This is a genomic window from Bradyrhizobium murdochi (genome assembly GCF_000472965.1).
Classification (GTDB): Bacteria; Pseudomonadota; Alphaproteobacteria; order Rhizobiales; family Xanthobacteraceae; genus Bradyrhizobium; species Bradyrhizobium murdochi.
In genome coordinates, this window is record NZ_KI421483.1 from 142,286 (window position 1) to 198,718 (window position 56,433).

Annotated in this window: 53 protein-coding genes and 2 pseudogenes (1 of these 55 running past the window's edge); 20 read left to right on the top strand and 35 right to left on the bottom strand. The window is 63.2% G+C overall.

The window, feature by feature from the left end:
- Window positions 1-218: pseudogene (locus YUO_RS48420) on the bottom strand (two-component sensor histidine kinase); the annotation flags it as partial.
- Between the two features lie 606 nt (window positions 219-824).
- On the opposite strand from YUO_RS48420, the gene YUO_RS0138365 reads away from it, so the two are divergent.
- The 7 genes from YUO_RS0138365 (at window position 825) to YUO_RS43470 (ending at window position 6,090) form a co-directional block, all read left to right on the top strand.
- Window positions 825-1,733 carry a trypsin-like serine peptidase gene (locus tag YUO_RS0138365; RefSeq protein WP_028351840.1) on the top strand — a complete coding sequence of 303 codons (909 nt, stop codon included), beginning with the start codon at window positions 825-827 and terminating at the stop codon, window positions 1,731-1,733.
- 224 nt (window positions 1,734-1,957) lie between these two features.
- Entirely contained in the window at window positions 1,958-2,281 is a 324-nt protein-coding gene (locus tag YUO_RS0138370; protein WP_156908962.1) for a hypothetical protein, read from the top strand.
- 125 nt (window positions 2,282-2,406) lie between these two features.
- Window positions 2,407-3,834 (top strand): multicopper oxidase family protein, encoded by a 1,428-nt coding sequence (locus YUO_RS0138375; RefSeq protein WP_028351842.1) that lies wholly within the window; start codon window positions 2,407-2,409, stop codon window positions 3,832-3,834.
- A gap of 27 nt (window positions 3,835-3,861) precedes the next feature.
- Window positions 3,862-4,305 (top strand): DUF411 domain-containing protein, encoded by a 444-nt coding sequence (locus YUO_RS0138380; RefSeq protein ID WP_028351843.1) that lies wholly within the window; start codon window positions 3,862-3,864, stop codon window positions 4,303-4,305.
- Window positions 4,306-4,520: 215 nt separating this feature from the next.
- Window positions 4,521-5,063, top strand: coding sequence for a TlpA family protein disulfide reductase (locus YUO_RS43465; RefSeq protein WP_235782970.1), 543 nt, complete (start codon window positions 4,521-4,523; stop codon window positions 5,061-5,063).
- 13 nt (window positions 5,064-5,076) lie between these two features.
- Window positions 5,077-5,349, top strand: a complete 273-nt coding sequence (locus tag YUO_RS0138390; protein WP_028351844.1) for a hypothetical protein — start codon at window positions 5,077-5,079, stop codon at window positions 5,347-5,349.
- A gap of 48 nt (window positions 5,350-5,397) precedes the next feature.
- A complete protein-coding gene (locus YUO_RS43470; protein ID WP_035728678.1) occupies window positions 5,398-6,090 on the top strand; it encodes an SCO family protein in 693 nt (230 codons plus the stop codon).
- 103 nt (window positions 6,091-6,193) lie between these two features.
- Here YUO_RS43470 and YUO_RS0138400 read toward each other — a convergent pair whose 3' ends face one another.
- From YUO_RS0138400 to YUO_RS0138415, 4 genes are all read right to left on the bottom strand, one after another.
- A complete protein-coding gene (locus tag YUO_RS0138400) occupies window positions 6,194-7,495 on the bottom strand; it encodes an ATP-binding protein (RefSeq protein WP_028351845.1) in 1,302 nt (433 codons plus the stop codon).
- A gap of 46 nt (window positions 7,496-7,541) precedes the next feature.
- Window positions 7,542-8,600, bottom strand: coding sequence for a lysylphosphatidylglycerol synthase domain-containing protein (locus tag YUO_RS0138405; RefSeq protein ID WP_028351846.1), 1,059 nt, complete (start codon window positions 8,598-8,600; stop codon window positions 7,542-7,544).
- Between the two features lie 277 nt (window positions 8,601-8,877).
- A complete protein-coding gene (locus tag YUO_RS0138410) occupies window positions 8,878-9,174 on the bottom strand; it encodes a hypothetical protein (RefSeq protein WP_028351847.1) in 297 nt (98 codons plus the stop codon).
- 2 nt (window positions 9,175-9,176) lie between these two features.
- Window positions 9,177-10,571, bottom strand: coding sequence for an OmpA family protein (locus YUO_RS0138415; RefSeq protein ID WP_028351848.1), 1,395 nt, complete (start codon window positions 10,569-10,571; stop codon window positions 9,177-9,179).
- A 167-nt stretch (window positions 10,572-10,738) separates the two neighbouring features.
- On the opposite strand from YUO_RS0138415, the gene YUO_RS0138420 reads away from it, so the two are divergent.
- Both YUO_RS0138420 and YUO_RS0138425 read left to right on the top strand, forming a co-directional pair.
- Window positions 10,739-11,797 carry a polysaccharide deacetylase family protein gene (locus YUO_RS0138420; RefSeq protein ID WP_028351849.1) on the top strand — a complete coding sequence of 353 codons (1,059 nt, stop codon included), beginning with the start codon at window positions 10,739-10,741 and terminating at the stop codon, window positions 11,795-11,797.
- A 207-nt stretch (window positions 11,798-12,004) separates the two neighbouring features.
- On the top strand, window positions 12,005-12,805 hold the full coding sequence (locus YUO_RS0138425; RefSeq protein ID WP_028351850.1) for an SDR family oxidoreductase: 801 nt from the start codon (window positions 12,005-12,007) through the stop codon (window positions 12,803-12,805).
- 165 nt (window positions 12,806-12,970) lie between these two features.
- On the opposite strand, the gene YUO_RS0138430 is transcribed toward YUO_RS0138425, so the two are convergent.
- The 6 genes from YUO_RS0138430 to YUO_RS0138455 all read right to left on the bottom strand — a co-directional run bounded on the left by YUO_RS0138430 (window position 12,971) and on the right by YUO_RS0138455 (window position 19,748).
- Window positions 12,971-13,243: a hypothetical protein gene (locus YUO_RS0138430; protein WP_028351851.1), complete on the bottom strand. Its 273-nt coding sequence runs from the start codon at window positions 13,241-13,243 to the stop codon at window positions 12,971-12,973.
- A 27-nt stretch (window positions 13,244-13,270) separates the two neighbouring features.
- Window positions 13,271-14,707, bottom strand: a complete 1,437-nt coding sequence (gene boxB / locus YUO_RS0138435) for a benzoyl-CoA 2,3-epoxidase subunit BoxB (protein ID WP_028351852.1) — start codon at window positions 14,705-14,707, stop codon at window positions 13,271-13,273.
- 111 nt (window positions 14,708-14,818) lie between these two features.
- Window positions 14,819-16,507 (bottom strand): 2,3-epoxybenzoyl-CoA dihydrolase, encoded by a 1,689-nt coding sequence (gene boxC / locus YUO_RS0138440; RefSeq protein WP_028351853.1) that lies wholly within the window; start codon window positions 16,505-16,507, stop codon window positions 14,819-14,821.
- A gap of 21 nt (window positions 16,508-16,528) precedes the next feature.
- Window positions 16,529-17,131 carry a DUF309 domain-containing protein gene (locus YUO_RS43475; RefSeq protein WP_235782971.1) on the bottom strand — a complete coding sequence of 201 codons (603 nt, stop codon included), beginning with the start codon at window positions 17,129-17,131 and terminating at the stop codon, window positions 16,529-16,531.
- A gap of 36 nt (window positions 17,132-17,167) precedes the next feature.
- The gene (locus tag YUO_RS0138450) at window positions 17,168-17,986 is read right to left on the bottom strand and encodes an alpha/beta fold hydrolase (protein WP_198028180.1); all 819 of its coding nucleotides are present in this window, start codon (window positions 17,984-17,986) and stop codon (window positions 17,168-17,170) included.
- Window positions 17,987-18,191: 205 nt separating this feature from the next.
- Window positions 18,192-19,748, bottom strand: coding sequence for a benzoate-CoA ligase family protein (locus tag YUO_RS0138455; RefSeq protein ID WP_035728621.1), 1,557 nt, complete (start codon window positions 19,746-19,748; stop codon window positions 18,192-18,194).
- Between the two features lie 64 nt (window positions 19,749-19,812).
- Here YUO_RS0138455 and YUO_RS0138460 point away from each other — a divergent pair.
- From YUO_RS0138460 to YUO_RS0138470, 3 genes and pseudogenes are all read left to right on the top strand, one after another.
- Window positions 19,813-20,781, top strand: a pseudogene (locus YUO_RS0138460) (helix-turn-helix transcriptional regulator); the annotation flags it as partial.
- Window positions 20,782-20,960: 179 nt separating this feature from the next.
- Window positions 20,961-21,320, top strand: coding sequence for a PilZ domain-containing protein (locus YUO_RS0138465; protein WP_028351857.1), 360 nt, complete (start codon window positions 20,961-20,963; stop codon window positions 21,318-21,320).
- An 11-nt stretch (window positions 21,321-21,331) separates the two neighbouring features.
- A complete protein-coding gene (locus YUO_RS0138470) occupies window positions 21,332-21,553 on the top strand; it encodes a hypothetical protein (protein ID WP_028351858.1) in 222 nt (73 codons plus the stop codon).
- A 42-nt stretch (window positions 21,554-21,595) separates the two neighbouring features.
- Here YUO_RS0138470 and YUO_RS0138475 read toward each other — a convergent pair whose 3' ends face one another.
- Window positions 21,596-22,387, bottom strand: coding sequence for an IclR family transcriptional regulator domain-containing protein (locus YUO_RS0138475; protein ID WP_028351859.1), 792 nt, complete (start codon window positions 22,385-22,387; stop codon window positions 21,596-21,598).
- 97 nt (window positions 22,388-22,484) lie between these two features.
- Here YUO_RS0138475 and YUO_RS0138480 point away from each other — a divergent pair, with 97 nt between their 5' ends.
- Window positions 22,485-23,843 (top strand): aromatic ring-hydroxylating dioxygenase subunit alpha, encoded by a 1,359-nt coding sequence (locus YUO_RS0138480; RefSeq protein ID WP_028351860.1) that lies wholly within the window; start codon window positions 22,485-22,487, stop codon window positions 23,841-23,843.
- A 108-nt stretch (window positions 23,844-23,951) separates the two neighbouring features.
- Window positions 23,952-25,388 carry a glutamine synthetase family protein gene (locus YUO_RS0138485; protein WP_028351861.1) on the top strand — a complete coding sequence of 479 codons (1,437 nt, stop codon included), beginning with the start codon at window positions 23,952-23,954 and terminating at the stop codon, window positions 25,386-25,388.
- A gap of 131 nt (window positions 25,389-25,519) precedes the next feature.
- Here YUO_RS0138485 and YUO_RS0138490 read toward each other — a convergent pair whose 3' ends face one another.
- The 7 genes from YUO_RS0138490 to YUO_RS0138525 form a co-directional block, all read right to left on the bottom strand.
- Complete coding sequence (locus YUO_RS0138490) at window positions 25,520-26,248, bottom strand: ABC transporter ATP-binding protein (RefSeq protein WP_028351862.1); 729 nt, start codon at window positions 26,246-26,248, stop codon at window positions 25,520-25,522.
- Window positions 26,241-27,008: an ABC transporter ATP-binding protein gene (locus tag YUO_RS0138495; protein ID WP_028351863.1), complete on the bottom strand. Its 768-nt coding sequence runs from the start codon at window positions 27,006-27,008 to the stop codon at window positions 26,241-26,243. Before YUO_RS0138495 ends, YUO_RS0138490 begins: the two co-directional genes overlap by 8 nt.
- The gene (locus tag YUO_RS0138500; RefSeq protein WP_028351864.1) at window positions 27,001-27,948 is read right to left on the bottom strand and encodes a branched-chain amino acid ABC transporter permease; all 948 of its coding nucleotides are present in this window, start codon (window positions 27,946-27,948) and stop codon (window positions 27,001-27,003) included. Before YUO_RS0138500 ends, YUO_RS0138495 begins: the two co-directional genes overlap by 8 nt.
- Window positions 27,945-28,862: a branched-chain amino acid ABC transporter permease gene (locus tag YUO_RS0138505; protein WP_028351865.1), complete on the bottom strand. Its 918-nt coding sequence runs from the start codon at window positions 28,860-28,862 to the stop codon at window positions 27,945-27,947. Before YUO_RS0138505 ends, YUO_RS0138500 begins: the two co-directional genes overlap by 4 nt.
- Before the next feature lie 238 nt (window positions 28,863-29,100).
- Window positions 29,101-30,276, bottom strand: a complete 1,176-nt coding sequence (locus tag YUO_RS0138510; RefSeq protein ID WP_028351866.1) for an ABC transporter substrate-binding protein — start codon at window positions 30,274-30,276, stop codon at window positions 29,101-29,103.
- 412 nt (window positions 30,277-30,688) lie between these two features.
- On the bottom strand, window positions 30,689-31,576 hold the full coding sequence (locus tag YUO_RS0138520) for a sigma-70 family RNA polymerase sigma factor (protein ID WP_156908964.1): 888 nt from the start codon (window positions 31,574-31,576) through the stop codon (window positions 30,689-30,691).
- On the bottom strand, window positions 31,577-31,906 hold the full coding sequence (locus tag YUO_RS0138525) for a hypothetical protein (RefSeq protein WP_028351868.1): 330 nt from the start codon (window positions 31,904-31,906) through the stop codon (window positions 31,577-31,579). It abuts the gene before it with no gap.
- Window positions 31,907-32,246: 340 nt separating this feature from the next.
- Here YUO_RS0138525 and YUO_RS0138530 point away from each other — a divergent pair, with 340 nt between their 5' ends.
- Window positions 32,247-33,521, top strand: a complete 1,275-nt coding sequence (locus YUO_RS0138530; protein WP_028351869.1) for an NAD(P)/FAD-dependent oxidoreductase — start codon at window positions 32,247-32,249, stop codon at window positions 33,519-33,521.
- Window positions 33,522-33,634: 113 nt separating this feature from the next.
- The gene (locus YUO_RS0138535) at window positions 33,635-35,314 is read left to right on the top strand and encodes a tannase/feruloyl esterase family alpha/beta hydrolase (RefSeq protein WP_430649596.1); all 1,680 of its coding nucleotides are present in this window, start codon (window positions 33,635-33,637) and stop codon (window positions 35,312-35,314) included.
- 18 nt (window positions 35,315-35,332) lie between these two features.
- On the opposite strand, the gene YUO_RS0138540 is transcribed toward YUO_RS0138535, so the two are convergent.
- The 5 genes from YUO_RS0138540 to YUO_RS0138560 form a co-directional block, all read right to left on the bottom strand.
- Window positions 35,333-36,499: a cytochrome P450 gene (locus YUO_RS0138540; protein WP_028351871.1), complete on the bottom strand. Its 1,167-nt coding sequence runs from the start codon at window positions 36,497-36,499 to the stop codon at window positions 35,333-35,335.
- A gap of 114 nt (window positions 36,500-36,613) precedes the next feature.
- A complete protein-coding gene (locus YUO_RS0138545) occupies window positions 36,614-37,408 on the bottom strand; it encodes a helix-turn-helix transcriptional regulator (RefSeq protein WP_028351872.1) in 795 nt (264 codons plus the stop codon).
- Between the two features lie 30 nt (window positions 37,409-37,438).
- A complete protein-coding gene (locus YUO_RS0138550) occupies window positions 37,439-38,653 on the bottom strand; it encodes an ABC transporter substrate-binding protein (protein WP_028351873.1) in 1,215 nt (404 codons plus the stop codon).
- 79 nt (window positions 38,654-38,732) lie between these two features.
- Complete coding sequence (locus YUO_RS0138555) at window positions 38,733-39,056, bottom strand: 2Fe-2S iron-sulfur cluster-binding protein (RefSeq protein WP_028351874.1); 324 nt, start codon at window positions 39,054-39,056, stop codon at window positions 38,733-38,735.
- Between the two features lie 9 nt (window positions 39,057-39,065).
- Window positions 39,066-40,301, bottom strand: coding sequence for a cytochrome P450 (locus YUO_RS0138560; RefSeq protein ID WP_035728680.1), 1,236 nt, complete (start codon window positions 40,299-40,301; stop codon window positions 39,066-39,068).
- Window positions 40,302-40,381: 80 nt separating this feature from the next.
- Between YUO_RS0138560 and YUO_RS0138565 the strand changes: the two genes are divergently transcribed.
- Window positions 40,382-40,912, top strand: a complete 531-nt coding sequence (locus YUO_RS0138565; protein WP_028351876.1) for a MarR family winged helix-turn-helix transcriptional regulator — start codon at window positions 40,382-40,384, stop codon at window positions 40,910-40,912.
- A 242-nt stretch (window positions 40,913-41,154) separates the two neighbouring features.
- On the opposite strand, the gene YUO_RS0138570 is transcribed toward YUO_RS0138565, so the two are convergent.
- On the bottom strand, window positions 41,155-42,348 hold the full coding sequence (locus YUO_RS0138570; RefSeq protein ID WP_035728624.1) for an ABC transporter substrate-binding protein: 1,194 nt from the start codon (window positions 42,346-42,348) through the stop codon (window positions 41,155-41,157).
- A gap of 136 nt (window positions 42,349-42,484) precedes the next feature.
- Between YUO_RS0138570 and YUO_RS43480 the strand changes: the two genes are divergently transcribed.
- The gene (locus tag YUO_RS43480; protein ID WP_051379878.1) at window positions 42,485-43,012 is read left to right on the top strand and encodes a MarR family winged helix-turn-helix transcriptional regulator; all 528 of its coding nucleotides are present in this window, start codon (window positions 42,485-42,487) and stop codon (window positions 43,010-43,012) included.
- A 5-nt stretch (window positions 43,013-43,017) separates the two neighbouring features.
- On the opposite strand, the gene YUO_RS0138580 is transcribed toward YUO_RS43480, so the two are convergent.
- Window positions 43,018-44,871, bottom strand: coding sequence for a feruloyl-CoA synthase (locus YUO_RS0138580; RefSeq protein ID WP_028351878.1), 1,854 nt, complete (start codon window positions 44,869-44,871; stop codon window positions 43,018-43,020).
- 113 nt (window positions 44,872-44,984) lie between these two features.
- Here YUO_RS0138580 and YUO_RS0138585 point away from each other — a divergent pair, with 113 nt between their 5' ends.
- The gene (locus YUO_RS0138585) at window positions 44,985-45,533 is read left to right on the top strand and encodes a MarR family winged helix-turn-helix transcriptional regulator (protein WP_051379879.1); all 549 of its coding nucleotides are present in this window, start codon (window positions 44,985-44,987) and stop codon (window positions 45,531-45,533) included.
- Between the two features lie 221 nt (window positions 45,534-45,754).
- The gene (atzF, locus tag YUO_RS0138590) at window positions 45,755-47,563 is read left to right on the top strand and encodes an allophanate hydrolase (protein ID WP_028351880.1); all 1,809 of its coding nucleotides are present in this window, start codon (window positions 45,755-45,757) and stop codon (window positions 47,561-47,563) included.
- 82 nt (window positions 47,564-47,645) lie between these two features.
- Here atzF and YUO_RS0138595 read toward each other — a convergent pair whose 3' ends face one another.
- The 9 genes from YUO_RS0138595 to YUO_RS0138635 all read right to left on the bottom strand — a co-directional run.
- The gene (locus YUO_RS0138595; protein WP_028351881.1) at window positions 47,646-48,350 is read right to left on the bottom strand and encodes a GntR family transcriptional regulator; all 705 of its coding nucleotides are present in this window, start codon (window positions 48,348-48,350) and stop codon (window positions 47,646-47,648) included.
- Window positions 48,347-48,760 carry an oxalurate catabolism protein HpxZ gene (gene hpxZ / locus YUO_RS0138600; protein ID WP_028351882.1) on the bottom strand — a complete coding sequence of 138 codons (414 nt, stop codon included), beginning with the start codon at window positions 48,758-48,760 and terminating at the stop codon, window positions 48,347-48,349. The genes YUO_RS0138595 and hpxZ overlap by 4 nt, the downstream gene beginning before the upstream one ends.
- Complete coding sequence (locus tag YUO_RS0138605) at window positions 48,760-50,160, bottom strand: AtzE family amidohydrolase (RefSeq protein WP_028351883.1); 1,401 nt, start codon at window positions 50,158-50,160, stop codon at window positions 48,760-48,762. The genes hpxZ and YUO_RS0138605 overlap by 1 nt, the downstream gene beginning before the upstream one ends.
- Before the next feature lie 7 nt (window positions 50,161-50,167).
- The gene (locus YUO_RS0138610; RefSeq protein WP_028351884.1) at window positions 50,168-50,350 is read right to left on the bottom strand and encodes a DUF4089 domain-containing protein; all 183 of its coding nucleotides are present in this window, start codon (window positions 50,348-50,350) and stop codon (window positions 50,168-50,170) included.
- A gap of 19 nt (window positions 50,351-50,369) precedes the next feature.
- Entirely contained in the window at window positions 50,370-52,241 is a 1,872-nt protein-coding gene (locus YUO_RS0138615; protein ID WP_028351885.1) for a dipeptide ABC transporter ATP-binding protein, read from the bottom strand.
- A gap of 244 nt (window positions 52,242-52,485) precedes the next feature.
- Complete coding sequence (locus YUO_RS0138620; RefSeq protein WP_028351886.1) at window positions 52,486-53,385, bottom strand: ABC transporter permease; 900 nt, start codon at window positions 53,383-53,385, stop codon at window positions 52,486-52,488.
- An 8-nt stretch (window positions 53,386-53,393) separates the two neighbouring features.
- Complete coding sequence (locus YUO_RS0138625) at window positions 53,394-54,407, bottom strand: ABC transporter permease (protein ID WP_028351887.1); 1,014 nt, start codon at window positions 54,405-54,407, stop codon at window positions 53,394-53,396.
- Window positions 54,408-54,534: 127 nt separating this feature from the next.
- On the bottom strand, window positions 54,535-56,157 hold the full coding sequence (locus YUO_RS0138630) for an ABC transporter substrate-binding protein (protein WP_028351888.1): 1,623 nt from the start codon (window positions 56,155-56,157) through the stop codon (window positions 54,535-54,537).
- Between the two features lie 223 nt (window positions 56,158-56,380).
- Window positions 56,381-56,433 carry the final stretch of an aminoglycoside phosphotransferase family protein gene (locus YUO_RS0138635; RefSeq protein ID WP_028351889.1) on the bottom strand. The gene runs 901 nt beyond the window's last position, so 53 of the gene's 954 nt are visible here — the last part of the coding sequence; the start codon falls outside the window, past its right edge; the stop codon is at window positions 56,381-56,383.

Below are 56,433 nucleotides of genomic sequence, written 5' to 3' on the forward strand. Positions count from 1 at the left end.
TCGCGGACCGTGACGCGCACTTCCGGCGCGCCCTCTCCCGAGGCGACCTGGCTCAGCGAGACGATCACCCTCCCGCCGGACGCGCCATATTTGAGGGCATTCTCGATCAAGTTCTCGAACAGCCGCAGCAGTTCCTCGCGATCGCCCGCAATCGCGACCGGCGTCTCCGGCAGATTGATCTCGATCGCGACCTGGCGTTCCCTGGCGAGATTGCGAAGCGGATTGTTCGCTGTTAGCCTGTAAATATGCGCGTGATGGCCCGGTTGTTTCCGTTGCTGTTGATAGTCGCCGCACTCACTCTGCCGGTGGCCGCACGGGCTAGCGTGTCAACTGAGGCCCGCATTGAAGCGTCAGCCAGTTTCGTAAAACCTGCCGGTCGTCCGAACCCCAAGCACATGGTGGCACCTTGCCATGAGTGCTGGATGAAGGCCTGCGGCTCATATGCTGCTTGCGGCCTTTGCTGCGGTGCGGCGAGTGCCATCCTCCCCTTTGCGAGCGTGCTTGGATTGATAGGTCCGCGAGTGATAGCTCCCTCGCCGATTCCGGACATTCGAGATCACCACGGCCCTCCGGACCCGTATCCTCCCAGACCCACCGCCTTCAGCTGAGGTGGCCGCAGTCGCGGCTGCCTCGCACTGTGCCGTCACGTGCCTGATTTCGAGCGTGTGACGGCAACCGGCATAGAGCGACCCGTCAGAGGTCCTCAATCTTCCCGGTCTGCTGACGACGGGGATCCTCAAAGCGCAGTCGCTTGGATCGGCGGGTAGCCGAAACTGCCATCGTTTTTGGAGGCATTGCGCTGCCTAATTTTCGGGGAGGGGACCATGATGCAGGCTACGCAAATTTTCATGGCCGTCGGAAGTTGGGCGCTTCTGGCAACCGCTACGCTAGTCATCGCGACCACCGGCCCGCAAAGCGCCGTCGATTCCCAATCAGTCCCTCGCACCGGAAAGGAGGCACCTCAGGTCACCAACGTTGATCTCCGTCATATTGTCGATGCGCGGTTGCCGCCCTACGCAGCAGTCGGGAAATTCAAGGGCACGATGGGCTGCACGGCCGCCATCGTTCTCCATCCAAGGATCATCGTCACAGCAGCTCACTGCGTCACTCAAAGAGATGGCTCGATCAAGCAGTCCAACTTGTCTTTTCGGTTAGGCTATCAGGCGGAAACCGCGCTTGGCGATTTTCAAGCGACCGTATGGACCATCGGATCGATACAAAGCTTCAGGCGACAATCGGTCCACGACGCCTCGCAAGATTGGGCGATTCTCGTTCTTGATCGGGCCGCGGTGGGCGTCCACCCCTTTCTCTTGAGCTTTTACTCGGTTGCAAGCCTGAAGTCGCTCGAGCAGCAAATCCGAATGCCGAGTTACTCAAACGATATCGGCGACGCCGAGGTTCTCAGCGTCGATCCGGCGTGCACCGTTCGTGACCTCGTTTGGGACGCACTCATTCACGACTGCAAGGCACGGTATGGCTCATCTGGAGCTCCCTTGCTGGTACGAGATGGACCTTGGTACGCAATGGTCGGCATCCATACTGGCTCAATGTTCGCCAGTGACGAAGATGGCCACGTCGCGAAATTTATTGGAAATCGGGCCATCGCTGCCTCGATGTTCGCGGACGCGGTGGTTGCACTCTCCCGACGCCTGGATGCCGAGCCGTACCTGACGTCGGCTCGGCTGCATACTGATAGACCGTATGAAGCTGAAACGCCGCCAATTCGAAAGTGAAGAAATGACAAGCGACCAACTGGTCAACTTACCCAGGGCGCGCACCTCCGCGAGCGTCCATCTGCCCGATACCGCACCGATTATGCTGGAGCACGCCACAGTCACGATCCCGTGAGCCGAGGGCTCAGAGATGGAACAGGCATTCTGATACATGTCCTATCGGCCTAGCTTTCGGCCCAGCCAATCGCTATTTTGATTGTATGTCGGAGAAGGTCCGCCGCGTCATGACGCTGTTGCTGGCCATCACGTTTATCGTGGGGCTGGCGCCTCATGGCCTGCGCGCCGCGGATGCGGACGTGAAGATGGTCATGGCTGCCGCCACCGACATGCCGATGTCAGGCGAGTGCGATGGTTGCGGCGATGATCAGAAGGCAATGACGGCAGCCGCATGCTCCGCCTACTGCGGCAGTTTTGCCGCCTTGCCCTTGATCGGAACGTTGTTTGAGCCGTCATCGGCCGAAACGGTGGGAGATTTGCCCGGACCAACTTCCGCCGGACATACAATTCCACCCGATCCCTACCCTCCCAGGCCTGCCATCCTGAGTTGAGGCACGTCGCCGGCCCGGCGATGTGATCCTCTCGCGCGTGACGCTGATAGCGTCGCAAGCGTATCGAACGCACGTAGGCTTTATGGCCACGTGCCGCGGATCAACGCACAGGATCGGTTTTCGCAATGCACTCTCATTCGGGTCCGTCGATCAATCGCCGCGCACTCCTCATTGGCGGCACCGCGCTCGCCGCATCGGCCTCATTGGTGCGCGCCGGACGTGCTGCACCGGCAGAACCGAACGTGATCGAGCTCACCGCAGCGGCCGGCCGGGTACCGATCGTTGGCGCGCCTTACCCGCGTACGGATGTCTGGTGCTATGGGGATCGCGTCCCCGGCCCAGAAATCCGGGTGCGCCAGGGCGAGCGCATTCGCGTCATCGTCCGAAACGATCTGCCGGAAGAGACGACCGTCCATTGGCACGGCATCCGTGTGCCGAATTCCATGGACGGCGTTCCTGGTCTCACGCAGCCGCCGATCAAACCCGGCGAGAGCTTCACATACGAATTCACGCCGCCCGATGCCGGGACGTTCTGGTACCACCCGCATGCTGACAGTCTGCGGCAACTCGGGCGGGGTATGGCGGGTGCCTTCATCGTCGAGGAGCCGACGGCGGTATCCGTTGATCGCGACCTTGTCTGGATGCTGTCGGACTGGCGCCTGACATCGGAAGCGCAAATTGCAGCCGGCTTCGGCAACGCGATGGAGGCGGCGATGTCCGGCCGCGTCGGCAACACGGTAACTGTCAATGGGGCCGTGCCAGACGAAGTGCCGATGCGCGCGGGCGAGCGCATACGCCTGCGTCTCGTGAACACCTCGCTCGCACGGATCATGTCGCTCCGTTTCGAGGGTCACCGTCCGGTGATCGTGGCGATCGACGGCCAGCCCTGCGATCCCCACGAGCCCGAACGCGGCCGTATCCTGCTTGGTCCAGCCATGCGCGTCGATCTCGTGATCGACATGCAAGGCGAACCGGGACGGCGCTACCGGGTCATCGACGATTTTTACGAGGGGCTTTCCTACTGGCTCGCAAAGTTCGTCTACGAAGACAAGCCGCCACTCCGCGCGCATCATCTCGAACCTTCGCCTTCCCTTCCGCGCAATCCTTTGCCGGAACCGGATTTGGCCGCTGCCGAGCGCCACGAATTGCGATTGCAAGGCGGCATGATGGGCGGCGGCATGATGGGAATGGGCGGCATGCAAGGCATGTCGCACGGGGCGAGCTGGGCCATCAATGGCACATCCATGACCGGCGACGGCCACGCGAACATGCCACCACTGCTGACGCTCCGGCTTGGCCGAAGCTACGTGCTGACTATCCGCAATGAAACGGCTTGGTGGCATCCGATGCACCTGCACGGCTACAGCTTTCGGGTGTTGACCCGCAATGGGACGGCGGTTCCGCATCGGCGATGGGCCGACACCGTTCTCGTACCGCCAAGGGATACTGTCGAGGTCGCCTTCGTGGCCGACAATCCCGGCGACTGGATGATGCACTGCCACGTCACCAACCATCAGGTGTCCGGGATGATGACGGTGCTGCGCGTTGCGTGAACACTCCACGCTGCGAAGGAGAATGAAATGAACATAAGAAGTTTCTGGCTTGGCGCCACACTCGCGACGCTGGTGCTGCCACTGCCGGCATTCGCCGAGCCGATCCAGGCGATGTTGTACAAGAACCCGCAATGCAGTTGCTGCGAGGGATATGCTGCATACCTTCGGCGGTACGGCTTCACGGTCGACGTGAAGCCAACCAACGATCTCGCCGAGATCAGCAGCAAAGCCGGCGTGCCCGAAAAATTCCAGGGCTGCCACACCATGTTCGTCGATGGCTACGTGATCGACGGACATGTCCCGGTGAACACGATCCGGAAGCTGCTGTCGGAGCGGCCGGCAATCGCCGGAATCACCCTTCCCGGCATGCCGTGGGGATCCCCAGGCATGACCGGCTTCAAACACGGGCCCTTCACGATTTACGCGGTCACCAAGGATGGCGCGCTGCCAAAGGTCTACGACACGGAATGAGGAAAGAGATGCTGGTCATCGGATCCCTTCAGCCACGAGCGAAATGACATGAACTCCCAGAGGACATTTCAACTCTCGATGATCAGGAGCCTGTGACAGCAATGAACGGCGTCGGTCGCATCGCACTACGTTCGGTCGCCCGATTCACCGCAGCGGCCGCGGTCGCCTTACTGGCCCAACACGTAGCGGCACAGGATGTGCGGAAGAACTTTGTCATGCATCCGGCACCGAAGGCGGTGCCGGCGATCACGTTCGAAGATGAAGCCGGAGCCAGTCAGAGCCTTGCCGAGTTCACGGGGAAGGTTGTCGTCCTCAACATCTGGGCGACCTGGTGCGTGCCCTGCCGGCGCGAAATGCCGGCTCTCGATCGTCTGCAGTCGATCTTGGGCAGCGATGATTTCGCGGTGGTGCCCATTTCGATCGATCGCGGCGGAATCGACGCGATAAAGAAATTCTATACTGAAGTCGAGATCAAGAATCTCCCGATCTACCTCGATGTGTCTGGCCAGACCGTCCGGCGGCTCGATGCGGTCGGACTGCCGACCACGCTGATCCTCGATCGCAACGGACAAGAGATTGGTCGCGTCATCGGGCCGGACGAATGGGACGCGCCTGAGATAACGGAATTCCTGAAGTCGATCATCGCAGGGAAAGTCGATTCAATCGAGCGGGTTGCCCACAACGACGATCGTCACGAATCAACGCCGGGACTGCTTGCGCGCGGCCTTAGATGGCTGAAGGCACTCGTCGCCAAATGAAGGGAGAAAGCTCATGCCGAAGCTCAGCACTACACTCGCACTCGCTGCCGCAATCGTTGCGGCGACAATCGCCGCGCAGACGCTTCACGCGCAGGACAGCTCGACGAGCCGTCACCGCATGATGGACGGCGATCCTGCTCGAGGCACGATGGGCGTCACGAAGATGATGCGCCAGATGAGCGGGATGATGGATCACTGCAGCAGCATGATGCACAACCGCAGCACTGGTCGGCCTAATGATCAGTGGCGCAGGCGCGCACCAACAGCGCCGGATAACGAGAACTGAACTGGCGCTCCCGGTGTTTCAGCGGGCGCGTTCAAAATGGAGGCTGAAATGCAAATCCCGTTGGTCCTAACTCTTGCGGTCGCTTTGGCAACGGTTGCCTCGGCTGTCTCGGCACATTCCCTGAAGGAACTCGAGGGCATGCTGGGCGATCGGGAGAAGTATTTCCAGGCCGTCGACAAAGCAGCGCCCGAATTCACCCTTCAGGATGCGGAGGGGCGAACGACCAGCCTCGCGGATTTCCGCGGCAAGGTAGTCGTCCTAAATTTCATTTACGCCAGCTGTCCTGACATATGCCCGTTGCACGCCGACCGGATCGCCGAGATCCAGGGCCTGATCAATCAGTCGCCGATGAAAACGCAGGTCCAGTTCATCAGCATCACTACGGACCCGAGCAAGGATACGTCAGACGTTCTCCGCCACTACGGCCAGGCTCACAGGCTCGATTCCGCGAACTGGCTCTTTCTGACTACCAGATATGATCAGTTGGAGGATGCCACACGCAACCTCGCGGAGCGGTTCGGCCATCGGTTCGACAAGACGCCGGAGGGCTATCAAATCCACAGCATCGTGACGCATGTCATCGACAACCAGGGTCGCTGGCGAGCCAATTTCCACGGCTTGAAGTTCGAGCCAACCAATCTCGTCGTGTTCGTCAACGCCTTGGTCAATGACGCTGAGAAGCCGCACGGCCATGTCTCGCCCAGCCTGTGGGAAAAGGTCAAGAAGTTGTTCGGATCCTGATCGCGCGCCCCAAACATGTGCGCAACGCCTCACTCACCCTGCGCTTGCAAACGCTAGGTGATACCAGGGGGTGACAGGATTAAGGCATCGGAAGGGCCGGGCTCTAACTTACCGCCGGGGGTTTCGCCGGGGGAAAACAGGCGGTGAAGGTGGCGCCGTTTTTCGGCACGCTTTCGATCAGCAGCCGGCCGCGATGGCGGTTAAGAATATGTTTCACCAAGGATAAGCCGAGCCCGGTTCCGCCCTGCGCGCGGCTGTCGCCGACATCGACCCGGTAGAAGCGTTCGGTCAGCCGCGGCAGATGCTCGGGCGCAATGCCCGGGCCNAAATCGCGGACCGTGACGCGCACTTCCGGCGCGCCCTCTCCCGAGGCGACCTGGCTCAGCGAGACGATCACCCTCCCGCCGGACGCGCCATATTTGAGAGCGTTCTCGATCAGGTTCTCGAACAGCCGCAGCAGTTCCTCGCGATCACCCGCAATCGCGACCGGCGTCTCCGGCAGATCGATCTCGATCGCGACCTGGCGTTCCCCGGCCAGCGGCTCCAGCCCGTCGGCGACCTGACGAATGATCGGCACGATATCGACACAAGCTTCCGGGCGGACATGCGCCGACAGCTCGACCCGCGACAGCGACAGCAGGTCGTCGATCAGCCGCGCCATCCGCGTTGCCTGCGTATGCATAATGGAGAGAAAGCGCTCGCGCGCCTTGGCATCATCCTTGGCCGGGCCCTGCAGGGTATCGATGAAACCCGACAAGGCGGCGAGCGGCGTGCGCAGCTCATGGCTGGCATTGGCGACAAAGTCGGCGCGCATTTCCTCGACCCGCCGCAGCGGCGTCTGGTCGTGGAAGGTCATCAGCATGCATCGTTCGGTGCCGCCGAACAGCGTCGGCACCGGCACCGGCGTGATCATCAGTTCCATCCAGCGGTCGACCGGCACCTGGTCGAGATAGTTGGCGCGGCGCGGCTCGCTGGTCGCGATCGCCTCGCGCAATGCGGTGATGATCTCGGGAGAGCGCAGCGCGAACTGGGCGAGTTCGTTCTTGCGCAGCGCTGGCGCGAGCTGGGCGGCCGCCGCATTGAGATGGATGACGCGGCCGGCGCGGTCGAGCAGCACCGCCGGGTCCGGCATGCCAGCAACGACCGCGCTGACGGCCGCAGATTCAACCGGACTGACGGCGCGGACATCCTCGCGGGAACCGGCGGTATCATGCAGCCGCCACGGCACCAGCGCTGCGGCGGCGATGCAGATGAAGACCGCTACCGCACGCGCCAGCGAGAGATCCGCCAGCAGCACCAGCGCGCACAGCGCCAGCCCGGCGGCCAACAGGATGATGGCCGAATGCCGCAACCGGTCCGGCCACGGTGCAAAGAAGGAGGAGGAGTTCGAATCGTCTATCGCCATGGACGCACGCTTTCCTTCCGCTATTCGCGAGGCGCCCGCCACATCATCAGGCGCCGGTGTCTCCACGCTCGCGCACATAGACGGGGGCCTCATGCCTTGGCTCGGGGTCGGCGGCAGGCGCCAAATGGCGCAGGCGCTTCGATCGCGCGCCGATGATAATCTCCCGAAGCGTCAGCAAGATTACAGATATGACAAAAGGGCCGATATAATAGAGGACGCGGAACAGCAGCATGCCGGCGAGCAGGTCCTCCCGGTCCATCTGCCAGAGGCCGACCAGCATGGCGGCATCGAACACCCCGAGCCCACCTGGCGAGTGGCTGGCGAACCCCAACAGCGTGGCCGAGACGAAGATGACCGCGACGACGATAAAGCCGATATCGGGCTCGTCCGGCACCAGCATGTACATCGCCAGCGCACAGAACCCGAGATCGACGATGCCGATGGCGATCTGCAGCAGCGTCAGCGGGCCGCCCGGCAGGGTGACCGTCCACGGTCCGCGGCCGACCCCGCGCGGCTGGGCCCAGACCCAGGCGACATAGCCGACCAGGGCGATGATGATTCCGAAGGCCGCAATGCGGTTGAGCCAGGCCGGCAGTTGATCGATCGAGGCAGCGGCTTCCGGGTGGTAGGCGATGCCCAGTCCCAATACCGCGGCATTGCCGAGCCAGAAGGTGAGCCCGGCCAGGAAACAGATCTTGGCGACGTCGATCGCGTTCAACCCCCAGGCCGAATAAATCCGGTAGCGCACCGCGCCGCCGGTGAAGACGCTGGCGCCGACATTGTGCCCGATCGAATAGGAGGTGAAGGCGGCCAGCGCGTTGATGCGGTAGGGTATGTGGTGCTGGCCGATGGCGTGGACGGCGAACCAGTCATAGAAGGTCAGCGTGAAATAGCCTGCCGCCACGAACAGGGCCGCCAGCGCGATCCGGCGCGGCTCGGTGCCCTTGATGGCGTCGATCACCTCATTGGTGTCGATGCCGCGGAGCATGTGATAGAGCACGTAGCACGCAACGGCGATGACCGTGATGCTGATAAGGACCCCGAGCTTATGCAGGACCTGTTTCTGGCGCAGAAACGAAGTTGCCCTGCGTATTGCTTCCAGCATCTACACCTCGAATTGCGCTTCTGCGACGACGGCAATGGCGCGAACCCCGCCGCCGCTACGCGGCTCCCTTGCCCCTCTGGTAGCGCGTTTTGGGCCGGAGTGGAATTCGCCTGACGACAATAAAACGCGCTTCTTCAACATATTAGCCGTAGTTGATGACGGCGGTAGCACAGTTTCGCTGCATTCCCGCCGCCCGATGGGGATTCTGGACCATAGCCGGGCCTGGTCAACAACCCGTGACAGTGACGGAGGAAAAGCTGGCCGGCTCATGATGCAGTCAAGCCGGCGGCGCACTGCGCGAGACCACCCAGTCGCGCAACCATGACCCGACCGCGCAGCCGCAGAGGTAGAGCGCGAACATGATCAGGCCGAGATCGAGCCAGTAGCCGAAACGGCCGGGCACGACGCGGGCGAGCGCGGCTGCGACCAGCGCCGCGACCAAAGCCGAGAGCGCCCACCGCCATTTCCGCGAGATGCCTTCGCCGTGCTGAACCACCGATATCCAGCCCATGCCGAAGCCGAGCAGTACTGATGCCAAGAGCCAGCCCCAGTAGAATGTGGTCAGATAGGCCATGCTCACTTCACCACGAAATCGATGCGGCGGTTCTGCGCCTTGCCCTGGTCGGTCTCGTTGCGCGCAATCGGCTGCGTCGAGCCATAGCCGACCGCGCTGAACCGGTTGGCGGGTAATCCCGCTTTGACCAGGTAGTCGGCGACCGCCTGCGCACGCTTCTCGGACAGCGCCTGGTTGGACGCCTCGTCGCCGTCGGTATCGGTATGTCCCGCGATCTCGATATTGGCGGTCGGACAGCGCAACGCGGTTTCGATCAGGCGATCGAGCAGACCGGCGGAATCGGCGACGATGTCGGCCTTGCCGGATTCGAAGCGGATCCGGGCCTTGCCGAGCAGCTCAGTAAATAATTGCTGGCAGACCGTCGCATCCACCGGCGCCGCGGCCGGCTTGACCGAGATTTCCGGCTTGAACTGCCAGCCCTGCGGAAAGTCCTTGCCGAGGCCGGCGCGGATCTGACTGGCGGCGGTTTCATAGAGCGCATCGCCCGACAGCTTCACCTCGCGGTCGGAGACGACGAGCGTACCGGTCGACAGCCGCGACAGCGCGCCGAGCGCGGGTACCACCGCGTTGGCGAAGCCTGCGGGCGCGCCGATGCTCGTCTTGAGGTTATCGACGACTTTTTCGCTGAAGAACTTGCGCCCTGCCGCCGCCACCAGCGCGGCGTGGACGTTGTTGTCGGGCACGTTGCCGGTCAGCGTCAGCGTTACCGCGACGGGATCCTTGTAGGCCTGGAATATGTAGGGCGGTGCCTTGACCTCGTTGGCTGCGACCGAAAAACCCTCGGGAAGATTTTTCAGCGCGGCGGCGATGGCTTCCCGGCCGCCGAGTTCGCGTGCCATGCCGGACAGGCTGACCGTGGTGTCCGACAGCGTGATCTTGCCGTCCTTCAGCTTGCCGATCTGGTCGAGCAGCAACAGCGCGGCATTGTCGAAACGCGGCGACGCCCCGCGCGCAAGATTCGTCCGGTCGACTACTTCGACGCCGCCGAGGCTGGCGCGAGCCGCTTCCATCAGCCGGCCCTTGCTCGCCGGCAGGGGCGAGCTGCCCGATAGCGTTACCCGGACGACGTCGCGTTCAGCCGACCAGACGAACGGCTTGGCTTCGGGGACGAGCCGGGTTGCGTCGTTAACCAAACGTACGCCGGGCACCGCTTCGACCGAAGCCACTGCACTCTGCCGGCCGCCTTCCGAGAACGCGTCTGCTGCCAGGGTCACGTCGCGGCCCTCAACCGAGATCCGCCGCTTATCGAGGATGGTGCCCTTGAGTGCCGCTGCAGAACGCTGCGCCAGGTCGATTTCCAGCGGTTCAGTGCTCGTCCACGCCGCGATAGCCCAACAGACCACCAGCGGAATGACACCCGGCCACCATTTGCTACTCCACTTGAAAAGTCCGCGCATTCGAGTTCCCGCCGGGTCCGGAACGGAGAGAAAACAAACCCTTGCGGGGCTGTCAAACCCGAAATGTCGCAGGCGCGAAAGGAGACGGAAATCGGTCCGGCTAACTGTTTCTTCAGCCGTCTGTCGCTAGTTTCGTCCCCGTAATTAACCGGGCAGCCCGCATCTCGATGAAACTGCTTCGCAACACCGTCATTCGCGCCGGGCTGGAAGCGCTGTACTTCTCTGGAGCGCACCACCTGCTGCGACCAATCTTCGCAGGCGTCGGCATCATTTTCATGCTGCACCACGTCCGTCCGCGCCGCGACGACGAGTTTCAGCCCAATCATCATCTCGAGGTCGAGCCGGAGTTCTTGCGCGCGATACTCGAGCATCTTCGCGCGCTCGACGTCGACATCGTCACCATGGACGAGGTGCATCAGCGACTCCAGAAGCGGAATTTCGCGCGGCGCTTTGCTTGCTTTACCCTCGACGACGGCTATCGCGACAACCGCGATTACGCTTTGCCGGTGATGCGTGAGTTTGACGCGCCCCTCACCGTTTACGTCACGAGCGATTTCGCCGAAGGCACCGGAAGGTTGTGGTGGGTCGCGCTCGAAAGGGCGATCGCCAAGACTCCCTCGATCGAAGTCCCGATCGGCGGCACAGCAACCCGCCTCGATACCTCGACGCCGGCAGCCAAGCAGGCCGCCTTCGACCGCGTGCACGACTGGCTGCGCCGACTGCCGGGCGAACACGACCTGCAGCGCGAAATCTCCGCGCTATGCACGCGCCATGACGTCGACGAGTCTCTCATCGCCCGCGATCTCTGTATGTCCTGGGAGGAATTGAAGGCGTTCGCGGACGATTCCTTGGTGACGATCGGCGCGCATACGATCACGCATTGCAATCTGACGCGGCTGAGCGAAGACACCGCTTGGCTCGAACTGACCGAAAGCCGCGCGCGGATCGAGGCTAAGTTGCAGCGGCCGGTGCTTCATCTCGCCTATCCCTATGGCGACCGGATCGCCGCGGGCCAGCGCGAATTCGCCCTGGCGAAAGCGGCGGGATTCAAGACGGCAGTCACGACGCGGCCCGGCATGATCTTCGCCGAAAGCGCAGACCACATGACCGCGCTGCAGCGGGTCTCGCTGAACGGCAACTACCAGGACGAACGGATCATCCCCGTCCTGACCTCCGGGGCCGCCACTGCGATGTGGAACGGTTTTCGCCGCATCGACGCGGCGTAGTCCTTACTTCCCTTCCCCTTGTGGAAGAAGGTGGATCGCTGGCGCGAAGCGGCAGCGAGACGGATGAGGGGTTCTTTCCGCGGAGAGAACCCCTCATCCGGCGCTTCGCGCCACCTTCTCCCACAAGGGGAGAAGGAAGGACGCACCTTCCTTGACTCGCCCTGCTCCCACGCCCAAAACCTCCGGCAAAGCAAATGGAGGAACGCAATGTTCAAGGATCTGTTCTCGCTTCAAGGCCGCATCGCGCTGGTGACGGGCGGTTCGCGCGGCATTGGCAAGATGATCGCGGCCGGCTTTCTCGCGCAGGGCGCGGCGAAGGTTTACATCACTGCGCGCAAGGCAGGTCCCTGCGAGGCGACCGCCAAAGAGCTCACCGCCGCCTATGACGGCGAATGCATCGCGCTGCCGATCGACATCTCAACCGTCGAAGGCTGCGAAAGGCTGGCATCCGAAATCATCAAGCTGGAGCCGAAGCTCGACATCCTCGTCAACAATGCGGGCGCGGCGTGGGGCGCGGAATTCGACGAATTCCCGGAAAGCGGCTGGGACAAGGTGATGAACCTCAACGTCAAGTCGCTGTTCTTCCTGACCAAGGCGCTGGCGAAACCGCTGCGTGCGGCGGCCTCGCCCGATCGTCCCACCAAGGTGATCAACATCGCCTCCATCGACGGCATCTTCGTCAACCCGACGGAGACCTATTCCTATGCGGCAAGCAAGGCGGCGGTGATCCATCTGACGCGGCGCATGGCGGCCAAGCTGATCAAGGACAATATCAACGTCACCGCGATTGCGCCGGGCGCCTTCAAGTCCGACATGAACCGCGCCGCGCGCGACCACGCCGATGAAGTGGCAAAGCGCGTTCCGGCGCGGCGTGTCGGCACCGACGAGGATATGGCGGGTGTAGCGATCTATCTCGCCTCGCGCGCGGGAGATTATGTCGTCGGCAATACGATCGCAGTGGACGGCGGCGTTGTGTATGCGACGGCGGGAAGCGAGATCGCGGGGTAACGCCGCGGCGGCAGCGTGCTCCCTCGCCCCGCTCTTCGCGGGGAGAGGGTTGGGGTGAGGGGCTCCTCCGCGAGTTGCGATCTATCGATGGACCTGTACCCCCTCACCCGGACTGCTTCGCAGTCCGACCTCTCCCCGCAAGCGGGGCGAGGTTAGGAGCCGCCATCACTCGTATTCGACATCAGCCTTCGGCGCGTTGGGCAACTCACGCTCCAGCGCCTCGCGGTAGCGCAAGCACCCGCGCAGAAATTTCGGCCAGGGCGGGACGGCGACGTCGGGCGTGACCCGCTCGGGCAAGAGGCCCCAGAGATCAGGATGGTGCCAGCACAGATCGTGACCGGTGCTGTCGCGGTGCGCGCGGATGCCTGCTCTGAGGCGCTTCACCTCCGCGACCAGTTGGTCGCGGCTTAGTTGTTCGAGGTCGCGGTCGGGGTCCATGTTACTGCTCCCCGATTGCGGGGTGGTTCAGGTTTCGATCTTCACGTACTCGAAATCGCCGGGCTTGTTGTCGATGCCGACCTTCGGCGGCGAGATCCAGGAGGCGTACTGGCCGGTTTCGGTGACCGGCTTCATCAACGAGGCGATGAAGTCGCCGTCCTGCGACGAAGGCAACCATTCGCCCTTGCGTTGGTTCCAGGTGGCATCGTCGATCAGGACGCCGTCGGGCGTGGCGTGGACGTCCTTGAACTCGCCGATCTGGCGGTGGAACGCGACGTTCGGCAGGGTCAGCTTGTACTGATAGCCCGCGGTCGAGATCACCTTGTTCCAGCGCAGCATGCCCTTGACGCAATCCTGCGTGTAGTCGTCGCGCAGCCGCATGTTGAGCGCGGTCAGCGCCGGCTCGTCGACCCGCTTGATCACGCCATCGATCAGCTTGAGCACCGGATAGGTGGCGTTCTTGAGCTGGTGGTCGTCGTCGATCTGGGTTTCCTTGTAGCGGCCCTTGATGCCGGCGTTGAAGGCATTCGCCGCGTTGGTCGAGACTTCCGAACCAAAAAGATCGAGCGACAGCGAATAGTGCAGGTTCAGCTTCTTCTGGATGGTCGGCAGGTCAATCACGCCGAGCGCGCGGATCTTGGCGACATCGGTCGGATCGGTAATGCCGGCCGCCTTCATCGCCTCGCAGGTGCGCTGCACGACACGGCTGATGCCGGTCTCGCCGACGAACATGTGATGGGCCTCTTCGGTCAGCATGAAACGGCAGGTGCGCGACAGCGGATCGAAGCCGGATTGCGCGAGGCTGTGCAACTGCATCTTGCCGTCGCGGTCGGTAAAATAGGTGAACATGAAGAACGACAGCCAGTCCGGCGTCGCCTCGTTGAAGGCACCGAGCATGCGCGGGGAATCCGCATCGCCCGAGCGGCGGCGCAGCAAATCGTCGGCCTCCTCGCGGCCGTCGCGGCCGAAATATTTCTGCAGCAGATAGACCATCGCCCAGAGATGGCGGCCTTCCTCGACATTGACCTGGAACAGGTTGCGCAGGTCGTAGAGCGAGGGCGCGGTCTTGCCGAGATGGCGCTGCTGCTCGACGGAGGCGGGCTCGGTGTCGCCCTGGATCACGATCAGGCGGCGCAGCGTGGCGCGATGCTCGCCGGGGACTTCCTGCCAGGCCGGCTTGCCGTAATTCTCGCCGAAGGGAATGACGCGATTTTCTTCCTGGGGGGCAAGAAGGATGCCCCAGCGATATTCCGGCATCTTGACGTAGTCGAACTTGGCCCAGCCGCGCGGATCGACCGAATAGGCGGTGCGCAAGTAAACCAGCGACTGTTGAAAACCTTCCGGCCCCATGTCGCCCCACCAGTCCATGTAACCGGGATGCCAGCCCTCCAGCGCCTTCAGCACCTGGCGGTCTTCGCTGAGATTCACGTTGTTAGGGATTTTGGTCGAGTAGTCGACATTCATGTAATTCATTGGGGCCTCCCGTGTTTGGGGGTGTTTGGCGAATAGCGAATGGCGAGTAGCGAATGGGAAGAAGGGCAACTATTCGCCACTCCCTATTCGCTATTCGCCCCCTTAGACTCTCGTCATATCGAATTGCGCCTTCTGGCCGGTGCCGTAGCGGCGCAGCGCGCCTTCTTCGCCGACCGCGTTGGGGCGCTGGAAGATCCAGTTCTGCCACGCCGTGAGGCGCGAGAAGATTTTCGATTCCATGGTTTCGGGGCCAACGAAGCGCAGATTCGCTTCCATGCCGGTGAGACCGTCGGGCGAGAAGGAGGTGCGCTCTTCCAGGAACACCCGCACCTCGTCGTCCCAATCGATGTCGTCGAGCGCGAAGGTGACCAGGCCGAGCTCTTCGGCTTCCTCAGCGTCGAGCGTGGTGCCGATGGTGGCTTCCGCGCGTTCCAGATCGGACGGATCGGCCTGGAAGCGCGATTGCAGGCGGGTCAGGCCGTGGCTCATCGGGTAGGGGCCGAAATTCAGCGCGGTGAGCTGGATCGCCGGTGGCGGCCGGTTGTCGCCCTGGCGCGAGCCGATCAGCATGTAGGAACGGTCGGCGGCAAACACGAGTTCGGCGAGCGTGCCAGCAAAGCAGGAGCCGGGCTCGACCAGCGTCACCAGCGTGCGCGAGGTAACGTCGATGCGCTTCAAGACACGCTTCCAGTAATGCCTGATCTCGTTGACCAGCCAGTGCGCCTTGTTGGCTTCGAGGAAGGCGTCGCAAGCGACCACATTGGCGGGGTCGCCGTGCGACTTGAACACCAGCATCGCGATTTCGAGTTCGTTGATACGCAAGTGAAGGATTGCATCATCGAGCTCGCGCGCCACCTGGAGCGGCCAGAACGACGCGCCCTGCCCGATCAGGCCGTCGATATCATCAGGCGGCGCCGCCTCCGGCGCCTTGATCGAAATGGTCGCAATGCGCGCCGCGCGGTCGATGTCGACGCTGACAAAACCGTAGCGGATGCCGGCCTCGTCGATGGTGCGGTTGAGCGGCGCAAGCGTGATGCCCTTGCCACTGCCGTTGCGCTTCGAGCTGGCGGCGAATTCCTTGGCGCGCTCGGCGACCTTGGCCTCGAGCTTGCTGTTCGGCGCGATTTCATCGACCAGCCGCCAGGCGACGGCGCGCTTGCCTTTAATTCCTTCCTCGATGGTGCAGAAGAAGTCGGCATGGTCGCGGCGCACCTTGCGCTTGTCGACCACGCGCGTCAGACCGCCGGTGCCCGGCAACACCGCTAGCAGCGGCACTTCCGGCAGCGCCACGGCAGCGGCGCCGTCATCGGCCATCACGATGTGATCGGTCGCGAGCGCCAGCTCATAGCCGCCGCCGGCCGCGGTGCCGTTGACGACGGTGATGAAGCGCTGCCCGGAATTTTCCGATGAATCTTCCAGTCCGTTGCGGGTCTCGTTGGTGAATTTGCAGAAATTGACCTTGTGGGCGTGGGTCGCCCCCGCCAGCATGCGGATATTGGCGCCGGCGCAGAACACGCGGTTCTTGCCGGAACGCATCACCACCACTTTCACTTCAGGATGTTCGAAGCGCAGCCGCTGCACGGCGTCGGCCAGCTCGATGTCGACGCCGAGATCGTAGGAATTCAGCTTGAGCTGATAGCCCTCGAACAGGCCGGCATTCTCGTCGACGTCCATGGTGAGGGTTGCGACCTCGCCCTCCACCGCCAGCTTCCAGTGACGGTAGCGCGACGGATCGGTTTGAAAATCGATGTATTTCGCTCCCCCCGCAAGGACGCGATCTTCACCGGCCATGAGCCACCCTCTGTCGTTTTCTCAGGATTTGCTTGGTTCGTTGTATGCACAATAGTGCAGGTTTTGGATTGAGTCTAGCCGAAAGCGCCGGAACATGCATTTTGTTTCATATTCGGCCAGCGACCGCAAAGGCGATCGAATCGGCCTTAGCGAGCTGCGGCTGCGCCAGCTTGGCTTTGATGAGGCCGCCAGGGCGGCAACCGGAAAGCTGTCGGCAAAGCCGGCGCCGCCGACATTGCGCATGCCGAGCGCCTTGAGTTCGCCGAGCGCTTCACCGAATAGCCGGACCGCGACGTGCGGCTTTTGCATGCGCAGCCGCAGATTGGCGGTCGTTACCAGGATGCAGGCGCGCAGCAAAATCCGCTCGCGACCGCCCTGCGGCGCCGCCGCCCATACCGCTTCCAGGATCTCCTGTGATTCCCAGAAATAGCCGTGGTCGTTGAGCGCCATGCCGTAGCGCAGCGCCGGATGGCGCGCCGGCACGTAGCCCTGGAAGCGTGCCGGCACCAGCGCTGCGATCTGTGCCAGCGTTTCGTAATCGGCGGCGGCTTCCTTGGACTGGCCGGGCACATAAGCCCATCGCGGCAGCGGCAGATGACCGATGCCTGAGGACGGCGCAGTCATCGCAACAGCGCCTCGGCAAGCGCAAGAGAAAATGCGTTAAGCGGCCCGTCCCTGCGAGCCGCTACCTGTGTGCAACACCGCCTTTGCGAAATCCGAAATCGCATCGAGCGTCGCCTCCGGCGCTTCGCGATGCGGCTGATGTCCCGCGCCCAGAATCACAGTCACATCGACCGGACAATAGCATTCTTCCCGAGCGATCTCGACCTGGCGCATGGTCCCATACTGATCGTCCACACCTTGCAGGATCGCGATCGGCACGCGGATATAGGCGAGGTATTCCGAAATATCCCAGTTGCGGAAATTAGGATCGAGCCATGCGCCGTTCCAGCCATAGAAGGCGTTGTCGACGTCCTTGTGCCAGCGTGAAAGCTTGCCCTTCAGGTTCGTGGTCTCGTAGGCGGTCCGGATATTCGCAATCGACGCCACCGAAATATCCTCGACGATGAAATGCGGGGCGATCAGCGCGAGGCCCTGCACGCGGTGATCCTGATGCGAGCCCGTATAGATCGACGCGATCGAGGCGCCATCTGAATGGCCGAGCAGCAGGCCACGGCGAAAGCCGATCTTGTCGAGCAGTTTTGGCAACACGTCGAGCGCCTCGACGTGCATGTAGTCGAGCGGCCGCGGCAGCTTTACCGGCGTCGATGCGCCATAGCCCGCGCGCGAATAGACGAACACGCTCGCGCCGGTCGCGGCCTGCAGCTTATCCGGAAAGTCGCCCCACAGGCCGGTCGAGCCGAGCCCCTCATGCAGCATTACGATAACAGGCGCGTGCTCGGGCGACGGACCGATCATGCGGTATTCGAGATGGGAGGCGCCGACCGTGAGGAAGCCTGATGGGGTTAGGGTTGTCATTGTAACCGCTCCCCTCACAACACGGCGCGGTGAGCTCCCTCCCCCCTTGCGGGGGAGGGTTGGGGAGAGGGGTAAGCCACACACACCGCCGTTGCCGCCACCCCTCTCCCTAGCCCTCCCCCGCAAGGGGGGAGGGAACGATCGAGTACGTGGCAACGACACGGTACTTCAACCGTCACGATTCGCTCTCTAATCAACGCACCCATCATGCCTTCGCCGTCTCACCATCCCGCAGCTTGAACCGTTGAATCTTCCCCGTCGCCGTTTTCGGCAGGCTATCCACCACGTCGATCCAGCGCGGATATTTCCATGGCCCGATCTTCTGCTTGACGTGTTCCTTCAACGCTTCATGCAGATCATCCGTCTTGGCGCCGGCGCGCAGCACGACGAAGGCTTTCGGCTTCAACAATCCTTCGGGATCGGCTTCGGGCACGACGGCGGCCTCGAGCACGGCCGGATGGGTGATCAGCGCGCTCTCGACCTCGAACGGCGAAACCCAGATGCCCGAAACCTTGAACATGTCGTCGCTTCGGCCGCAGAACGTATAACGGCCGTCTGCGTCGCGAGTGTATTTGTCCCCGGTGCGGGTCCAGTGGCCTTCGAAGGTCGCACGGCTCTTGGCGCGCTGATTCCAATAGCCTTCGGCGGCTGAGGGCGCTTCCACCAATAGCTCTCCGACCTCGCCATCGGCCACGTCATCGCCCGCCTCGTTCACCAGCCGCACCTTGTAGCCGGGCACCGGACGGCCGGATGAGCCGTATTTGACGTCGCCCGGCGCGTTCGAGAGGAAGATGTGCAACAGCTCGGTCGAGCCGACGCCGTCGAGAATGTCGACGCCGAAGCGCGCCTTCCAGGCATTGCCGACAGATTCGGGCAGCGCCTCGCCCGCGGACGTGCAGATGCGCAAGCGCGTGCCGGCGCGCTCGTTCTTCGTTGTTTCGTCATTGAGCATCGAAGCAAACAGCGTCGGCACGCCGTAGAAGATGGTCGGGTTGTACTTGTTCAGCAACTCGAACATGCGTGCTGGCGTCGGCCGGTCGGCATTGAGCACGGTGCTGGCGCCGACCGACATCGGGAATGTAAGCGCATTGCCGAGCCCGTAGGCGAAGAACAGCTTTGCCGCGGAAAGGCAGACGTCGTCTTCCCTGATGCCGAGGACCTGCTTCGCATAGGTTTCCGCCGTGGCCTGCAGGTTGGAATGCAGATGCCGCACGCCCTTGGGCATGCCGGTCGAGCCTGACGAATAGAGCCAGAATGCCGGCTCCTCGGCATGGGTTTCCACGGTTGGGAAAGAATCGCCCTCCTTCGCCAACTCTTCGGAAAGCAGTTTATGGCCGAACGAATTCTTGCCGGAGACCACGACACATTCGAGATCCGGCATGCGGCCGACAATGTCTTTCACCGTCGGGTACAGCGCCTCTGAGACGAACAGCACCCGCGCGCGGCTGTCGGCCAGCACATAAGCATACTGTTCCGACGTCAGCAGCGTATTGAGCGGCACCGGCACGACGCCAGCGCGGATCGCGCCGAGGAACACCGCAGGAAAGTCCACGGTGTCGAGCATGATCATTGCCACGCGCTCTTCGCGGCGGACGCCGAGCCGGCGCAGCATGTTGGCAACGCGGCGAGTCTGCCGCTGCAGCTCGCCATAGGTGAGTTCGGTGACCGTGTCGGTGAAGGCGAGCTTGGCGCCGCGCCCCTCCTCGACATTGCGGTCGAGCAGCCAGGTCACCGCATTGTACGAACCGGACGTGCCGCTCACGACGCTTCTCCCCTGAGTTTTTAAGAATTATAATTCATACAAAGACACCGGCTACGCTTGCTGTCAATCCTCATCGGCATTATGTTTCCGAAATCCGTTCACCCCGACGCAATGCCGAACGAGGGAAATGACCGAGGCCAGCGACCCCGAATCCGGCTTTCTCGAGCAGCTTGGCCAGCGTGTGCGCACCATGCGCGCCCTTCGCGGCATGTCGCGAAAAGTGCTCGCAAAAGTTTCTGGAATTTCGGAGCGCTATATCGCGCAGCTCGAAAGCGGCAAGGGCAACGTCTCGATCGTGCTGCTGCGACGCGTGTCGAACGCGATGGGCGCGCATCTCGAAGATCTCATTCCCTCGGCTGAGCCCGCGCCTGATTGGGCCGTGATCCGCGATCTCTTGCGCAAGGCAACGCCGGCGCAGATTGCGCAGGCCAAGGATGCGCTGGCCGGCGGCGGCCTATCGGCGCAGCGGCGGATTTCCTTCGCCGGCATCGCCCTGATCGGCCTGCGCGGCGCCGGCAAATCCACCCTCGGCAGGATGCTGGCGAAGAAGATCGGCTGGAAATTCGTCGAGCTCAACAAGGAGGTCGAGGCGCAGAACGGCTTGTCCGTCGCCGAGATCATCGCGCTCTACGGCCAGGAAGGTTTTAGGCGCATGGAGCAGGCGGCACTGACGCAGTTGCTGGCGCGCAAGGAATTGATGGTGCTGGCGACCGGCGGCGGCATCGTCTCCGAGCCGTTGACCTTCGACCTGATCCTATCGTCGTTCTACACCATCTGGCTCAAGGCCGAGCCGGAAGAGCACATGGCGCGCGTCCGCCGCCAGGGCGATTTGCGCCCGATGGCCGACGATCGCTCGGCAATGGCGGAATTGCGCAACATCCTGGTCAGCCGCGAACCGCTCTATGCGCGGGCATCAGCCGTGGTCGACACCGCAGGCCTCTCCGTCGACGCGGCGGCGGCGCGGCTGAGCGACGCGGTCGCACCGGTGCTGCATGACAAGCACGCGTTCGGCCTGCGCAGCGCGGCATCCTGATCGCTTCGACGAAAGCGCCATTCGTAAACGGCTGTTTCGGCCAAGCCGAAGGTACGCGCTCGACGGTTGCGTCCGACGGTAAGCGCGACCGTTAACCACCGCACAAGCTTCATGCGAGCGACGGCTGTAATACACGCTGAAGGAGTGTTACTAAAGCGTTAATCGCATGGAGGACAATCATGCTGGAGCGCCGTCAACACCAAAGAGCCCGCGTCTATTACGGCGGGATGGTCGCATTCAACGCGCGCAATTCGACGCTTGCCTGTGTCGTGCGCAATTTCAGCGGGCGCGGGGCGAAGATCGAATTCAAGGAGTCGGCCACCATCCCCGACCGGATCGATTTCGAAATCAAGCGCAGGGGCCTCTCGTGCCTGGCCCGCCTCGTCTGGCGCGACCACAACGCGGCCGGGCTGGCGTTTTCAGATGTAGAAGAGACGGGCGACGTCATTCCGCTGGAATGGGCACGCAAGCTGCGCGCGACCGAACGGGCCAACCGGCGGCTGCAGTCGCGTCTCGATCAGCTTCTGTCCGAGCTTTAGAACGCGATCTCATGAGCAGCGTTGAAGACGAAGACGACGCCATCCTTGCCGTCGCCCGGGCACCGAAGGTGCGGCGACGCCGCCTGCGCACGATCCTTCTGGCGGTGTTCACCGCGCAATACACGCTCGTCGCCATGGCCGTCAGCCTCTCGGTTGCGGCCATCTTGCACTATGTGGTGACGCCGAAGGTCGTCGCCCAGTTCGAGGCGATCGCCGCGGCGTTCAAGCATTAAGCGGACGATCGCGTGCAGTTCGCGAGAGCTAATACCGTGCGGTCACACCAGCAGCGACTTCACCGACGCCGCCGCCTTGCGCAGGCGCGGCAGAAATTTCTCGACCATCTCTTCCGCGGACACGCGGTCGACATGCGCGCCCATGTTGATGGCGGCGATGATCGCGCCGTCGTAGCGGCGGACCGGCACCGAGACCGAACGGAAACCCGGCTCGGCTTCGCGATCGACCAGCGAATAGCCTTGCGCGCGATCGGCGACGATCGTCTTCAGGAGCCGCTTCTTGTCGGTGATGGTGAACGGTGTCAGCGGCGCAAGCTCCATCCGGTCGAGCGCGGCGGCCACTTCGTCATCGGCCAGCCGCGACAGCAGGACACGGCCGACCGAGGTGCAAAACGCCGGCAGCCGGTAGCCGATATCGATGCCTGACGAGAAAATTCGCGTCGGGCTGGCGCGCGCGATGAAGACGACGTCGTTGCCGTCGAGGATCGCCATCGACGAGATCTCCTGCGCCTCAGCCGACAATCGATCAAGCGCCGGCTGCAGCACCGAGACAACATGGTTGGAGGCGAGATAGCTTGACGCCAGCACCAGCACGCGCGGCGTCAGGCGGAACAGCTTCCCGTCGGTGGCGACAAAGCCGGCGCGTTCGAGCGTGAAAAGAATGCGCCGCGCGGTGGCGCGCGGCAGCTCAGCCGCCTTGGCGAGATCGCTCAGCGTCATCGGCTGCCGGCTGCCGCCAAATATTTCGAGCACGCGCAGGCCGCGATCGAGGCTTTCGATGAAATCGGTCGCGCCGCGGTTGTCAGCGTCCGCCGCGCGCTTAAGCTTGGGCATTGCCGCCTCCATAATCCGCTTGCCTCACGCCAAGCTTACGTTAAAATCGCACAAAAGTTCAATAGGCGAACAAATCCAGCTAGCGGAGATCCTCGCCATGATGAGCCAGGAAGCGAACGACCTGATCACCCGCACCGGCCGCAAGGACCCGTGCGGCAAGCTGATGCGGATGTACTGGCAGCCGGCGGCGCTGGTCGACGAGCTGCAGGGATCGAAGCCGGTTCGCCCGGTCAAACTGCTCGGCGAAAACCTCGTGCTGTTTCGCGACGAGCAAGGCCGCTACGGTCTGATCGATCGCCATTGCGCGCATCGCGGCGCCGACCTCGCGTTCGGACGGCTGGAGAATGGCGGGCTACGCTGCGCCTTCCACGGCTGGCTGTTCGATGTCTCCGGCCAATGCCTGGAGACGCCGGCCGAGCCGAAGGACTCAAAGCTCTGCCAGGGCATCAAGCAGCGCTCCTACCCCGTGGTCGAGAAGAGCGGCATCCTCTGGGCCTATCTCGGCGAAGGCGAACCGCCGGCATTTCCGGAGATCGACTGTTTTGTGGCGCCCGACAGCCATACCTTTGCGTTCAAGGGTCACATCAACTGCAACTGGCTGCAGGCGCTGGAAGTCGGCATCGATCCGGCGCACGCCTCCTTCCTGCACCGCTTCTTCGAGGACGAAGATACTTCCACCGCCTACGGCAAGCAGTTCCGCGGCGCGTCCGCCGGCAGCGACATGCCGATGACGAAGATTTTGCGCGAATACGAGAACCCGATCATCAATGTCGAACATACCGAATATGGCCTGCGCCTGATCGCGCTGCGCGAGCTCGACGAAGAACGCACCCATGTGCGCGTCACCAACCAGCTTTTCCCGCACGGCTTCGTCATCCCGATGAGCACGGAGATGACGATCACGCAGTGGCACGTGCCGATCGATGACGAGAACTGTTACTGGTACGCGATCTTCACCTCTTACACGGCGCCGGTCGACAAGAAGAAGATGCGCGACCAGCGCCTCGAACTGTACGAGTTGCCGGACTACAAGTCGCGCAAGAACAAGAGCAACGATTACGGCTTCGATCCGCACGAACAGGCGACCGCGACCTATACCGGCATGGGGACCGACATCAACGTCCACGATCAGTGGGCGGTGGAGTCGATGGGCCCGATCCAGGACCGCACCAACGAGCATTTGGGACAATCGGACAAGGCGATCGTGCAGTATCGCCGCCTGCTGCGGCAGGAGATCGAGAAGGCGGTCGGCGGCGAGAAGCCGATGCTGTTCCTCGACGCGGCGCATGCGCGCTCGATCCAGGGCCCTGCCACGATGGACGGCATCGGGCCCACGCAGGGCTGGGAAATCTACTGGATGGAAATCGACGTCAAGCGCCGCCGGGGCGCGCCTTGGGCGGCGCCGGTGCCGACCGAGATTGCCGGCAAGGTACCCCACCTAACGGCGGCGGAGTGATTTAGCACCGTCATTCCGGGGCGGCTCGCAGAGCCGAACCCGGGATCTCGAGATTCCGGGTTCGATGCTGCGCATCGCCCCGGAATGACGGAAGATGGGGGATAGACGTTGAGTTTTGTCGAACGTCACGGGCTGTGGTCGAAAGAGCAGCAGGAGGCCGCGAGCCGCCTGCGCGGGATCATCGAGGAAAAAAACCTCGAAGTCATCCGTCTCTCATTCCCCGACCAGCACGGCATCCTCCGCGGCAAGACGCTGGTCGCGAGCGAAGCGATCGCCTCGCTGGAAAGCGGCTGCTCCATCACCACGACCATGCTCGCCAAGGACACCTCGCACAAGACGGTGTTTCCGGTGTTCACGGCCGGCGGCGGGTTCGGCATGAAGGAGATGGAAGGCGCCGCCGATGTCCTGATGATCGCAGACCCCACCACGTTTCGCGTGCTGCCGTGGGCGCCGACCACCGGCTGGCTGCTGTGCGATCTCTATTTCAACGATGGCCGTCCGGTGCCGTTTGCGACGCGGCATCTCTATCGCAAGGTGATCGATCAGCTCGGACAGCGCGGCTATGATTTCGTTGCTGGGCTCGAAGTCGAATTCCATCTCTTCAAGCTCGACGACGCGCATATGGCGCCGGAGGATGCCGGACAGCCGGGTCGGTCGCCTTCCGTCAGCCTGCTGTCGCACGGTTACCAGTATCTCACCGAGCAGCGCTACGACCAGATGGAGCCGGCGCTGGAGATCATCCGCCGCGACGTGCTGGCGCTCGGCCTTTCCTTGCGATCGGTCGAGGTCGAGTTCGGCCCGAGCCAGTGCGAGTTCACTTTCGCGCCGACCAAAGGCCTCGCGCCCGCCGATAACATGGTGCTGTTCCGCTCGGCGGTGAAGCAAATCGCGCGCCGCCACGGCTATCACGCGACCTTCATGTGCCGGCCTAAACTGCCCAATGTCTTCGCCTCCGGCTGGCACCTGCATCAATCGCTGGTGTCACGCGCGAGCGGCGAGAATGCGTTCATGGCCGGCGACAAGGACGAGGTGCTGAGCCCGTTTGGACGCGCCTATCTCGCGGGGCTCCTGGAGCACGCCCGCGCGTCCACGGTATTCACGACGCCGACCATCAACGGCTACAAGCGCTACCGCTCCTATTCGCTCGCGCCGGATCGCGCAATCTGGGGCCGCGACAACCGCGGCGTCATGATCCGCGTGCTCGGCAGTCCGGGCGATGCGGCCACCCGGCTGGAAAACCGCATCGGCGAGCCCGCGGCGAACCCGTATCTTTACATGGCCTCGCAGATTCTCTCAGGCCTTGATGGCGTCGACCGCAAGCTCGATCCGGGGCCGTCAGCGGACACGCCGTACGAGACCAAGGCGGCGCTGTTGCCGAAGAGTTTGCGCGAGGCGGTGTTCGCGCTGCAGGACGATCCGTTTTTCCGGCAGGCGCTGGGGGCGGAGTTCGTGGACTATTACGTCCACATCAAGAACGCGGAGATCGAACGGTTTCAGGCCGAGGTGTCCGACTGGGAGCATCGCGAATATTTCGAGATGTTTTGAAGGGGCGCACGCCTCTCCGCCGTCATTCCGGGATGGTCCGAAGGACCAGACCCGGAATCTCGAGATTCTCCGATGCGCAATTGCGCATCATAGTTCGATGCTGGCGCATCGCCCCGGAATGACGTCCCCCCTCAAATCCCCAGATACCGGTGCTGCAGGTCCGGCTCGGCAATCAACTGCTCTGATGTCCCTGTCCACACCGTCCGCCCGCGCTCGATGATGTAGTGGCGATCGGCGATGCGGGAGAGGTTGGCGACGTTCTTGTCGATGACGAGCACGGATTGGCCGCGGCCCTTCAGCATCGACAGGCAGTTCCAGATTTCCTCGCGGATCAGCGGTGCGAGACCTTCGGTGGCTTCGTCGAGGATCAAAAGCTTCGGGTTGGTCATCAGCGCGCGGCCGATCGCCAGCATCTGCTGCTCGCCGCCCGACAAGGTCACGCCCATGTTGTTGCCGCGCTCGGCAAGCCGCGGAAACAGCGCGTGGATCTTGTCGATGGTCCAGGGATCGGGATTGCCTGAGCGGTTGCCCGAAGCCGCCACCAGATTCTCGTAGACCGTCAGGTTCGGAAAAATCTGGCGGCCTTCCGGCACCAGGCCGATGCCGAGTTTTGCTATTCTGTAGGACGGCAGGCTGCGCACCTGCTCACCCGCGAAGCGGATCGTGCCCGCGCGAGCCGGCGTCATGCCCATGATGGAGCGGATAGTCGTGGTCTTGCCCATGCCGTTGCGGCCCATCAGAGCGACCATCTCGCCCGACTTTACCTTCAGCGACAGGCCGAACAGCACCTGGCTGAGGCCGTAGCAGGTCTCGATGCCTTCAACTTCGAGCAGGGTTTCGGCGGTTCTCGATTCAGCCATGGCTAACCACCACATGCTGGTCGCCGAGATAGGCGCGCTTGACTTCCTCATTGTTGCGGATGGCGTCTGGATCGCCCGAGGCGATCACGCGGCCATAAACCAGCACCGTGATGCGGTCGGCCAGCGCGAACACCGCTTCCATGTCGTGCTCGACCAGCACGATGGTGACTTCCTTCCGCAATTCCTTGAGCAGCGCCACCATGCGCGCGGATTCGGTGACGCCGAGGCCGGCCATCGGCTCGTCGAGCAGCAGCAATTGCGGCTTGGTGGCGAGCGCCACCGCCAACTCGAGCTCGCGCTGTTCGCCGTGGCTCAATTCCGACACTAGCACGTCGGCGCGTCTGGCGAGCCCTACCCGCGCGAGCGCCGCCTGCGCCGCGTCGCGCAGATGCCTCTCCTTGCGCGCCGAGCCCCAGAAGCGGAACGAGTGGCCGTCATGCGCTTGCGCCGCCAGCGCGACGTTATCGGCTGCGGTAAAATCCGGCAGCAGGCAGGTGATCTGGAACGAGCGCGCCAGGCCAAGCCGGCTGCGCTGATAGGACGGCAGCCGCGAGATCTCGCGGCCGGCGAAGTGAATGGTGCCGGAATTCGGCATCAACTGTCCGGTCAACTGGCTGATCAGCGTGGTCTTGCCGGCGCCGTTGGGACCGATGATGGCATGCAGTTCGCCCGGCACGACATCGAGCGACAGATTGTCGGTGGCTTTGATGCCACCAAAACTTCGGACCAGGTTTTCTACACGGAGCAGAGGATCAGCCACGGCTCAACCTCCCGAGCAGGCCCATGATGCCGCCGCGCGCGAACAGCACGATCAGCAGCAATAGCGGGCCCATGATCAGCGCCCAATATTCGGTGAATTGCGACAGGACTTCTTCCAGCAGGAGGAACACGATGGTGCCCAGGACGGGACCGAACAGCGAGCCCATGCCGCCGAACACCACCATCACCATGAGTTCGCCGGAGCGGGTCCAGTACATCCCAGCCGGGCTGATGAAATCGGTGTTGTTGGCGAGCAGCGCCCCGGCGAGGCCGCAGATCGTACCGGAGATGACGAAGCAGACCAGCCGATAGCGGTTAGCGTGAAAGCCGATCGCCTGCATGCGCTGCTCGTTGGAACGGACGCCCTGCACCACCATGCCAAACCGGGAATTGATGATGCGCCAGATCAGATAGACGCCGCCGAACAGGCAGGCGAGGCAGAGGTAGTAGAACTGCACGCGGTTCGACAGGTCGATCAGGCCGCCGAAAGTGCTGCGCTTGTAGATGGTGAGGCCGTCATCTCCACCATAGCGAGAAAGACCCGAGGCGATGTAATAGGCCATCTGCGCGAAGGCGAGCGTGATCATGATGAAATAGACGCCGCGCGTGCGCAGGCTGAGCGCACCGATCACCAGCGCATAAAGCGCCGACAGCGCCAGCGCGACCGGCCACTGGATGAAGCCGGAGCCGATGCCTTCGTGGGCGAGGATGCCCACCGCGTAACCGCCAATGCCGAGATAGGCGGCGTGGCCAAAGCTCATCATGCCGCCATAGCCCATGATGAGATTGAGGCTCGCGGCAGCCAACGCGAAGATGACGATGCGGGTGAACAGCGTCAGGATGAAGATGTTGCCGGTCAGCGCCGAATAGGCCGGCAGCAAGGTGAGGCCAAGCGCGACGAGCGCCACGATGACGTTGCGGGCGTTGATGTGAGATTTCATCGCTTGGCAGCCGGAAACAGCCCCTCCGGCCGCACGACGAGGACGATGGCCATCAGGAGATAGATCAGCATCGATGACAATGCGGGTGCGGCGGTGGAAGCGGCGGCGGAACTCAGCACGGTGCGCAGGAGATCGGGCAGGAAGGCGCGGCCGAGCGTATCGATCATGCCGACGAAGATCGCGGCCATGAAGGCGCCGCGGATCGAGCCGATGCCGCCGATCACGATGATAACGAAAGCGAGGATGAGGATGTTCTCGCCCATGCCGATCTGCACGGTCAGGATCGGCGCCTGCATCAGACCGGCAAGGCCTGCGAGCGCCGCGCCAAGTCCGAACACCAGCGTGAACAGCAGCTTGATGTTGATGCCGAGCGCGCCGATCATTTCACGGTTGGAGGCGCCGGCGCGGATCAGCATGCCGATTTTGGTCCGCATCACCACGATATAGAGCAATGCCGCGACCGCCAGCGCGACCACGATGATCGAGAGACGGTAGGCCGGATAGAACACGCCGGGGACGATCTGCACCGGCACGGTCAGCCAGGGCGGAAGCGGCAGCGACAGGCCGGCAGGGCCCCAGATCAGCCGCACCGCGTCGTTGAAGAACAGGATCAGCCCGAAGGTCGCCAGCACCTGATCGAGATGGTCGCGGCCGTAGAGATGTCTCAGTGCGATGAATTCGAGCGCGATGCCCAGTAGCAGCGTGGCGCCGAGCGCGAGCAGCACGCCAAGCACAAAACTGTTCGTCCAGGCGACAAAGGTCGCCGCGAAATAGGCGCCCATCATGTAGAGCGAGCCGTGCGCCAGATTGACGAAGTCCATGATGCCGAACACCAGCGTCAAGCCGGCCGCCAGCAGGAACAGCAACAGGCCGAACTGCAGGCCGTTCAGCGATTGTTCAACGAGGACGAGCATGAACCTAAAACTCTAGACCTAGAGCGTGATGACGCGTCATCCCGCTCTATTTTTCTATTTTGGGCATGATCTTTTCGGAAAACCGGATCCCACTTTTCCGGATCATGCCCTAACAAAACAGCGGCAGCACATCTGCGCCGCCGCCATTTTTCTTGTGGGGCGGATGATCTGTCGTTAACCGCCCTCGGGTCAAGCCCGAGGGCGCGCTCCGGCGATCATGCACCGACCATGCCAACAATCACTTCTTCATCGGACATTTGTCGTGGAAGCGATCCTGGTCGTCCTTGACGATGGTCGCCACCGTCTTCAGCGAGAGCTGGCCGTCGGCGTCCTTGACCACGTCCTGCAGGTAGAAATTCTGGATCGGAATGTGGTTGTTGCCGTATTTGAACGGGCCGCGCACGGACTTGAAGTTGGCCTTCTCCATCTCGGCCTTCATCTCGTCCTTCTTCGAGGTATCGCCTTTCACCGCAACCACCGCGCTGTTGACCAGGTTCGCGGCGTCATAGGACTGCGCGCCGTAGAAGGTCGGGCGCAGGCCGGTGTACTTCTTGCGGTAGTCCTCGACGAACTTCTTGTTCTCGGGGAACGGCAAGTCGTTGACCCACTGCTGCGCGCCGGGCACGCCGATTGCGTTTTCCTTCTGCAGCGGCAGCGACAATTCGTCGATCGTGAACGCAGTATAGAGCGGGATCTGCCCCTTGAGGCCCGCCTGGGCGTATTGATTGAGGAACTGCACACCGGCCGCGCCCGGATAGAATACGAAGATCGACTCGGCCTTGGAATTCTTCGCCTTGGTGAGCTCGGCGGAGAAGTCGAGCTGGCTCGGCCACACCGTATATTCCTCGCCTACGACCTGGCCCTTGAAGGTGCTTTTGACGCCGGCCAGCATGTCCTTGCCGGCGGCGTAGTTCGGGCCGATCAGGAACACTGATTTCACGCCCTTCTGGTTCATGTAGGTGCCGACCGCCTGCGGGGTCTGGTCGTTCTGCCAGGAGGTCGAGAACACGTAAGGCGAACAGAGCTCGCCGGCGAGCTGTGAGGGACCGGCATTCGACGTGATCAGGAAGGTCTTGCTGTCGACCGCGGTCTTCAGCGAGGCCAGCAGCACGTTCGACCAGATGTAGCCGACGACGAAATCGACCTTGTCGGACTGGATCAGCTTCTCGGTCTTCTGCTTGCCGACGTCAGGCTTCTGGCCGTCGTCTTCATAGATCACCTCGACCGGCTTGCCGCCCATCTTGCGGCCGAGATGGTCGAGCGCCAGCTCGAACGAGTTGCGCATGTCGTTGCCGATCACAGCGGTCGGGCCGCTGAAGGTCGAGATAAAGCCGATTTTGATGGTGTCGCCAGCGAGCGCGGGCTGCGCCAGCGCTAGGATTGTTGCGCCCGCCAGCCAGAATGCCTTTTTCATAATCACTCCCCTCCTGTTTATCACTCAAAACCCGGTCAACCGGGCGACCGGCAACGCTTGCTCCGCGCGCCTCTTATCTGTGAGGTATTTTGTGCGCGAAATCGCCGGTCAGCGGCAAGCATGAACCCAAGGCTCCGGTTAGAACCTTCGGCGCATGCTTAAGCCACCTGCACCATAATTCGTGGACGGCGGGGATGGCAAGAAATATAATGCCGGTTGCCCGGACGGACCAAGGGACCGGCTGGGGGCTACCTGACATTTTCAATCTCCCCCTCGCTTCCATCCATGAAAGGCTCGAGATCAATATCGAGGACGCCCGGCAGCGCCGCCTCACAAATCATTTTAGGCTTAAAACAATTTTTCGCAAGGGTGGAATCGCGTATTCCCACCTTCACCGTCCAGAAGCGCTCTTTCAGATCAGGTATTCAGCGCCATCGATGACGTAAGGCGCGTGGCGGAAATCCCGGATGGTCGCGACCTTGCCGGCCGACCAGCCCAGCAGAACGAAATATTTCGGCTTGGCATCGCCTTGGTTGGGATCAAACACCAGGATGGCGGGACGCCCCTCCACCAGGCCCGGCACCAGGTGCCAGTCGCTCACCTTGTCGTAGTTGCCGAAATAGCGGGACACTTCGGCCTTGCCACGCAAGTGAGTTCTGCTGACGAGATCGAGCCTGACATCGTCTGTAATCATGGCGCGGATGGCGTCAAAGTCGCGCGCGTTGAAATGGGCGACATAAGCGCCGAGCCGCTCGCGATCGGCGTCGGATAGTTTTTGCTGCGGCGCGTCGTCCGGCTCGCTGGCGATTTCCCGCAATTGCGCGCGGCCGCGATGCAGCGCGGCCTTGGCGGCGGGCATGCTGCAATCCATTACCTCGCAGATTTCCTTCAGCGAGCAGCCGAGCACGTCCATCAGGATCACGCTCGCACGCTGTGGTACCGGCAACCGCATGAAGGTGCGCAAGGAGGTCGCGGCGATCTGGCGGCTTGCCACGGCATCGAGCTGGTCAACGATCATGTCCACCTCCGCTGGTCCCCGGAGCGCCTCTCGGCGCTTGCGCCGGCGCAGGAAATCCAGCGCGGTGTTGTGCGCAATGCGAAACAGCCAGCCTTCGGGATTGCCGAGCGTGCCGGCGGAGGCATGCGCCTCCACCGCCTTGATCATGGCATCCTGCAGCACGTCCTCGCCGTCGATGACGGAGCCCACCATGCGCGCGCAATAGCGATGCAGCCTTGGGCGCATCGCCACCAGCAGGCGCTCGATGTCGAACGCGGCGGACGTCTCGGGACCCACTGTCATTCAGACTCCGGCAAGCGCGTTCTCGGTCTCGCGCAACATGCGATAATTGCCGACGACGGTCACGCCTTTCGGTAGCGGCAGTTCGGCGCAACGCTCGCGAATGCCGTTCTGGAACGCCTGAAACGCCGCCAGTTTCGGTAACGCGCTGGAGCCGTCATCGGCTGCGGTCTCGACGAAATGGATGAACGTATCATCCTCCAGCCGCAGCGACAGATAGCGAAAGCCCTCCGGCTGCGCCGCCTTCAGCTCGGCAAATACCGCCGCGACCAATTCGGCGTTCCTGTCGCTCATTTCCGGCTTGGTTTTGTACCTGATCACGGTTCGTCTCATGGCTTTCTCCTCATTTTGCGGCCATCTCGCCCCCCAGGACGTTTGGGATTGGGCAAAGGATACGGTGGCAGGCAATTTATTTTGCCGTCGTCCCTGCGGAACGCAGGGACCCATAACCACAGAAGGGTATTGTTGAGAACGCTGGAGCGGCCGCACTGCGCCACAACAAAATCCTGTGGTTATGGGTCCCGGCTCCTGATGCGCAATTGCGCATAAGGGCCGGGACGACGGCATCATACGCTTTCGCTATCGACCGATTGACAAAGGCGTATTGGAGCGGAGCCGCAAATGGCTACATAATCCAAGGCGTTGAGACATCTGAAACCGGGGTCGCATTCCCATGACGACAGTGCCGAAAGAACCCCATCACGTCGTGATCGTCGGCGCCGGTTTCGGCGGTCTGGAGACCGCCTTTGGCCTCGCCGGGGCGCCGGTCCGGATCACGCTGATCGACCGCCGCAACCATCATCTGTTCCAGCCGCTGCTCTACCAGGTCGCGACCGCTTCGCTGGCGACGTCGGAAATCGCCTGGCCGATCCGCTATCTGCTGCGCAACCGCCCCGAAGTGACGACGCTGTTTGCCAATGTGAATGGCGTCGATGCCGAGGGAAAGCGCGTGCTGCTCGAAGATGGCGAAACGATCGCCTACGACACGCTGATCCTCGCCACCGGCGCCCGCCACGCTTATTTCGGCCACGATGAATGGGAGCCGTTCGCACCGGGCCTGAAGACGCTGGAGGACGCCACGACGCTGCGGCGGCGCATCCTCGTCGCGTTCGAGCGCGCCGAACGCGAGACCGACCCTGTCAGGCGCGCGGCGCTACTCACCTTCGTCATCATCGGCGCCGGTCCGACCGGCGTCGAAATGGCCGGCACCATCGCCGACCTCGCCAGGGACACACTGCCGCCGGACTTTCGCAACATCGATACCCACAAGACCCGCGTTGTCCTGGTCGAAGCCGGCCCGCGCGTGCTTGCCGGCTTTCCCGAGGACCTCTCGGCCTATGCACAGCGCGCGCTGGAGGAACTCGGCGTTGAGGTGGTGCTGGGGCAGCCTGTCACCGAATGCGCGATCGATGGCGTCGTCTATGCCGGCAAGCGGCTGGAGGCCAGGACCATCGTCTGGGCGGCCGGCGTGCGCGCTTCGCGCGCGGCCGAATGGTTGAATGCGCCCGCCGACCGCGCTTACCGCCTGAAGGTCGAGCCTGATCTGACCGTGCCCGGCCATCCCGATGTGTTTGCCATCGGCGATACCGTGACGATCGCCGGCCCCGACGGCAATCCCGTGCCCGGCATCGCGCCGGCGGCCAAGCAGCAGGGGCGCTATGTGGCGGCGCTGATCAAGGCGCGCCTCTCCGGCGGCACGCTGCCGCCGTTCCGCTACAAGCATGCCGGCAGTCTCGCGCAGATCGGCAAGAAGAAGGCCGTGATTGATTTCGGCCGTATCAAGCTGCGCGGCAATCTCGCCTGGTGGATCTGGGGCATCGCCCACATCTACTTCCTGATCGGCCTGCGCAACCGGCTCAGCGTCGCCTTGAGTTGGCTATGGATTCACGCCCGCGACCAGCGCGCCGCTCGGCTGATCACGCAGGGCTCGAGCAAGGTCACGGGATAAAATCTTCTGTCGCGGTCAGGCTGGCGCTGCGCCGCTTTTGGGTTGACGTCCGTGCCGCACCCGCCATTCTGGTACGACCGCGAGACAATACGCGGGATACAAGGCGGGAGAAGATGATGCAGTGGCCCAAGATCAGTTTGCGCGCGTGCACTTGCCTGGCTTCGCTGATCGCGGCGACCTCCTTAAGCGCCGTCGAGGCAATGGCAGCGAAAATGACCGGGGATCCGGCCGCGACCTGCAGCGATCTTATCCGTCCGACCGACAATGTCGTCCGGGTCGACTCCGCTTCCATGATTGCGCCGACACCGCTCGCGGTCGCCGAAAGAGGACCTACACCGGCGGCGCGGGTCACGCCGGCCAATCCAGAATTCTGCAAGGTGCTCGGCCAGATCGCGCCCTCTGATCCGAATGCGCCCCCGATCAAATTCCAGGTGAATCTCCCGGTCGAGTGGAACGGCCGCTCGCTGCAATATGGCGGCGGGGGTTTCAACGGCGTGCTGATCACCGGCCTTGCCCTGCCGCCCGCGCATCCCTTCGGCGCGCCATCGCCGCTGGCGCAGGGCTTCGTCACCTACGGCACGGATTCCGGCCATGAGACCAAGCCGGGCGAGCCGCCGCAGGTGTTTGCGCTCAACGACGAAGCGTTCGAGAATTTTGCGCATCGCTCCTACAAGCGCGTGCGCGACGCGGCCGTCGCGCTGATGGTGCGCGCCTACGGCAATCCGCCGAAGAAACTGTACTTCATGGGATCATCGGAAGGCGGCCGCGAGGGGCTAACGATGGCGCAGCGGTATCCGGAGGATTTTGACGGCATTTTTGCGCGCGTGCCCGTCATCAACTGGGTCGGGCTGCAGCATGCCGGCACGCGGTCCGGTCTCGCCACAATGGGCGAAGGCTGGATCCGCCCTGCACAGGTCGAACTCGTGGCCAAGGCGGTATTGCAGACCTGCGACAAGGCCGACGGCGCCGAGGATTCGCTCGTGCTCGATCCGGTCGGCTGCAAGGCGAAATTCCAGCCGGAGTCGCTGCGCTGCGCGTCCGGCCAGAGCGGCGACCAATGCCTGACTGACGCCCAGATCACGGCGATCGAGACGCTGCACGCGACCTACAAGTTTCCTTTCACGCTGGAGAACGGCCTTGATGACTATCCGGGCTGGGGTGTGTCGGGCGAAAATACCCCGGCCTTCGGGCCGACCGGCGGCTGGATCTCGTGGTGGCTCGGCAAGGCGGCGCCGGCGCAGCCGCCTGCTCCTGGCAACGGCATCGCCTGGATCTATGGCGCCGGCGGCATTCAATATGTCTTCGCGCGCAACCCGAAGCTCGACGTCACGATGTACAAGCCTGAGGACCACAAGGAGCGCTTGCTTTACGTGTCCAAGCTGATGGATTCGACCAATCCCGATCTCAGCCGGTTCGGTGCGCGCGGCGGCAAGCTCGTGATCCTCGAATACATGGCCGACTATGCCCAAAGTCCCTATGCGGGGATCCGCTACTTCGAAAACGTGCAGCGCACGCTCGGCAAGGAGAAAACGGCGGAGTTCGCCCGTCTCTATACGGCGCCCGGCGTCGATCATGTCGGCTCAGGCGCGCCCGCCAATGTCGACATGCTGGCCGTTCTCGTCGACTGGGTCGAGAATGGCAAGGCGCCCGGCGACCTCGAAGTGATCGAGCAGAAGGTCGAAGCGCCGGCATTCGAAACGCTGCGTTCGCTGCCGCTGTGCCGGTGGCCGGCATGGCCGCATTACAAATCGGGACAGGTCAATCTCGCGGCGAGCTTTCACTGCGCGCCGTGACAGACGCGCGCCAACTCCCTACCCCAGCGCAACCGGCAGGTTGAGCAGGCCACGGAACGCCCATCCGACGACCCGCACCGGCTCGCCCTCGACCAGATGCAGATCAGGAAAGCGCCTGAAGATAGTCGGCAGCGCGACATCGGCCACCATCGCCCGCGATGCCCAGGCGCCGGCGCAAAAATGCGGACCGGCGCCGAAGGCGATGCTCTTGCTGGCGTCGCGCCTGACGTCGAAGCATTCCGGGTTTTCAAAATGCTTCTCGTCGCGATTGGCCGACCCGAACATCAGGAACACGCGCTCGTCGGTTTCGAATTCCACATCGCGAATCCGCCATGGCCGGGCCACGCGGCGCGGCGACATGCCGATCGGCGAAATCCAGCGGGCATATTCTTCGAACGCCTGCAGCCAGGGAATTTCGCCGCCGCGCACGAGTTCAAGCTCATCGGGATGGGTGAGCAGCGCCCATGCCGTCCCCGCAATGGCATCGCGCGGCTCGTTCTGGCCGCCGCTGATCGCGAGCTTGATATTGGCGCGCACGCTATCCATCGGCATATCGGTGGCAAGCATCACGCAGAGCAGGCTAAGATCGGGCTTCTTGCGCAGCACCGGGACCATGTCGTCGATCGCGGCATCGATGCCGGCGGTCGCGGCATGACAGCGTGCCTCCACCGCAGGATCGCCGGCATAGTTGGCGATGCCGTCGATCATCCCTTGCGACCATGCGTTCATGTCCTGGAAACGCATGTTGGTCAGCCCCGTGATCGACTTCAGGCACTCGGCCGAGAATGGCAGGGCGAAATCCCTCACGAAGTCGAGGGCGCCTTTCGGCTCGAGTGCGTCGATGATGCGGTCGGCATGCGCCTGAAACTGCGCCGTCCAGTGCGATTTGACGGTTTTGGGCGAGATCGCGGGAAAGATGGCCTTGCGCTCGACCATATGCGCATCGCCATCCTTGCGCATCATGTTGTGGCCCATCAGCTTGTTCATCAAGCCCTCGGGCTGGTGCGAGCTGAACACGTCGATCTGCTTTTCCGATACGAAAATATCGTCGCGGCTGCAGAGCAGCGTGCTGCCGAGCTGCGGGACAAACGCGATCGGCGCCTCTCGCCGCAGCCTTGCGAGCGTTGGGTAGGGATCCTGCCAGAAAGCGGCAGGTTCGATATCGATGCGGGGCGCAGTGCTCACGATCGGCCTCCGGGTTCGGAAAGGTCGTATGCTAAGCCCTCAAAGGAAAGCCGTCTGTCCCAACGGATTGGGACGGACAGCGCAGGATCGGCGGCGAAAGAACCGCAGATTACCTCAGTTCATGCTGCGCGCCGCAAGCAGGCGCAGCACGATCGCAAACAATTCGTTCTGTGAGGAGATGCCTAGCTTCCCATAGGCGCGCTTGCGATAGGTCAGCGTCGAATGCGGGCTGATGCCGAGGTCGGCGGAAATCGCCTCCGAGCTGAGGCCGGAAACGATGCGCAGGCATACCGCCCGCTCGCGGCCGGTGAGACGCGCGAACGGCGCGCCTGATGCAAACAGCGCTTTGAGCGTGCGGTCCGGATCGTCCGGCGACACCGGCTCGTGCTGGAAATGACGCGCCACTGCGGCGCTGACGGAAGGCGCAACGGTTCGCAACCGCTCGACCTCGTCGCTGGCGAAACGGCCCTGCGACATGGTTCGATAGAAGTTGACATAGAAGCAGGTCTGCCCGACCCAGACCGCAGCCGCCAGCTTGTCGACGATCCCGGAATCTTCAAAGAAGATCTTGCGGTACTTGTCTCCGTACATGCGTCGGGCAAAGGCCGGCAGCACGATTGGCCTGCCGATCGCCTGCTTCCGGAAGATTGCATCCCGGTTCGGATCGGCGAAGTGAAAATGATCCGAATAGGCGGCGCCAAGCTCGGCGCCGATCGGAATGTTGCCGATGTCGAGCAGACAGCGCGCAGAGCGTTCGCCGGCAAACGAAAACACCATGCAGTGACCCACGCCCGCCACCCGACGGAGCGTTGCGATCAGGGTTCGCGCAAACTCAGGCTGGCCGATCGCAAGCACGGCCGGCGTGATGTCACTCGTTGCAGGACATGCAGAAGCTGCTTCCGCTTTCATGGTTTCCTCCTGCCAGAGGCTAATCTGGCCTCACTTCACCAGCGAGCAGCCGCCTTCGGCAAGCGGGCGGAAGGCCTGCTCGGCCGGAATGGTCGATACCAGCTTATAGTAATCATAGGGGTATTTCGACTCTTCGGGCTTCTTGACCTCGAACAGGTACATCGGGTGGATGACGCGACCGTCCTGGCGGATGGTGACGTCGCCGAACAGCTTGTCCTTGCCCTTGAACTTCTTCATCTCAGGCACCGCATCCTTGGCGTGATCGCTGCCGGTCGCGGCCACTGCGTTGAGATAGGCGAGCGTGGAAGCATAGACGCCGGCCTGATTGCCGCTCGGCATCTTGCCGTTCACGCCCGGCCGCGCTGCGAAGCGCTTTGCAAACGCTCGGGTGTTTTCATCCATGTCCCAATAAAACGCCTCGAACAGTTGCAGGCCCTGGCCTACCTTCAGCCCCATGCCGTGGACGTCGTTGATAAACAGCAGGAACGCCACCATCGTCTGTCCGCTTTGCTGAAGGCCGAACTCGGCCGCCTGCTTCACCGCATTGACGGTGTCGCCGCCGGCATTGGCAAGGCCGATGACCTTGGCCTTGGAATTCTGCGCCTGCAGCAGAAGCGATGCAAAGTCCGGCGTGTTGAGCGGATGCTTGGCCGAGCCCAGCACCTTGCCGCCGTGCTTTTCGATGTAGTTGGTGGCCTCGGCCTCGATGCCCTGGCCGAGCGCAAAATTCACCGTGATGAAGTACCATTCCTTGCCGCCGCGCGCCATCATCGCCGCCGCGGTGGAGTTGCCGGTCGCCCAGGCATCATTGACCCACTGGATCGTGTTCGGCGAGCAGGCCTTGCCGGTCAGGTCGGAGCTCGCCGTCGACGACGCAAGAAACGTCATTCGGCTATCACGCAGCAGCGAGTTGATGGTGAGCCCAACAGCCGAATTCGGCACGTCGACCACGGCATCGACGCCATCGACGTCGAGCCATTTACGCACGATCGCAGATCCCACGTCGGCCTTGTTCTGGTGATCGGCATAGACGATTTCGACCTTGATACCCTTGCCGCCGCCGCTGAAATCCTCCGCTGCCATGCGCGCGGCTTCTACCGACCCCATGCCGTTGGTGTCCTGGAAGATGCCGGAAATGTCGTTCAGCACGCCGATGCGCACGACATTTTCGGAAATTTCCGCGCGCGCCGCGCCCGACGCCACGCAAGACAAAGCAAGCGCGAGACCTAACCTTAAACCCCTCATCGTTCTCTCCCTTTCGAACTGTGATCTTGAGCGTTCCCGGACTTCGCCGGGTTTGATTTCAGTTCAGGTGACTAGACCGTCACAATTGCCGGTCCGGCAGATTGAGAACCAAACCATCGAGATCGGCAGCCAACTTGATCTGGCAGGACAGGCGGCTGTTGGCCCGCCGTTCGGCGGCGGCACCGTCCAGCAGCGCGTCCTCGTCGTCGCCCATCGCCGGCAGGCGGGCGAGCCAGCCCTCGTCGACATAGACGTGGCAGGTGGCGCACATCGCGTTGCCGCCGCATTCGGCCAGAATTCCACCGACATCGTGGCGCGTCGCCGCCTGCATTGCGCTTTCGCCATTGCTGGCGTCGATGCGCTGCGCACGGCCGTCAGGGTGAACAAACGTGATGCTCGGCATGGCGGTCCGTCAGGCCGGAGAAATGGTGATGGGGAGACTTTCGAGGCCGCGCAGCGTGTTGTTGTAGCGGCGCTTCACCGGGCCTGATATCTCGATACTTGCAACCTTGCGCGCGATCGCCGCCAGCATCACCTCGCCTTCGAGGCGCGCGAGAAGCTGGCCGACGCACATATGAATGCCCGAACCGAACCCGACATGGCCGGAGGTGCGGCGGGTCACGTCGTAGCGGTCAGGATTTTCCCAGCGTCGCGGATCGCGGTTGGCGGCGCCAAGGAACATCAGAACCTTTTCGCCTTCGCCGATGCGATGGCCGGCGAGTTCGACCTCCCGCGTCGTGGTGCGGAAAAAGGTCTGCACCGGGCTTTCGAAACGGATCGCTTCCTCGAATGCGTTGCGCGCCAGCGTCGGATCGCTGCGCAGCCGCGCAAGCTGATCGGGAAAGCGCGCCAGGCAATACATCGCGGCGCCGATGCCGTTGACGGTGGTGTCGAGGCCGGCCGAAAGCAGCGAGCGCACCAGCAGCGGCGCCTCTTCCGCCGTGATGTCGCCGGCGTCGGCGCGCGCATGAATGCAAGCGCCGAAGCCGCCGGGCGCAAGATTTTCGCGCTGGCACTGCGCGGCGACATAGGCCTGATGTGGCGCGGAGCGCTCGATCGCCTCCTGGCGTAACTGGTTCGGCGGCCCGAACGCGTTGAACACCAGGCTGGCATAGGGGAGCAGATTCTCCCGCCCCTCCTGCTTCAGGCCCATCGCATCAGGAAATACCGAGAGCGGGTAGGCCTCCGCGAGATCGGCAACAGCATCGAAACTTCTGCGCGCCAGCAGTTCGTCGACCTTGGCCGCGGCCATCGCCGTGAAATGTTCGCGGACCTGCTTCATGGCGGCCGGTGACAGCACCTGGGCGAGGACTGCGCGTGTCCTGGTATGTGCCGGCGGGTCCGCTTCAAGGATGATGCTTTGCGGTCGCCACGGCTTTTCCTTGGCGAAATCGCTCAAGCCGACGCCGCGGCTCGAACAGAAGGTCAGGGGATCGTTGAGGACGGCGTGCACCTCGGCATGGCGGGCGACGCCATAGACGCCCCACTTCTCGAGCCAGACCACCGGCCCGGCCTCGCGGAGGACGTCGTGGATCCGGTGCGGATCCTCAAAAAACTCGGTCGAGAACGGGTCCACGTCCAGACGGGGCACGCCGGCCGGCGCACTCCGCTCCGGGGTTGCAGCATCTATCCGGGATGTCGCGCTCATGTGGGTCTCCTGCATAATGTTCTTGCGGAGCGGCGTGCGCTGTCTCTATGTCTGGAACGCTGGAGCAGCATCGGAAAAGCATGAGCAGGAACAGACAGGCGCGCGCGCCCCGTGCGGGCGCGGCAGGCAGGAGCGGACGGGCCGAACAGGTGCTCGACCTCGACCGTTACGTTCCGGCCCTCATCACCTTCATCGCCAACAAATTGTCGCGCAGCGCGACCGTGGTCTATCAGAAGCGCTTTGGGGTCAACGTCACGGAATGGCGGATCCTGTCGCTGCTCGCAATCGAGCCGGAAATTTCCGCGGCGCGGATCTGCCACGTGATCGGTTTCGACAAGGGACCGGTGAGCCGGACGCTCGCCGGCATGGAAGAACGCGGGCTGGTCAGCATCAGGGCCGACCGCGAGGACGGTCGCACCCATTCGATCTCGCTGACCCCGAAGGGCTATGCCACCCATGATCAGGTCATCGCGGTCGCGCTCGAACGCGAGCGCCGCCTGCTCTCCTGCCTGAGCAAGCCGGAGCGGGAGACCCTGATCGCGCTGCTGCTGCGGGTGCACGGCAATCTCGACGCCGTGAAGGGCGCGGGCGAAGTCGATACGAAGAGCTGAGCGGCGTCTATTAGACACACCGCGGCCCCCACACTGCGCACGCGACATCGCATTGCGTCGTGGCGATCCGACACGCCCGAACATCCGTTTCTCCCTGTGCGGCCCGGCACTCTCCGTGCTCTGCGATCGGCCGCGTTGTGGAAATACGCTCGCACAAATTAGTTGCCTTGGCAACATACACGACGAGCCTCAACGATCGATTTTCCGACCCAGCCGATTCCTGCCGGCCGCCGCCGGTCAGATCATCTCTTGACGAGTGGGCAGTTGCCCTCGCTTTCAGGACGAAATGCCTGATCGCCCGGGATCGTAGCGACGACCTTCAACAGATCCCATTTCGACGTGGATTCGTCAGGCTTCTTCACCTCGAGCAGAAACAGCGGATGAATCTTACGCCCGTCTTCGCGGATGGTTCCCTTGCCGAACAGCGGATCATCGGTCGGCATCGCCTTCATCGCGGCGACAACAGCCTTGCCGTTGGCGGCGCCGCCGATCTTGTCGACGGCCTTCAGATAATGCAGCACCGAAGCATAGACGCCGGCCTGCATGTCGTTCGGATAATTCTTTTGCGGATGGCGTTCGGCGAACCGTTTCGCAAAAGCGCGCGTGCCGTCGTTCAGGTCCCAATAGAACGGATTCATGATCTGCGCGCCCTGGGCTGCCTTCAGGCCGAGCGCAGGAATACCGTTCATGCCGAGGATCAGCCCGACCAACTTCTGCTTTTGCGTCAGCCCGAACTCCGCCGCCTGCTTGATCGAGGTGATGGTGTCGTCACCGGCATTCGCCACGCCGACGATGTCGGCACCCGAGGCCTGCGCCTGCAGCAAGAAGGAAGCGTAGTCGGCGGTGCCGAGCGGATGGCGCACGGCGCCAAGCACTTCGCCGCCGGAGGCTTTGACGCCTTCCATCGCCTGCTTCTCCAAGTCGTGGCCGAAGGCGTAATCGGCGGTCAGAAAGAACCATTTCTTGCCGCCTTGGGCTACCACGGCTTTGCCAAGGCCGCGGCCATAGGCATAGGTATCGTAGGTCCAGTGCACGGTATTCGGCGTGCACTTTTCGCCGGTGAGAAGCGCGGTGCCGGCGCCCGAGCCGATGAAGACCTTGTTCTTCTGCTCGCTCATATTGGCAACCGCGAGCGCAATCGCCGAGTTCGGCAGGTCGAAGATGGCGTCGATGCTTTCGGTATCGTACCAGCGCCGCGCGATACCAACGCCGACGTCGGTCTTGTTCTGATGATCGGCGGTGATGACGTCGACCACCTTACCGGCAGCCTTACCGCCATAATCCTCCACCGCCATTTGCGCTGATATGACCGAGCCGATGCCCTGGTAGGTCGAGAACACGCCCGACTGGTCGTTGAGCACGCCGATCCGGACGCGGTCCTGGGCTTGGACTTGGGAAGCGCCTGCGAAGATACCGCCGAGCGCGACCACGAGCATTCCTGTGCGAAAAAGCTGTCGCATGCGTTCCCTCCTGTATGGAAAAGGCGGCCTTCGCGACCGCTTCGAAATTACTTATAACTTATAAGCATTTTGAGGATTGTCAATTCACGTGATGCCGTGCGAGCTTTTGCCCATGGAACGAATCGGAAAAATTTCGACGCGCAACGGCAACGGAGCGGCCAGACCGGCCGAGCCGGACTCGGCGCGAAAACTCGATCTCACCGCGCTGCAGCAGACCCCGGGATTCATGATCCGGATCCTGCAGTTGGAGAACTTCGAGGCGTTCTATCCGTATTTCGAGTCCCTAAACCTTTCGCCGCTCGAATACGCCATCCTGGTTACGGTGCGGGACAACAAGACGGTGACGCAGAGCGAACTCGCCGCCGTGTTGAAGATGCAGCTCCCCAACCTCGTGAAAATCCTGTCACGCATGGAGGAGACCGGCGTCTTGAAGCGCAAGCGATCCGCGCGAGACAAGCGCGCGGTCGAGCTCAGCCTCAGCGCGGCGGGCGAGAAGCGCGCTGACGAGGCCAGCCGGCTTGGCGAGAGCTTTAATGCGCAGACGCTTTCCGCGCTCAGCAAGAGCGAGCAGACGACATTTCTCCAGATGCTGGTGCGGCTGGTCGAGGCGCACAAGCACGCGGCATCCCGACGCGCCTAGTATTTCTAGCCGATCCATTCGGCCGAGGCGTCGTCATCCAGCGTTGCCACTGCGCTCGCGCGCCGCGTCAGCACCGCACGCTGGTTGATATAGCCCTTGTCGGTGATCTCGCCGCCGTCGACGGACGCGGGTTCGGCCAGCAGCAGTGCGCGGGTTGCGTGACCGGACGAGTTGCCGCTTTGCGCCTTTAGGTTCGCAAGGCCCTGCGCGATCGCAGCGCGAACCTTATCGTGGCCAATCACATCTTTCACGTCGGCGCTATCGGGCAAGCCCGCATGTGCACGGCAGGCCGCAATATTCGGAAACACCAGGAAGCGAACCTCATCGCCGCCATGGCCCGTCACGACAATGTCCTGCGCCAGCGGCGCCAGAGCAGCGATCCCTGCAACGCGCAAGGTGCCGACGCTGACCCAGGTGCCCGAATTGAGCTTGAAGTCCTCGGCGACGCGGCCATCGAAGAACAGTCCGAGTTCGGGACGCGCCGGATCGGCAAAGGTCACGGCGTCGCCGATGAGATAAAAGCCCTCTTCGTCGAAGGCCTGCGCGGTCAATTCCGGCGCCTTCCAGTAACCGGGCGTGACATTCGGACCGCGTACCCGCACCTCCAGCTTGTCGCCTGACGGCACCAGCTTCAGTTCGGTGCCCGGGATCGGCACGCCGATATTGCCGGAACGTTTCGCCTGGAAATGGCAATCGGTGGCGAGCGGCGAGGTTTCGGTCGAGCCCCAGGCCGACACCATCGGCATCGCACGGCCAACCGTCTTGATCGAGAGCTCTTCCAGCGCGTCCCAGAGATTCTGCGGCAAGGCTGCGCCGGCGTAGAAAGCGAACTTCACCTCGCTGAAAAACTTCTTGCGCAGTTCGTCGTCGCCGCGCAGCGCCGCGATCAGCATGTCAAAACCGCGCGGTACGTTGAAATAGACTGATGGCATCACGCTGCGCAGATTGGCGAGCGAGGTCGCGAACAACCCCGGCGCCGGCTTGCCGCCGTCGACATAGAGCGTGCCGCCGTTGCGCAGCACCAGATTGAAATTGTGGTTGGCGCCGAAGGTGTGGCTCCAGGGCAGCCAGTCGAGGATCACGAGATCGTCGCCGATATCTTCGAGGAACGTCCAGGTCTGCGCCTTGGCCTGCTGGCTGGAGGTCAGCATGCGCTGGGTATTGATCACGGCCTTTGGCGTGCCGGTCGAGCCCGAGGTGAACAGGAATTTTGCGATGGTATCCGGCGTAATCGCGGCGAAGGCCTTTTCGACATCAGGCGTTTCCGGTGTTGAAGCGACGGCGCGGAAGGAGATCACGCTGTCATCACCCCCACTGCCGCTGACGATGGTGGCCGAATGCAGCGGCGAGATCGCCGCCAGCGCCGCGGCAAACGGCTTTGTGCCGGAAACATAGATGGCGCCCGGTCCGAGCAGCGTGACCATGCTCTTGAGCTTGTCGAAATCTCTGGACATCAGCGAATAGGCCGGCGAGATCGCGGCCGATGGCACGCCGACATGCTGGGCGGCGAGCGCGAACAGCGCGTGCTCGACGCTGTTGTCGGACAGGATCACCAATGGCCGCTCGGCGCTCAGCTCCTGCGCGAGGATCCAGGCGGCGGCCGAGCGCACCTGCTTCAACGCATCCTTGTAGGTGACGGCGGTCCACGGCGTATCAATGCTGGCGCGGTCGGCGAGAAAGATTCGGTCCGGCGCCTGCCGCGCCCAGTGCTCCAGCCAGTCGCCGATGCAGCGCGCACTCGGCCGCAGCGGCGTGGTCGATTTCAGGATGATGCTGCCATCGGTCCGGCGATCGGCCACGATCGCGGGAACAGCGAAAAGATTTTGGGAATCGGCACCGCTGATGGCGGCGATGGTCATGGGCTTCCTCCTGCCGCCTCGAAAGGGCTGGCTTGACGCTAATGTTGGGCGCAACAATTGTTGTCGTCAACAACAATCTTCCCCTTGGTCGCGTGAAGCGCTAGAAGGGAACGATGGCGAGGAACAGTCAGGCCCCCAGAATTGCCAAGTCACGAGTAGCCAAGTCACGCGCGGGTATTCGGCCGCGCCCCGGCCGCGCGCGAAATGAAAACGGCAACGCGCACAGCGATCTGACGAACGGCGAAATCGGCCTCGACGCGCTGGCAGGCCACGCCGGCTATGCGGTGCGGCGCTTTCAGATCTGGGTTTTCCAGGATTTCATTCGCACGCTCGGCGCCGTCGATATCCGCCCCACGCAGTATTCCGTGATGACCGTGATCGGGGCCAATCCTGGCCTGAGCCAGATGGCTGTTGCAAAACGGCTCGGCATCGAGCGCGCCCGGCTGGTGCATCTTCTGGATAGTCTTGAGCAGCGCGAACTCGTCAGCCGCGTCAAATCCGCGACCGACCGCCGCTCCCACGCGCTGCACCTGACCGCGCGCGGCCGGACGGCGCTGGCGCAGTTCAAGCGGCTTGCCGCCGAGCATGAGCGTCATGTGGCCGAGAAGATCGGCAAGGAGAACCGGGAGAAACTGCTGCAGATACTCTCGGACTTCACCTGATCGCGGCCGGCGCCGCGCCTTGGGCTGAATCGCCCAAGTTTTAGGCAGTTGTCGGCTACGGCCGGCGTTCATGGCATGCGCAGTCGGCCGGTAAGCGCATGAAATTATAAATCTATATTTGAGCGTTGGCTCGACTGAGCGGTTGTACACAATGGCACATCGCTTGCTTCGGTCCGGGTACCTTAGTCCGGGTAACCTTTGCTCGCTGGAGTTTTGCTGCCATGGGGTCCGACGCGCCTGAAACCGTTGCCGCCATCGTCGCCGCGCACCGCGCCGGCGCGATCACCCCGGCGCAAACCGTCGCGCGCAGCTATCAGCGCATCCACGCCCATAATGATCCCGCCGTGTTCATCAGCCTGCGCGACGAGAAGGATGCGCTCGCGGAGGCCGAAGCGCTGGCCTCGAAAGAAGCGGCATTGCTTCCGCTGCTTGGCGTCCCGGTTGCAGTGAAGGACAATATCGACGCGCAGGGCTTAGCGACCACAGCGGCCTGCCCGGCCTTTTCCTTTTTCCCCGCGCAGGATTCCACGGCAGTCGCAAAACTGCGCGCGGCCGGCGCCATCATTATCGGCAAGACCAATCTCGACCAGTTCGCGACCGGCCTGGTCGGCGTCCGCTCGCCCTATGGCATTCCCGTCAATCCGATCCGCGCCGATCTCGTACCGGGCGGATCGAGTTCAGGATCGGCGGTGGCGGTTTCCGCGGGCTTGGTGCCGCTGGCGCTCGGCACCGACACCGCGGGTTCGGGCCGCGTGCCGGCCATGCTCAACAACATCGTAGGGCTCAAGCCGAGCCTTGGACTGATCTCCAACGCCGGGCTGGTCCCGGCCTGCCGCACGCTGGACTGCATTTCGGTGTTCTCGCTCACCGTCGACGACGCAATGACTGCACTGACGGTCATGGCCGGCCCCGATGGCGCCGATCCGTTTTCGCGCGACCGGCCGCTGAGCCCGATGTGGGCATTTCCCGAAAAACTCCGGCTCGGCGTGCCGCGCAATGGCCAATTGATCTTCTTCGGCGACGCGGCTTCCGAGAAAGCCTATGGCGAGGCGCTCAAGCGCTGGACGGCGCTCGGCGCCACGCTGGTCGAATTCGACCTCGAACCCTTTTATGAGACCGCGCGGCTGCTTTACGAAGGCCCGTGGGTCGCCGAGCGATACCTTGTCATCCGCGACCTCCTCGCGTCTTCGCCGGATTCGATACATCCAGTGACCCGCGAAATCACCGCCGCCGGCGCGCGGCTGACCGCCGCTGACACCTTTGCCTCACTCTATCGGCTGCAGGCGCTGCGGCGCACAGCCGAGCGGACCTTTACTCATTTCGACGCGATGGTGCTGCCGACGGCGCCGACTGCCTATTCGACCGCGCAGGTGCTGGCCAATCCGATCGAGCTCAACAGCCGGCTCGGCACTTACACAAATTTCGTCAACCTGCTCGACCTCTGCGGCCTCGCGCTGCCGGCCGCGATGCGCGCGGACGGCATCCCGTTTGGCATCACGCTGCTGGCGCCCGCGGGACGCGACGCACAGCTCGCCAGCATCGGGCGGGTGTTTCATGCCGATACCCAACTGAAGATGGGAGCCAAGGGGCTGATGCAGCCGCCGCCCGCTTCGTTGCCGGCAGCCGCGGGCGGCGATGAAATCACCCTCGCGGTGGTCGGCGCGCATCTTTCCGGCATGGCGCTCAATGGCGAGCTGCAGGCGCTCGGTGGACGCCTGATCGAGGCGGCCACGACCGCGCCGGACTACAAACTCTACGCGCTCGACACGATGCCACCGAAACCCGGCATGCTGCGCGTGGAGCAAGGCGCGGGGCATTCGATCAAGCTGGAGCTATGGGCGCTGTCGGCGGCAGCGTTCGGCAAATTCGTCGCCGCGATCCCGCCGCCGCTCGGGATCGGCACGATCCGGCTCGCCGACGGAAGGGGCGTAAAGGGATTTCTGGTCGAGCCTGCAGCCATCAACGGCGCGCGCGATATTTCAGCCTATGGCGGCTGGCGCGCGTTCATGGCGGAGAAGGCGACGGTGTGATGAGGGCGAATAGGGAGTAGCGAATAGCGAGTAGTGAAGAGAAGAGACCCCATTCGCTATTCGCCATTCCCTATTCGCCCGCCTACACCGACACCGCGTAAATTTCGTACTCCCCGCGCACCAGCTCGATATGCGCGCGCATCGCTGCCGCCGCACCGCTCTTGTCGCCGCGCATGATCGCGACCACGACGCGGTCGTGCTCGGCGTGCGATTTTGCCAGCCGCCCGAGATTGCGGAATTGGGCGCGGCGGAACGGCTGCACGCGCACCCTTGTGGCCAGCGTCATCTCGGCGATGTAGCTGTTCTGCGAACCGGCATAGATCGCGTTGTGAAAGCGCTCGTTAACCGCATGAAAGCGTTCCGGATTGCCGGCATGGCTCAGCACCCGCAATTCCTCGTGGATCGCCTCCAGCTTCTGACGGTCCCCCGGCGGCATCCGTTCGGCCGCAAGGCCTGCGCACAACGCTTCCAGCTCCGCCATCGCTTCGAACATTTCGGTCAGGCGGTCCAGCGAGGGCTGCGCCACCACCGCGCCGCGATGGGCCCGCGCCTCCACCAGGCCGCTCGCCACGAGCTGTCGCAGCGCCTCGCGCACCGGCGTGCGCGACACGGCAAAGCGCCTGGCGATATCGGTCTCGTCGAGCGCCGATCCCGGCGGCAGCACGCCGCGCACGATCTCATCGGCGAGCTGCAGCCGCAGTTCTTCCGCGCGCGTGACCTTGTCCCGCTGCGGCGAAGGGCGATCGACACGGCGAACCGCGGCTTCCGGCCGATCTTCCAGACTCATGCCTTTTGATCCGTTTGCTTGGAAGATTCGGGTTCGTCGATGATGCTGACATGGGCTGCGACGATCTTCCAACCTTCGGGAAAGCGTATCCAGGTTTGCATCTGCCGCCCAACCTTTCCCGGTGCGCTGTCGCGATAGAATAGCGTCGAGGCGACCGCAGTATCGCGGCCATAAGTCGTGATCACCGTCTTGTCGGTTCGCCGCATCAGCCCGACCGGCGAGCGCGCGGCGCGGAACGCCATGATGGCGTCGTAGCCGTAGAGATTTTCGCCGATGCCATAGCGCAGCGTGCGGGGATCGTTGCGGAACAGTTCGTCGAGCACCGCGACGTCGTTCGACACCAGTGCCTTTTCGTAGCGCGCAAACTGCGCGGTGACTTCGGCCACTACCTCGGGCAGATCGATCTCCATCACGATAATCCTCTCGGTGCAGGTGCCGCGGCGGCGCCCATCCGTTCCAGCGCATGCGCAACCCGCAACGCGATATCTTCCCGCCACGGCGCGGCGATGATCTGCACACCGATCGGCATCGGCTCCAGCGGTACCGGTACCGCCACCACCGGCAGGCCGATGAACGAGATCGGCTGGGTGTGGATGCCGATGTTGGCGCGCACCGGCAGTTCGACGCCGTCGAGCGTAAAGGTTACCTGGCCGAGCTTGGGCGCGATGCATGGCGTCGCCGGCGCGATGATCACGTCCACCGATTGGAACAGCTCCAGCACCCTTGCCCGATACCAGCGGCGGAATTTTTGCGCGCGGTCGACCAGCGGCGCCGGGACCATGGCACCCGCAATCAGGCGGTCGCGCACCGCTGGATCGAAATCATTCGGGCGCTGGCGCAGGCGATCGAGATGCAGTGACGCGCCCTCGGTCGTGGTGATCACGTAAGCCGCGGCGCGGGCGCGCGCGGCTTCGGGAATTTCGACCGTCCTAGTCGCGTTCAGCGCCTTGGCGATGCGCGCCATGGCCTCGATCGCTTCCGGAAAGACGTTCTTCTGAAAATACCCGCCGGCCACCGCGACGCGCAGGCCGTCGACGCCTTTCGCCAACAGCGGCGCAACGGGTTCGACCGGCCGTGTCGTGCAGGCGGCGTCGTCAGCGTCGGGGCCCTGCATGGCATCATAGGCCAGCGCAAGATCGCCGACATTACGCGCCAAGGGACCCAGATGATCGAGGCTTGCGACAAAGGGAAACGAGCGGGCGCGCGACAGCCGGCCATAGGTCGGCTTCAGGCCGAAGACGCCGCAGAACGATGACGGCACGCGGATCGATCCATTGGTGTCCGACCCCAACGCGATCGGGACGAGCGCACCGCCGACCGTACTGCCAGAGCCGCCCGACGAACCGCCCGTCATCCGCGTCGGATCGTGCGGATTGCGCGACGGGCCGTCGTGCACGTTCTCGCCGGTAAAGTCATAGGCGTATTCGCCCATGTTGAGCGCGCCGACCAGCACGGCGCCGGCCGCTTCCATGCGCTCGATCAGCGTGGCGTCCCGCGGTGACGGGGCGAGATCGCGGTTGATCTTCGATCCGGCGCGGGTGGCAAGACCCTTCACGTCGAACAGGTTCTTCACCGCGAACGACACGCCAGCGAGCGGTCCCACCTTCTGGCCGGCGGCAATGGCGGCATCGACCGCGCGAGCTTTCGCGCGCGCGCGATCGGCGGTGATGTCGGTGAACGAGTTCAGCACGGAATCATATTTGGCGATTCGCGCCAGTGCGGCTTCGGTCGCGTCGAGCGCGGATAGCTTGCCGCCTGCGACGGCCTGCGCGATTTGTTGGGCCGATAGCCCGTCACTGTTCACTGTCATGGCCTTATCACGCTGTGTAGACGCTGGCCGGCTCGGTCTCGTCCGGCAGCGGGAATTCATCGACCAGCCGCGCCAGCCTCAGCGACACTTCGAGATTGGCCCGCACTGCGGGACGCCAGGCTTCTTCGACCGGCAGCGCCAGCGCCTTGGCAACGGCATCGATATAATCGTCCAGGGGATCGGCGGCCATTTCGCTTCCATTCTAGTTTCTAGTGAACCGGCAACGGCGGATGCGGGATCGCCGTCAGCAATTCCTTTGTATAGGCGTCCTGCGGATCGCCGAGCACGCGTTCGGATGGACCCTGCTCGACGATTCGGCCCGCCCGCATCACGATGACACGATCACAAAGCAGACGCACCACATTCAGATCATGCGACACGAACAAATAGCTCATGCCCATCGACGCTTTCAGATCCTGCAGCAGATTGAGCACGACAGCCTGCACGGAGACATCGAGCGCCGCGGTGGGTTCGTCAAGGATCACGAGTTTCGGATGCAGCGCGATCGCGCGCGCGATGCCGACGCGCGCCTTCTGGCCGCCGGACAATTGATGCGGGAAACGATCGAGCAGGTTGACGGGAAGGCCGACCAGGCCGGCAAGCTCCTCGCAGCGGGCGCGCAACGCGTCGCGTCCCCTGATATCGCCGAGCTGCAGAAGCGGATCGGCAATGGCACGGGCCGCCGTGAAGCGCGGGTTGAGACTGTCGGTCGGATCCTGGAACACCATCTGGATGCTCTTGCGCAGCGGCAGCCGTGCAAAGGCCTGCGGCAGGATGGCGCCGATCTCCTCGCCATCGAAGACGATGCGGCCGGAGCTCTGGTCCAATAGCCGCATCACCATCGTCGACGTCGTCGATTTGCCGCAGCCGGATTCGCCGACAAGGCCAACGCTCTCGCCATGACCGACGGTGAAGCTGATGCCGTCAACGGCGCGGAATACTTCCGCCTCCACCGGCGGCTTGCGGGAGAACAGTTTTGACAGCACCGCGCTTGCGCCCTGGCGCGGGTATTCTTTGACCAGCTTTTCGACGAGGAGGAGAGGCTGCTCCCTCTCCCCGCCCTTCGCGGGGTCGAGACGAGCGGAGCTCGCTCTTAGAGGGTCGGGGTGAGGGGCTGCCTCCGCGAGCCCTGAACGCGGAGAGTCCCGCTCTCCCGCCGCACTTCGTGCCATAGCCGAGGCTTCGCCTCGGCGTTCTTTAAGAACGGCCGCCGAAGGCGGCCTATGCTCTCCCCGCGTGCGGGGAGAGGCTAAAACCTCCTCCTCCGGCAACAAATCACGCAACGACACCCCGAGCCGCGGAGTCGCGCGCATCAGCTTCTTGGTGTAGGCGTGCTCGGGTTTTGCAAAAATGTCCGCCGAGTTCGCGGTCTCTACCACCCGGCCCTTCTCCATCACCACCACGCGGTCGCAGTAGGCTGCGGCAAGCCCAAGATCGTGCGTGATCAGGATCGTCGACATGTGCCGGCGCTTCGTCAGCTCCACGATCAGATCCATCACCGCCTTCTGCGTGGTGACGTCCAGGCCGGTGGTCGGCTCGTCCGCGATCAGGAGCTGCGGATTGCAGGCCAGCGCCAGCGCGATCACGACGCGCTGGCACATGCCGCCCGAAAGCTCGAACGGATAGGCGTGATAACGCTCGCGCGGACGGGCGATCTTGACCTGCTCCAGCGCCTCGATCGCCTTCTCGCCGCGATCGCTCGCCGCGCTCTGCACATGCTGGCGCAGCACGTCCTCGATCTGGTCGCCGACCTTGCGGATCGGATTGAGCGCCGCGCGCGGGTTCTGGAAGATCATCGAGATTTCGCGGCCGCGCAGATCGCGCATCTCGTTCTCGCTCGCCGCCTTGACGTCGATGCCGGAGAACATCACCGAGCCCTCGGCGATCCTGCCGGCGCGGTCGAGGATCCGCATCACGGCATATGAGGTCACCGACTTGCCGGAGCCGGATTCGCCGACGATGCCGAGCGTCTCGCCCTTGGCCACCGAGATGTTGACGTGCTGCACCGCCTTGACGATGCCGCGGCGGGTGGTGAATTCGACCGTGAGATCGTGGACGTCGAGAAGCGGCTGGGCCGTCATGACGACCTCCGCCAAAATCTCGAAAACAACCCCATGCAAAGTAGGACGAGGTTGAATTCATTGGATAGTTTTCGAGAGAGATTCGTGCGCAAGTTGGGCACAGTTCTCTCATTCCCTCCCCCCTTGCGGGGGAGGGGCAGGGAGAGGGGTAGCCACAAACTCCCATCTCTCCCGCGGCCACCCCTCTCCCCAACCCTCCCCCGCAAGGGGGGAGGGAGCGCAGCAGCGAGCATGGAGACAGCCATCACGTCCTCCGCTGCGGATCGACGATGTCGCGAAGGCCGTCGCCGAGCAGGTTGAAGCAGAACACCGCGATCATCAGCGCCAGCCCCGGAAACAGCGCAATCCACCATTCGCCCGACACCATGAAGGTGGCGCCTTCCGCGACCATGATGCCCCATTCCGCCGTCGGCGGCCGCACGCCAAGCCCGATGAAGGAGAGGCCGGCGGCGTTGAGGATGGCGTAGCCCATGGTCAGCGACATCTGCACGATCATGATCGGCATGATGTTGGGGAGGATGTGGACCAGGAGAATCCGCATCTCACCATTGCCTGACAGCCGTGCCGCCTGGACGAAGCCGGCGTTGCGGCGGACATTGGCTTCGGCGCGGGCGACGCGCGCGTAAAGCGGGAAGTTCACGATCGCGGTGGCGATAATGATGTTCTGCACGGTATTGCCGAGCGCCGCCACGATGCCCATCGCCAGCACGAACAGCGGAAACGCCATGATGGTATCGGCGATGCGCCCGACGATGCGGTCGGTCCAGCCGCCGAAATAGCCGGCGGCGATGCCAGCCAGTCCGCCCATCAGGAACACCAGCGCCACCGAGGCGACTGCAATGAAGGTATCGAGCCTTGTGGCGACGATGACGCGGCTGAAGATATCGCGGCCCAATTGGTCGGTGCCGAACCAGTGCGCCGCCGACGGCGGCTTCAGCGCCGCGGCGGTATCGCTGGCGAGCGGATCGTAGGGAACGATGTAGGGGCCGAAGATCGCGGCAAACAGGATGATGACGAGCAAGCCGAAAGCAAAGGCCGTGACGCGGTTCTCGCCGAGCACGTATCTGACATGCTCGAACATCGCCGCCAAACCCGAGGTGCGGGCGGGAGCAGCAGGTTCAACGACAGGCGCAACGCTACTCATTTCCAACCTCACCCTTCAAGCCGCACGCGTGGATCGATCACGCCGTAGAGAATGTCGATGAAGAGATTCAGCAGCACGTACATGACCGCCATGGTCAGCACAAAACCCTGCACCGGCGCGAAGTCCGACGAGATCAGCGCTTCCACCGCGTAGGAGCCGATGCCGGGCCAGGCGAACACCTTCTCGACCAGCACGTTCGCCCCGAGCAGAAACGAGAACACCATGCTGAGCGTGGTGATGACGGGCAGCATCGCGTTGCGGAACGCGTAGGTCACGATCACGGTCGACGGAGAAAGCCCGCTGGCGCGCGCGGTGCGGACGAAGTCGGAGGCCAGAACCGCGAGCATCGAGGCCCGCGTCATGCGCGCGATCGGCGCCAGCGAGAAGATCCCCAGCGTCGCCGCCGGCAGGATGAGCTGGCTCAGCGCCGAACGAAACGTCTCGAACTCGCGCGCGATCAGGGCATCGATGAGGTAGAGCCCGGTCACGGTCGGAGGCGCGCTGTAAAACACATCTAACCGGCCGAGCGGCGCCGGCGACCAGCCGAGCCTGAAATAGAACACGTAGACCAGCACGAGGCCGGTAAAGAACACCGGCAGCGACACGCCGGCCGTCGTGGTGACGCGGCAGAGATGATCGATCCACGAGCCCGGGCGGGTCGCGGCGAGCACGCCGAGCGGAATCGCGATCGTGATCGAGACGATGAGGCCAAGCAGCGTCAGTTCGGCGGACGCCGGCAGGCGGTTGCGGATTTCGGTCGCGACCGGCTGGCCCGTGGTCAGCGAATTGCCGAAGTCGCCATGCGCGAGATCGTTGGTGTAGCGGAAGAACTGCTCGATCAACGGCTTGTCGAAGCCGAGTTTCTTGCGGATCTGCTCGATCGCTTCCTTGCTCGCCGCGGGCCCGGCGAAATAGGCGGCGGGGTCTCCCGGCAGCGCGCGCGTCAGCAGGAACGTGACGATCACGACCCCGATGAGCGAGGGAATCGCAAACATCAGCCGCTTGCCGATCATGGTGAGCATGGGGTGTGCTCCGCGCTTCGCTTGGCGCATGCGAATAGCGAATAGCGAATGGCGAATGGTTGTTCTCGGCTGCGCGTCACCATTCGCTACTCCCTATTCGCTACTCGCCACTCGCCATTCGCCTCTCTCACGCCTTCACCAGCGCGCGGTAATCCAGCCTCCGGTGGAACCAGTATTGATAGCCGGACACGTTCTTCTGCATCGCGACGTTGACGTAGGGCTGATACAGCGGGATGCGCGGGATGTCCTTGAAGGCGAGATCGACGAAGCCCTTGACGTCGGCATCGTACTTCGCGGTGTTGCCGATCGCGGCGGCGTCGACGGCGCCGTGGATGAATTCGTCCATCGGCTTCGACTGGTAGCTCATGGTGTTGAAGATCGAATTCTTGCCGTCGTAGCACCAGATGAAGAAGTATTCGGGATAGTCGAGCCAGCCGGAGAACACGTTGGTGTAGAGCGGCAGTACCTTCTTGTTCAGTTCGGTGCGCCAGTTGGCGCCGGGAATCTTGTTGATCGTGGTCTTGATGCCGATCTGCGCCAGGCTCTCCTGCACCAGAATGCAGAGCGGCTCGTTAACACCAGCAAAGCCGAGATCAAACGACAGGGTAGTCTCGAAACCGTTGGGATAGCCGGCTTCCGCCAGCAATGCCTTAGCTTTTGCGATATCGGTGACGTATTTGGTCGGCTGCGGCCAGGCCACCTCGGTCGCCTTGTCGGCCGCGGCACCGAACATCGGCTTGGCGAGGCCGAACAGCACCGCATCCATGATCTTCTGGTAGGGAATCGCGCAGGCGACGGCCTCACGCACCTTGACGTTGTCGAACGGCGCGATCTTGACGTTCATGCCGATATACTGGACGCCGTTGGAATAGGGCACCGAGACGATGTTGAGCTTGCCGCTGTCCTTCAGCTCGACGAAATCCTTGTTCGGCAGATCGTAGGAGATATCGGCGTCGCCGCGTTCCAGCAGCGCGCGGCGGTTGCCGGCCTGTGGCACCATGCGCCAGATCACGCGTCTGACTTTCGGCAAGGGACCGCCGGCCCACGCGTCATTGCGCTCCATGATGACTTCGGTGCCGGCCGTCCACTTCACCACCTTGTAGGCGCCGGAGCCCGCGGTCTGCTGCTTGGTGTATTCGAGGCCCCACGGATCCTTCTCGGTGGCGTTCTTCTTCACCAGCTCGGAATTGACGATGCACGGCACGATGACCGCGAGATCGGGGATGGTGAGGCGGTCCTTCTTGGCGAAATCGATCCGCACCGTGCTGTCGTCGACGACGACGAACTGCTCGGTCTTGGTCAGCGAGCCCGCGCCCATCTGAAAGGTCGGAAAGCCGCCGACGCTGACGGCGCGATCGAGCGACCATTTGACGTCCTTCGCCGTAACCGGCGCGCCGTCGTGGAATTTCGCGTTCTTCTTCAATTTGAAGGTCACCGACATGTCGCCGACCTTCATGTCCTCGGCGAGCTCGGGCTTGAACTTGTCGCGGTCGTAATACGGCACGCCGCCGGGACCGCTCTTCATCTCGTGGCTGATCAGGCGGTCGTAGCAATTCCACGACACCTCATAACCGGGCACGTTGGTGCCGACGCCGTGAATGTCGAGATTGTTGGGCCCGCTTTCGGAGACGATCAGCAGCGTTTCCGACCTCGCTTGCGCCTTGGCGGAGGACCAGATCGCCGGTGCGGGCGTGAGCGCGCCGGCGGCCGCCAGCCCCGACACGGATTTGAGGAAATCGCGACGCTTCATGGGTGATGCTCCAACGCCTGAGGAAACGGCTTTGGAGGAATCGCAAGGTTCGTGCCAACCCTTAAGGAAAGCTTACTTACACGCCAACCCGTGGATTCTGCTGGCGAATACGTCCGAGACGAATGGCGTCCGGGGAGGCGGCTTACTAACGTATTGCATACAAAGATGCATATTTGCTCAATTAATGAGCAGCAGTTTTGAGCGCTCCATTGCTGTGCTCCGCTCAAACCGGCCAGAGCAAATCCTGCAACTCACAGAGGTCCGCGACCCTCTCCT

Excerpts from the sequence above, each read along its gene's own strand:
- YUO_RS0138490 (WP_028351862.1), bottom strand. The coding sequence starts at position 26,248 with ATGGCTGAATCGAGAACCGCCGAAACCCTGCTCGAAGTTGAAGGCATC.
- YUO_RS0138390 (WP_028351844.1), top strand. The coding sequence starts at position 5,077 with ATGCCGAAGCTCAGCACTACACTCGCACTCGCTGCCGCAATCGTTGCG.
- YUO_RS0138370 (WP_156908962.1), top strand. The coding sequence starts at position 1,958 with ATGACGCTGTTGCTGGCCATCACGTTTATCGTGGGGCTGGCGCCTCAT.
- YUO_RS0138375 (WP_028351842.1), top strand. The coding sequence starts at position 2,407 with ATGCACTCTCATTCGGGTCCGTCGATCAATCGCCGCGCACTCCTCATT.
- YUO_RS0138405 (WP_028351846.1), bottom strand. The coding sequence starts at position 8,600 with ATGCTGGAAGCAATACGCAGGGCAACTTCGTTTCTGCGCCAGAAACAG.
- boxC (WP_028351853.1), bottom strand. The coding sequence starts at position 16,507 with ATGGCCGGTGAAGATCGCGTCCTTGCGGGGGGAGCGAAATACATCGAT.
- YUO_RS0138580 (WP_028351878.1), bottom strand. The coding sequence starts at position 44,871 with ATGACCATCGCCGCCATCAGCGGTGCCGATTCCCAAAATCTTTTCGCT.
- YUO_RS0138510 (WP_028351866.1), bottom strand. The coding sequence starts at position 30,276 with ATGAAAAAGGCATTCTGGCTGGCGGGCGCAACAATCCTAGCGCTGGCG.
- YUO_RS0138425 (WP_028351850.1), top strand. The coding sequence starts at position 12,005 with ATGTTCAAGGATCTGTTCTCGCTTCAAGGCCGCATCGCGCTGGTGACG.
- YUO_RS0138500 (WP_028351864.1), bottom strand. The coding sequence starts at position 27,948 with ATGAAATCTCACATCAACGCCCGCAACGTCATCGTGGCGCTCGTCGCG.
- YUO_RS0138525 (WP_028351868.1), bottom strand. The coding sequence starts at position 31,906 with ATGAGACGAACCGTGATCAGGTACAAAACCAAGCCGGAAATGAGCGAC.
- atzF (WP_028351880.1), top strand. The coding sequence starts at position 45,755 with ATGGGGTCCGACGCGCCTGAAACCGTTGCCGCCATCGTCGCCGCGCAC.
- boxB (WP_028351852.1), bottom strand. The coding sequence starts at position 14,707 with ATGAATGTCGACTACTCGACCAAAATCCCTAACAACGTGAATCTCAGC.
- YUO_RS0138615 (WP_028351885.1), bottom strand. The coding sequence starts at position 52,241 with ATGACGGCCCAGCCGCTTCTCGACGTCCACGATCTCACGGTCGAATTC.
- YUO_RS0138365 (WP_028351840.1), top strand. The coding sequence starts at position 825 with ATGATGCAGGCTACGCAAATTTTCATGGCCGTCGGAAGTTGGGCGCTT.
- YUO_RS0138470 (WP_028351858.1), top strand. The coding sequence starts at position 21,332 with ATGAGCAGCGTTGAAGACGAAGACGACGCCATCCTTGCCGTCGCCCGG.
- YUO_RS0138415 (WP_028351848.1), bottom strand. The coding sequence starts at position 10,571 with ATGCGCGGACTTTTCAAGTGGAGTAGCAAATGGTGGCCGGGTGTCATT.
- YUO_RS0138560 (WP_035728680.1), bottom strand. The coding sequence starts at position 40,301 with ATGAGCGCGACATCCCGGATAGATGCTGCAACCCCGGAGCGGAGTGCG.
- YUO_RS43470 (WP_035728678.1), top strand. The coding sequence starts at position 5,398 with ATGCAAATCCCGTTGGTCCTAACTCTTGCGGTCGCTTTGGCAACGGTT.
- YUO_RS0138620 (WP_028351886.1), bottom strand. The coding sequence starts at position 53,385 with ATGAGTAGCGTTGCGCCTGTCGTTGAACCTGCTGCTCCCGCCCGCACC.
- YUO_RS0138505 (WP_028351865.1), bottom strand. The coding sequence starts at position 28,862 with ATGCTCGTCCTCGTTGAACAATCGCTGAACGGCCTGCAGTTCGGCCTG.
- YUO_RS0138550 (WP_028351873.1), bottom strand. The coding sequence starts at position 38,653 with ATGAGGGGTTTAAGGTTAGGTCTCGCGCTTGCTTTGTCTTGCGTGGCG.
- YUO_RS0138605 (WP_028351883.1), bottom strand. The coding sequence starts at position 50,160 with ATGACAGTGAACAGTGACGGGCTATCGGCCCAACAAATCGCGCAGGCC.
- YUO_RS0138420 (WP_028351849.1), top strand. The coding sequence starts at position 10,739 with ATGAAACTGCTTCGCAACACCGTCATTCGCGCCGGGCTGGAAGCGCTG.
- YUO_RS43465 (WP_235782970.1), top strand. The coding sequence starts at position 4,521 with ATGCATCCGGCACCGAAGGCGGTGCCGGCGATCACGTTCGAAGATGAA.
- YUO_RS0138475 (WP_028351859.1), bottom strand. The coding sequence starts at position 22,387 with ATGCCCAAGCTTAAGCGCGCGGCGGACGCTGACAACCGCGGCGCGACC.
- YUO_RS0138570 (WP_035728624.1), bottom strand. The coding sequence starts at position 42,348 with ATGCTCGTGGTCGCGCTCGGCGGTATCTTCGCAGGCGCTTCCCAAGTC.
- YUO_RS0138610 (WP_028351884.1), bottom strand. The coding sequence starts at position 50,350 with ATGGCCGCCGATCCCCTGGACGATTATATCGATGCCGTTGCCAAGGCG.
- YUO_RS0138450 (WP_198028180.1), bottom strand. The coding sequence starts at position 17,986 with ATGACAACCCTAACCCCATCAGGCTTCCTCACGGTCGGCGCCTCCCAT.
- YUO_RS0138530 (WP_028351869.1), top strand. The coding sequence starts at position 32,247 with ATGACGACAGTGCCGAAAGAACCCCATCACGTCGTGATCGTCGGCGCC.
- YUO_RS0138565 (WP_028351876.1), top strand. The coding sequence starts at position 40,382 with ATGAGCAGGAACAGACAGGCGCGCGCGCCCCGTGCGGGCGCGGCAGGC.
- YUO_RS0138625 (WP_028351887.1), bottom strand. The coding sequence starts at position 54,407 with ATGCTCACCATGATCGGCAAGCGGCTGATGTTTGCGATTCCCTCGCTC.
- YUO_RS0138555 (WP_028351874.1), bottom strand. The coding sequence starts at position 39,056 with ATGCCGAGCATCACGTTTGTTCACCCTGACGGCCGTGCGCAGCGCATC.
- YUO_RS0138380 (WP_028351843.1), top strand. The coding sequence starts at position 3,862 with ATGAACATAAGAAGTTTCTGGCTTGGCGCCACACTCGCGACGCTGGTG.
- YUO_RS0138410 (WP_028351847.1), bottom strand. The coding sequence starts at position 9,174 with ATGGCCTATCTGACCACATTCTACTGGGGCTGGCTCTTGGCATCAGTA.
- YUO_RS0138630 (WP_028351888.1), bottom strand. The coding sequence starts at position 56,157 with ATGAAGCGTCGCGATTTCCTCAAATCCGTGTCGGGGCTGGCGGCCGCC.
- YUO_RS43480 (WP_051379878.1), top strand. The coding sequence starts at position 42,485 with ATGGAACGAATCGGAAAAATTTCGACGCGCAACGGCAACGGAGCGGCC.
- YUO_RS0138520 (WP_156908964.1), bottom strand. The coding sequence starts at position 31,576 with ATGACAGTGGGTCCCGAGACGTCCGCCGCGTTCGACATCGAGCGCCTG.
- YUO_RS0138465 (WP_028351857.1), top strand. The coding sequence starts at position 20,961 with ATGCTGGAGCGCCGTCAACACCAAAGAGCCCGCGTCTATTACGGCGGG.
- YUO_RS0138430 (WP_028351851.1), bottom strand. The coding sequence starts at position 13,243 with ATGGACCCCGACCGCGACCTCGAACAACTAAGCCGCGACCAACTGGTC.
- YUO_RS0138595 (WP_028351881.1), bottom strand. The coding sequence starts at position 48,350 with ATGAGTCTGGAAGATCGGCCGGAAGCCGCGGTTCGCCGTGTCGATCGC.
- YUO_RS0138535 (WP_430649596.1), top strand. The coding sequence starts at position 33,635 with ATGATGCAGTGGCCCAAGATCAGTTTGCGCGCGTGCACTTGCCTGGCT.
- YUO_RS0138585 (WP_051379879.1), top strand. The coding sequence starts at position 44,985 with ATGGCGAGGAACAGTCAGGCCCCCAGAATTGCCAAGTCACGAGTAGCC.
- YUO_RS0138545 (WP_028351872.1), bottom strand. The coding sequence starts at position 37,408 with ATGAAAGCGGAAGCAGCTTCTGCATGTCCTGCAACGAGTGACATCACG.
- hpxZ (WP_028351882.1), bottom strand. The coding sequence starts at position 48,760 with ATGGAGATCGATCTGCCCGAGGTAGTGGCCGAAGTCACCGCGCAGTTT.
- YUO_RS43475 (WP_235782971.1), bottom strand. The coding sequence starts at position 17,131 with ATGACTGCGCCGTCCTCAGGCATCGGTCATCTGCCGCTGCCGCGATGG.
- YUO_RS0138480 (WP_028351860.1), top strand. The coding sequence starts at position 22,485 with ATGATGAGCCAGGAAGCGAACGACCTGATCACCCGCACCGGCCGCAAG.